Below are 57,671 nucleotides of genomic sequence, written 5' to 3' on the forward strand. Positions count from 1 at the left end.
CCTTCTGTTTAGGCACTAGAATCACTAACCTTCTATTTTATCTTTGAAGGCACAGGCAAAAAGCTGCATGATTAAAAAGGAAAAATAGCTGATAACGGTTTAACAAGCACTCGGAGCTTGGAGGCAATTTTGAACAAATTACTTATGATATTTGCGTTGGTTTCTTTACCTTGCTTGGCCTCTGATGATGTTGAAGATCCCTGCAAAGTAAAAGGCGGTGGCGTTATGGCTGGTTATCAGTGTGTAGAAAAGAAAATGGAATCTGCAGATAAAGAGCTTAACGAAAGTTACAAGGAAGCAATAGCTAGAATAGGTGAGGAAGAAAAAGCACTAAGGGAAACATGGTCTCAGACCGAACTGGTAGAGCCATTTCGAAAGGCCCAAAGAGCTTGGCTAAAATACAGAGACGCCGAATGTGAGTTTACGGGCCTGTCTTCCACGCCCTCACCCTGGCAAGGTGTCCAGATTGAAGAATGTAAGTTAAGAATGACGTTAGAACGCGTCGAGTACTTCAATGGTGTATACGTAGGCTAAACGGATTACATCTAACAAAGCACTTCAATAAGATTCGCAACTCTTGGCAATTTCAGTTTAAATGTACTCTGTGTTTAAGATGCAAGCGTTCAGGTTGTGCGTAAAGCTAATATGGGTGTGAAATAATTATGGAAAAAGACGATTTAGTTGGGCTAGTAGTTAAGTATTTCGAGAAAATAGATGCCGGTGATCCTAGCTATCTGGATCTATTCTCAGAGGATGTTGATTTTTTCTTTCCAAAATTTGGGCAAGCGAAAGGAAAGAGTGCCTTAGTGGAGTTTGGCAATAGGATTGGTAGCTCGTTGATTAGTATCTGGCACGACATAGACGGCTTTCAAATAACGACTGCTGGAAACAAGGTCATTGTTGAAGGACAGGAAGGCGGCGTAATGAGTGATGGTACCTCTTGGCCGGACAACAAAGTTTCCATAGGGCGTTTTTGTAGTGTATTTGAGTTTGAAGGAAAAATGATAAGTCGTATGTTTGTGTACGTAGACCCTGACTTCCCGAGTCGAGATTTTGAGAGAATTTCCGTGCTGTCAGGCGAGAGCAACGTGCGACAAACTGTTCAAGCCTGAATACTACCGCTACCGCATAGCATCTTTGTTATGCGGTAGTATTCGTAGTTAAGGTGTGTTGAGGGCTTTGATATCGCTTTACTCACACCTTATCAGTGCGTTAGCCACATTCCCTTACTGATAGAAATGCTACTTTCTTCAATCGTCCTGTATTATGATAATGAAAAAGATTGCATTAATTTTAAGATTAAAATGAACCAAAAATTTTTTCTAAAACTACTCCCTGTCCCTTTTCTTCTAACCGGTTGCCAGTCTACGCAAAGCCAGCTACAGCCTATACCTGAAAACGTATTATCAAACCTATCGACTCAATGGGCAGTGGTAGAGGCCTGTTTTCATTCCGATGCTTATAGCTTAGAGCAATCGGTAAACTATCGAGAGGCCATTAACTATTCTTTTTCTACTTGGCTAGTCGATCAGTCCGATATCGATCAGTCTGTAAATGAAGCTCGTATAGCGTTATCAGAATATCAGTCTCAGAATGATGGTTTAGGAACAACATGTAAGGATTGGCACCTACCCCTAGAATCTGGATTGCGAGAAGTTAACAATCATAAGAATCAAGTGGCGATAGACCAGCGGCGAGCACATGAAATACATAAAGCAAACGCTTCTAAACCTGTGACGTATTCAACACCAGCATCTACTTCGACTAGTAATGTTGTTCACTGTTACAAATTGGAAGACGTTAGCTTGAATAAGAACATTCAAACGTTTAATGGAATGATATGCCCTATAGGCTGGCTTAAATATTATGGCTATTAATGTATTTGATTAATACAGTACTTAAGAATGAACTCTAAGTTTAATTTTTAGTTCAAGATTGGGTTTCTTGTTTACAATGTTATGTTTCCAGTTGGATTACCGTATTCGAATAGATTGACGAAGTTAATCAATATATGTGTATTGATGCTTACTTTTTATCGAGTTATCTTTGTTTGATAGCCATTAAAACGAGTAAGGAAACAAAGTGACTGTGTTAACAAAAGGCATACACCACGTAGGTTTAACCGTATCTAACCTAGAAGCAAGCGCGAAGTTTTTCACTGAACAATTAGGTTGGAGTGAAGTAAAAAGAAATCCAGACTACCCGGCAATATTTGTGAGTGATGGGCATATCATGCTTACACTATGGGCGGCTAAGGCTGATGCCGCCACTCCATTTGACAGAAAAACGAATATTGGTTTGCATCACTTAGCTTTACTCGTAGAGACTGAGAAGCAACTCTATGAGTTGCGTGATCAATTTATGGCGTCGGGAATCGAAATTGAGTTTGGTCCCGAGCTTGTTAAAACAGGACCCGCAAAACATTTAATGTGTTACGACCCAAGTGGTATTAGGGTTGAGTTTTTCTGGGCGGGCTCATAAAACAAACATAACAAAGTTTTATAATAGGGATTTGGTACACATGGCATTGTTAGTTTGCACCGCCTTTGGTATTTAAGGTGCTTAGCAGAAGCTTGTGTATCGAATGCCCCTCCCCTCCTACTACACATTTTGCGACTTACGAGTAAGTCCAAAAGGATAAATGTTATGTATAAAATCGGCGTTGTTTTATTTGATGATTTCACGGATGTCGATTTCTTTCTTATGTATGACTTGCTGGGGCGCACAACCGACAGTTGGACAGTAAGTATACTTGGAACTAAATCTGAACATCATTCCCACCTCGGTATGAAAGTTAAAACAGACGGACACCTTTCTGAGGTGACGAATCAAGATGTCGTTCTTATTACAAGCGGCAAACGGGGTATTCCAGCCGCTTTAAAAGATGCTGAATTTATGTCAGCGTTGAATCTTGATCCAAATAGGCAGCTAATAGGTTCGATTTGTGCGGGATCATTCATCCTCCATGAACTCGGTTTACTAAAAGGCAAGCGATTAACAACAAACCCAGATGCAAAGGATGTTCTACAAAGTATGGGAGGAGATGTTCAGGATCTGCCTCTCGTGATAGACGGTAATGTAGCGACGGCCGGTGGCTGCCTTTCACTGATGTATCTAATTGGTTGGTTAACAGAGCGGCTATTTGACTCAAACAAACGAAAAGCTATACAAAATCAATTGATACCTGCTGGGCAATTAGAGCTGTTTGAAGAACTTATTGCCACAACTATTCAATCAGCAGAGTTAGCAAGCTCGGATAACAAGGCGTTAAATAATCATTCATAACATGTGGTGTTTTACATTACGTTAGTTTTAGTGTTTAGGGTAAGTCACACATCAGTCTTGAGCGACTTACCCTTGAACATAACGCCACTTGGGGAAATTAACTTACAGGGAGTAAATCAATTGGTAAAAATGTACGGTTCTGAAGAGACAAGAGCGTTTTGCTGTAATTGTAAAGAAGTAACGCTACATCGGTACGAAAGCTTCTCTAAAGCGCAGGAAAAGACCGAGAAAAAAGCTAAAGGTTTCTTCTCAGGTCTATTTGCAGCAATAATTAGCTCATTAATGGAAGGCGAAGCGACTGGTGACTACAAATGTACAATATGCGGCACCAATCTTCACACGCCAGATAATTTAGATTAATAGTCAGTGTCTCTAATGCCACGGCTAGTGGCACGCAACATGATTTATAGACGGCTCTAGTGGGTTTGAAGTGTATGCACCTTATGCATTGCATTTAGGGTTTTGAGGTTGTGTTGCGGATCAGGTAGTGCGCTTTTATCTTTAACAAGGGGCTAACGCAGAGCAAAAACAAGGGACAAGAAAAGAAGTAGTTTTACTTGAGTATCAATGAATTACAGACACAAAAAAGCCCACCAAAAGGTGGGCTTTTTTAAAATTTGGTGGGTCCGGGCGAACTCGAATCGCCGACCCCTACCATGTCAAGGTAGTACTCTAACCAACTGAGCTACGGACCCAAATTTTTACGTTCCTAACCATTCAATTCAGAATGGTGCGTCCGAGTGGACTCGAACCACCGACCCCCGCCATGTCAAGGCGATACTCTAACCAGCTGAGCTACGGACGCATTTCTCTGGAACGACGAGGATATTAGCTATAAGCGAACGACGGTGCAAGCACAAATTTACCAACTTTGAACCGTTTGGCGAAAATGTAAACTCAACACGCGTTTTCAGATGATTTTATCGACAAGGACTGAGCCTGCAGGGTTTAAAAGTGTGATCTATATAACTTTTATTATCTCACTTAATTGTCGTAAGGCACTTCACTGAGCATCCAAATCTGTAAGGTTTGCGATACCTTAGGGCAAGTGCCGAACAAAATCTGATATTTAGGTTTAAATGGTTCGCCGATATAGGTTGTACGGATCAACTCTCCTGTTTTGACGTCTACTTGAGTGCTCACCCTGCCTTTGAAGTTTTGAAATATGACAAACTGCTCACTGTGGTAAACCATTTGCTCTCGGTAAAACAAGAAATGATCTTGGGGTGTCTCTGTCAATTCACACTCCAGTGGTTTCAAATTAGGTATCGCACTAGCATTCGATGCGATGAACAACGCCGATAAAATCCATCCGTATCGCATATGGCTGCCCTATTCTGCCCTCTTTTTCAAAGTATAGGCCCTGCCTTGATGACTGATACAAAAAAGGCTTTGATCATCTCTAATCAAAGCCCCTCGTTTCTGCTGGTTAATTGTCGTGTTTAGTCGTCCGCCTCAAACACAACGTTATAATTTTCGGTGTATGTACAATTCGGCTGACGGCTACAAGTAAAGAAACGTCTCCCTTTGAACTCACCTTGGCTTGCGGTTTTAATGATCATCGGACTGCCGCATTTTTTACAAAAACGCACTTCTTTATCGGGCTCAATCAAATCAATGTGTGCCGCAAGCAAACGACGTAATCGCCCAACTTGATAACTGTGCTTTATCGAGGCGCCAATTAAAGGCAGGTTGGCCGTCTTACAAACATGAATCAATAACTTTTGTCTTTCTATCTTACCCTTGTTTAGCTCCTGCCCATTATCCAATTCAACGATAACGCGCGGCTCTAGTGTCCTTGGGTCACAAATAACGTAATCAAAATAGCTTCGAGATATACGATTGTTCGCGACAAAAAACTGCTTCTTATTTTTGATTTCTTTTGGCGTAACCAAACTGGACATGTTTACTTTCGCGAATACTACGGCATGCTCCCCTACCGCCGCTCTTAACGCATTATAGAACGCACCCTCTTGACCTCTGAGCAGGGGGCCTTTCGAGCGATAAGGATAATCACGCGTGTCATCGTGCTTAATCACGTACTTTTGAATAACAAAGAAGAATAAAACCAGAAGAACAACAATGATAAAAATGTTGGTCATAAATAAAGTGCATCCAAAACAACTCGTTGCTCAAAGCGTAAATGGAAATGTTATACAGAGCAACAAAACCTCGCAATTTTGAGGCTCCACGACGATAGCGAGAAACAGAAAATTTTGCTCACCATAAAAACGAGCCAATCACACACTTGGATTGGCTCGTTTAAATTTTGTTAATACATTATGTATGCTAAGAATCAACTATTAGCGTCTGGCTGATTCTCTGGCATCGCATCAATAAAAGCTGGCAGTTGATTGCATGACTGCACAACAGCGTTAATGGTTGGATAAAGAGAGGTATCTACACCAAAGCGTTGTGCGTTATAAAATTGTGGTACCAGACAAATATCGACAATAGATGGCGAGCTTGTCAGGCTAAACTTGCAATCACCATTTAGTTTACGATGCTTCTGAAGTTTCTCTTCTAATGCTGTAAAACCTTTGTGGATCCAGTGATGAATCCAAGCGACTTTGCGCTCTGACTCGCAAGCTAACTCCCCCTCTAAATACTGTAGAACTCTCAAGTTATTCAGGGGATGAATTTCCATTGCAATATCCTGAGCCAAAGCTAGCGCTTGGTATCGAAGCGGCGTTTGCTCGGGGATCACGGTGACATCCGGGTAGTGTTCTTCTAAGTATTGAATGATCGCCAGTGACTGGGTTAACTGAACCTCCCCATCCACCAGCAAAGGAACCAGTTCAGAAGCGTTTAACTCATGGTACTCGTCACTGTGTTGTTCGCCACCATTGCGCACCAAGTGTACCGATTTTGAATCATACGATAACTCTTTAAGATTCAAACAAATACGCACACGATACGCCGCTGAAGACCGCCAATATCCGTACAAAACCATGCTATCGCTCATATCGTCTCCCAACCAGCACTGTTAGTGCTTGAGATATTGGCTAACTTGTTGGTCAATCGAACCGAATATGTTGTTGCCATCCGCATCGAACATTTCCAATCTAATTGAATCTCCAAACGACATGAAGTTAGTCGACGGCTTACCATCACGAATGGTTTCAATCATGCGAACTTCCGCGATACATGAATAACCAACGCCACCTTCTTCAATAGAAGTGCCATGTTCCGTTCCCTGCTTGTTGGATACCGTACCTGAGCCTATAATCGCCCCAGCAGATAGCGGGCGCGTTTTAGTCGCGTGAACAATTAAGTCTGCGAAATCAAACGTCATATCGATACCTGCATTCGGGCGACCAAACGGCTTGTGGTTGTAGGTCGAGACCAATGGTAAATGCACTTTGTTTTCGTACCACGCATCGCCTAGTTCGTCAGGTGTTACTGCCACAGGAGAAAACGCAGAAGAAGGTTTAGATTGGAAAAAACCAAACCCTTTAGCTAATTCTGCGGGAATTAGCCCACGCAGTGAGACATCATTCACCAGCATGATCAAACGAATCGACTCCTGAGCCTCTGCAACACTCGCGCTCATTGGTACGTCACCAGTTACCACAGCCACTTCACCTTCGAAATCAATACCCCATTCATCACTCGCAAACTCGATGTTGTCACAAGGACCAATAAAGGCATCAGAGCCTCCTTGGTACATCAACGGATCCGTCCAAAAACTCTCTGGCATTTCAGCGCCGCGAGCTTTTCGAACCAACTCAACGTGGTTTACGTAAGCACTGCCATCAGCCCACTGATAAGCGCGAGGAAGCGGCGACTCGCAGTAGTGCGCTTCAAACTCTTCATACCCTGCAACCGTGCCATTGTTCAGTGCAACGTATAGCTCTTCCAGTTGCGGTGCTAGCGTATCCCAGTTATCGAGCGCCACCTGCATCGTCGGAGCTAAGTTCATGGGGTGGAAAATTTCTGTCGCAGGTACGCAGCGCGTTAAGTCTTTGCTCACGACCATCAACAAACCGTCACGAGTGCCATTTTTCTTGGTTGCTAATTTCATCCTTGCCTCTTACTTCTCTTGCCAGCTATAGACGTATTCTTTGTTTTCTACTTTTTCCAGCTCATCCGAAAACTGAAGTGCGTGACGCGTATCAATCATGACCGCAACTTCGTCGGTGAAAGTCTTCTTGTGCTCTCGCCCTGCTTTGAATGCTTTCGGGTGAGGACCATGCGTAAATCCTGCTGGATGGAATGTCACCATACCCGCTTCAATGTTGTCACGACTAAAGAAGTCACCTGCATGGTAGAACAAGACTTCGTCATAATCGTCATTGTTGTGGTAGAACGGTACTTTGAGCGCTCCAGGATCACTTTCAATTGGGCGAGGAACGAACGTACACACCACAAATCCTGCTCCTACAAATGTAGTATGTGCAGAAGGCGGTAAATGGTAACGATGTGACATAAGTGGACGAATATCACGCCAGTTCACTTTTACTACCGCCAAATCACCATGCCAGCCAACCGCATCCAACGGGTTGAATGGGTAAGTGATAACACTGACTTTATCGTGGCGTTTCACCTGAACCTGTGTTTGATTCTCAGAATATTGAGCACGGAACTGATCGTTGATCGACGGCGTTTCTAAAACCGCTGGATCAAACACCGCGTGGTTTCCAACCATGCCTTTTTCGGGCAATGTATAGGCCGCATCGGTGTTTTCAATCATCAGAATGAACATCGGCTCGCTTGGTTCTAAACGCCAGCTCGTTGAGCGCGGGATCATGACATAATCCCCTTCGCTCACTTTCAAATGACCATAATCACAGTAGAGATCTGCCGTACCTTGGTGGATGAATAGCAGTTCGTCGCCATCTGCATTTCTCACCAAGAAGTCCATTTTTTCATCCATACGCCAAACACGAACTTTACAATTCGCGTTGTGTAATAGATGCGGGACTGCCCACGGGGTAATATGGCTGGCTTTCTCAACTAGATTAAAATCGAACGCTCGTGGACGTAGCTCGCCCTCCCACTCAGACCACCCCGTTGGGGCATGTTGATGATGAAAATGTGTTGCGGGGCCGAAGAAGCCACTTCGACCTGCCTCACGTTCATAAATTGCCTCTTCCGGGAAGTCAGCATGCGCTTGTTTAGAGCACACTCCCTCCCGGTGAGGGAATGTGATCCATTTATGCATCGCTCAATACTCCTCGGCGAATTTGGTCTTCTTCTATCGATTCAAACAACGCTTTGAAGTTACCCTCGCCAAAGCCTTCATTGCCTTTACGTTGGATGATTTCGAAGAACACAGGGCCGATAACGGTTTGAGTAAAGATTTGTAGCAAGATGCCATCTTTCGTTGGCGCACCATCAATAAGAATCTGCAAATCACGAAGCTTGCTTACGTCTTCACCGTGGCCTTCAACACGCTCATCGACTTTCTCGTAATAAGTATCTGGCGTTGGCATAAAGTCCATGCCTCGCTCACGCAAGGTTTTGACCGTTTCGTAGATGTCGTCAGTGGTCAATGCGATGTGTTGAATACCTTCGCCATTGTATTCACGGATAAACTCTTCAATCTGTGATTTATCATCTGACGACTCATTGATAGGAATTCGGATTTTGCCGCAAGGTGCGGTCATCGCACGGCTGACAAGACCAGTCAGCTTACCTTCGATATCGAAATAACGAATTTCGCGGAAGTTACCAATGCGCTCATAGAAACCTGACCAGACATCCATGTTGCCTTGCTTAACGTTGTGCGTTAAGTGGTCGATTTCGTAAAGACCAACATTCGCTTTTGATAAACGTTCATCAGCATCATCATAAAAACGAAAATCGACATCATAAATACTCTGCTTTCCATAACGGTCGACAAAATAAAGCAAGCTTTCACCGATGCCATAAATAGCAGGAATGCTTAGCTCCATCGGCCCAATTTCCGTTTTATATTCTTTACCGCCATTCTCTAACGCATGCGCCAGAGCAACGGTGGCGTCTTTCACACGAAATGCCATGCCACAAACCGACGGACCGTGAACTTTGGCGAATCCCTCAGCTTGGCTATGCGGCTGCGCATTCACAATAAAGCTAATGTCACCTTGTCGATATAACCACGCTTCTTTTGAGCGATGCTTTGCAATCTCCGCAAAACCTAACGATATAAACAGATCTTTAAGCTGTTGAATGCCTTTGTTGTCAGCAGCGGTATATTCAACAAACTCAAATCCGTCTGTTCCTAGTGGGTTATATGCATCAACCATGACTTTCTCCTTGTCTCAGTAGCTTTTGTTTGGACTTATTTTTCTAACTTGGCGCAGGTCTTGAGAAATTGGAATACGTGGGGAGAAATCTTTATCTTGGCGATTTTTACGCATAATTGTAAAATATATGTTACACGCAGAGAGCGCATCGAACCCACTTTCGTAAACATCAAACAAACTGCTTATTTTCAATATATTAGATTGATATTTTCGGCTTTACGCCACCACACAAAATGTAAACAAGTTGTTACTTTGGCATTTTATCTTGGCAACGTAGCTCAAAAAGCAAAAGGGGATGGAAAGTCTATTGCACCCTATCTCTATCCGATTTATTCATTTGATCCTGCAAAACATCAAAAGTAATGTTTCGTGACGCTTCATACAGTTCGAAAGGCTCATCGGTCAGAATCGTGTCATGGATACCCCTTTATTGATTCACCTCAGTTTTATTCAAAAGTAACTGTGCCATAAGTGGTGCTCTGTTCCCTATCGAGCCGAGCCACAAGGCTTCACGCTCGATCAGAAAAAGAGACATCTAATGACACACATCAATCAAGAACGCTTAGTTGAACACTTTTGCCAACTAGTACGTATCAACAGCGAATCAAAAAACGAAAAACAAATTGCAGAAACACTGGCAGAACAACTAGGCGAGCTAGGCTTTACCGTACGCAAACTTCCAGTACCTGAGCACATTTCTAACGGTTTTAACGTGTACGCCCGTTTAGACGGCAAAAAAGACGGCTCTATTCTAATGAGCTGTCATATGGATACGGTCACTCCAGGTATTGGCATTGAGCCAATCATCGAAGACGGCGTTATCCATTCAAAAGGCAATACGATTCTTGGTGGCGATGATAAATCTGGTATTGCTGCCATCATGGAAGCCGTTCGTTGTATTCAAGCGGAAAACCGTGAGCACAAAACGTTAGAACTTGCTTTCACCGTGTATGAAGAAGGCGGTTTATTCGGTTCACAATACTTCGATATGTCACACGTCACTTCAACGGAAGCAATCGTGTTAGACACAGGTGGCCCTATTGGCACCATTGTGACCGCAGCCCCAGGCCAGCAAAAGATCATGGCAAAAATCAAAGGCCGACCAGCACACGCAGGGCTTGCGCCAGAAGAAGGCATCAGTGCGATCATGGTGGCGGCTGATGCTATCAACCAAATGAAGCTACTTCGCATCGACGAAGAAACGACAGCCAACATCGGTGTAGTGAATGGCGGTCAGGCCACAAACATTGTTATGCCTGAATTAAAAATCGTGGCAGAAGCACGCTCCCTGAATGGCGATAAACTAGATGCTCAGGTCAATCATATGATCTCAACATTAGAGTCTGTCTGTGAAAAGCACGGTGCAGAAGTCGAAATTGAATCTAGCCGAGCCTACGACGCTTTTGTTATTGAAGAAAACCACCCACACGTAAACGCTATAAAAGCAGCGTTTTCAGAGTTGGGAATTGACGCCTTCACAAAAGGCACTGGCGGCGGTAGCGATGCCAACAACTTTAACAAGAAAGGTCTCACAACGGTCAACCTTTCAACTGGCATGGCAAAAGTACACACGACAGAAGAGTTTATCGCGGTAAGTGATATGGTCAAAATCACTGAGTTCGTGAAACATTTCCTAGTCAGTTAACGTCGTGCCTTTTGAAGAGCAGACTGACTATCTTCCCCTTCTAGCCTGTGCTTGAAGGGGATTTTAATTTGTATCGAAGCAAAATTACTTCCCGTCATGCCAACTTGATATCAGATCTTCAAAGAAATTCCCCTAGCTCACTTTTTGAGACCAGACAGCTCAACACCCGACACCCTGTTACAGTAATGTTAAAACTCGATTGTGCAGACAATTTATACAATATACATTTTTGGCATCTTTCAGGATGAAAAGAGTGAGACAAGGATGAAATTACCTAAGTTGCTTTTATTAGCGTCGATGATGAGTCCAATACTGGCGACATCAAGCTATGCCGCGCCGTATCCCGCAGGAATGACCCTCGATGAGACACAAGAAATTACGCTAAACAATGGAGCTGAAGTTACTTCTATTGATCCAGCCAAGCAAGCCGCAGAGCCCGCTTTTAATCTCGGTCGAGACCTGTTTGAAGGTCTGGTCATTCAAGATAAGCAAGGTAAAACCATTCCTGGTGTTGCTGAGTCTTGGTCAGTCAATGACAACAATACGGTTTATACCTTCCACTTACGTGATGCAAAATGGTCAAATGGCGAAACGGTCACTGCACAAGATTTTGTCTACAGCTGGCAACGCTTACTGAATCCAAGCACTGCTTCACCCTACGCTTGGTTTGCGGCCATTCCAAATATCGAAAACTCGCAAGCCATTATGAAAGGCGACGCCGCACCCGAGTCTTTGGGCGTGAAGGCGCTGGATGAAAAAACGTTCCAGGTAACACTCGAAGAGCCTATTCCCTTCTTTACGAAACTACTAAGTCATCCAGTGCTTGCCCCCGTTCACAAAGCGACCATTGAAAAACATGGCAACCGCTGGACCCAGCCTGAGCATATCGTTACAAATGGTGCGTTTACTGTCTCTGAATGGAAAGTTAACGAAAAACTGGTGATGGTTAAAAATCCACATTATTGGGACGCAAGCAATGTAGTGCTGGAAAAAGTCACTTGGCTACCAATTGGTGATGCAAACGTAGTGCTAAACCGCTACCTAGCTGGTGAGATAGACCAAGCGGTTTCCATTCCTGCCGCCCAGAAGAAAAAGTTAATTCAACAACGCCCACAAGAAGTGGCAAGCACCAGTGCGTCTCTTGGCTCCACATTCTATTACCTCAACACTCAACAAGGGCCAACAAAAGACGTGCGGGTTCGTAAAGCCCTCTCATATGCCATTGACCGTCAACTGTTAACGAGTGCTATTTTGAGAAACGGTGGGGTTCCAATGTATACCCTTGTGCCACCTCAAACAGATGGTTTTAAATCTCACACTCCTGAGTTCGCAACTTGGAACCGCCATAAACGTATCGAAAAAGCGCAGCAATTACTGTCAGAAGCTGGATACGATAAAAGCAATCCGCTTAAGTTAACGTTTACCGTACCAACTTTCTCGATGGACGTAAAAATGGCAACCACCATGGCAGGCATGTGGAAAAGCCGATTGGGTGCGCAAGTCACGATAAAACAGCTAGAACCGAAAGTGTTCTACGCACTTAAAGAGCCGACCGACATTACTCGCGGCGGCTGGACGGCCGACTACAATGAAGCCTCTACATGGTTGGATATCTTCGTTTCTAGTGGCGAGTACAACGATTCTCGTTATAACAACCCGCAATACGACGAGTTAATGGCTCGCTCAAAGACCATGAGCAACCCATCAGAACTGTATTTACAAGCAGAAAGCATGCTGATTGAAGACATGGCCATTATTCCTATTTATCGTCCGGGTAACGATCAATACCTCATCAAGCCTTACGTGGGCGGCTACGAACTGACAAACCCTGAGTCGTCGTACTACCGCAAGAATGTCTATGTAAAAGCCCAATAAAAGCATGTTTTCGGTCTGAGTCGGCAAGTTCAATGTTTACTTGCCGTTCCTCATATCTCTCGGTGGAGAAGGCAACCTGAGCTCAGACCATTTTTTATTCATAACCGTTCGAAGTGATTTCGGATGACCAAAGGATGATGGATCATGATTTGGTACATTGTTAAGCGATTAGCTATCGCTATCCCCACGCTTCTATTCATCGCACTCGTATCATTTTGGCTGATGCACATTGCACCAGGGGGGCCATTTGATATGGAACGGCCTATGCCAGAGGTGGTACGTGCGAATATCGAAGCAAAATTCCATTTGGACCAGCCCTTCCTTACTCAGTTTTGGATTTACATTGGTAATTTCATACAAGGAGATCTCGGTCCGAGCTTCGTTTATCAAGACTTCAGTGTTACACAGCTCGTCGCACAATCATGGCCAGTTTCAGCAGTATTAGGCGTACTCTCCTTTTGTATTTCCGTTCCACTTGGCATGTTGCTTGGCACCATTGCGGCATTGAACCGAAATAGCCGCCTAGATTACGGCCTGATGACACTTTCGATGACTGGAGTTGTGGTTCCGGCTTTCGTGCTTGCTCCAGTTTTAGTCATGATCTTCGCTATTCAGCTCGGCTGGTTCCCTGCTGGTGGTTGGGAAGGAGGAAAGCTGGCTTTTCTTGTTCTTCCCGTGCTCAGCCTAGCGATTGGCTCCATTGCGAGTATTGCACGCGTCATGCGTGGCGCAATGATTGAAACGCTCAACCAACCATACATTCGAACGGCAAAAGCCAAAGGTTTGTCCACAACCTACATTTTATTCCATCACGCTTTGCGACCATCCCTGATTCCCGTCGTTGCGATGCTCGGCCCTGCGTTTGTGTCTGTCGTGACAGGCTCGGTGATTATCGACATTTTCTTTGGTACAGGTGGCATGGGACAACACTTTGTATCTGGGGCTCTCAACCGCGACTACGGCCTAGTAATGGGCATTACTCTGATTGTCGCTTCACTCACTATCTTCTTTAACCTTGTGGTCGACTTGCTATATACGATTATCGACCCCCGTATACGCGTTTAGGAGTCCGGCATGTTAACGATCAAAAAACTGGATACACAAGCTCTTCAAGATCAAGTCGTCGACAATATTGAAGCCGTCGAAGGTCGCAGTCTTTGGCAGGATGCATGGACTCGATTTCGTAAAAACAGAGCCGCGATGACATCAGTGTATGTTTTGGCTTTCATTACCTTATGCATCACTTTCGGCCCCTCTCTTGCCGCTTTTGGCCATGATGAAATTGACTGGGAAGTGCTCATCGATCCATACGAGCTAGGGAAACCTTCACTGAGCAGTGGCCATTACTTTGGTACCGATGATCTCGGGCAAGATGTCTTCGCTCGCACGATGCAAGGTGGCAGGCTCTCTATTTTGGTGGGTTTTGTTGGCGCCTTAGTCGCCGTTGTTATTGGTACGATTTGGGGAAGTATTTCCGGCTATCTTGGCGGCGTTGTCGATAGCGTAATGATGCGCATTATTGAGGTGCTCGATTCGGTGCCATTTATGTTTATGGTTATCCTGTTTGTTACCCTTTTTGGCAACAACATCTACCTGATTTTTATCGTGATCGGAATGGTATCTTGGCTGGGCATTGCCCGTGTTGTACGTGGTGTCACCTTCGGTCTAAAAAAGCGAGAGTTCATCGAAGCCGCACACTCTATTGGGGTTTCTAAATTGACAATTGTCCGACGCCATGTTCTGCCTAATGTGCTTGGGATCGTGATGGTTTATTCCTCCTTAATGGTACCAGGATTCATTATGTTCGAATCGTTTTTAAGCTTCTTAGGGCTTGGTGTTCAACCACCAGACACGAGCTGGGGGATCCTGATTTCCGAAGGCGCAAAAACAATTGACGTTGCATTGTGGATGCTGCTTTTTCCCTCTCTGTTTTTAGTTGCCACCCTCTTTTGTTTTAACTTCATCGGCGATGGCTTGCGTGATGCTCTTGACCCGAAAGACCGATAAGGACAAACCCATGCTATCTATTGAAAACATGAACGTGCGCTTCGATACACCAGATGGGCAAGTGCAAGCGGTCAGTAATCTCTCCTACTCGATTAAAGCGGGCGAAACTCTTGGGATTGTTGGGGAATCAGGTTCGGGAAAAAGCCAGTCTGTTTTCGCATTAATGGGGTTAACCGCGGACAACGGCGCCGTGTCTGGCAGCGCGATGTTCCACGGTGATGATTTACTCGCGATGTCTAAAAAGCAGCTCAACCGCATCCGTGCAGAGAAAATCGGAATGATCTTTCAAGATCCGATGACGTCACTCAATCCATTCATGAAAATTGGCAAACAGCTTTGTGAAGTTCTCATGATTCATAAAGGAATGAGCCGAAAACAAGCAAAAATTGAATCGATTCACATGTTAGATGCGGTGCGTATTCCCTCTCCCGAAACTCGGATGAATCAATACCCTCACGAGCTATCTGGCGGAATGCGTCAGCGAATCATGATAGCGATGGCCTTGTTGTGTAAGCCCGAGTTGTTAATTGCAGACGAACCAACCACCGCATTAGATGTAACCGTTCAGGCTCAAATTTTGACGCTATTACGAGACTTACAACAAGAGTTCAACACGGCTATTTTACTGATCACTCACGACATGGGCGTCGTCGCCGAGATGTGTGATCGCGTATTGGTCATGTATGGTGGTCAAAAAATGGAGCAATCAGATACCGAGACATTGTTCGCTCAACCTGCGCACCCCTATACTCAAGGCCTGCTAAAGGCTATTCCTTCTATCACTGAAGATATGCCACGTTTACCAACCATCTCAGGTAACCCACCAAGTGCGTTGATTAACCATCAAGGGTGTCCGTTTAGAGAGCGGTGCGAGCATCGAGAGACGCGTTGCCAATACGAAACCCCACGGTTTTCTCCATTAAACACGAGCCAGTCCATTGCCTGTCACGTTAAAGCACCCAGTGTTATCATTCCCATTCAAATAAAAGCTTAAGGAGGCGTTATGAATAAAAAAGAAGTCCTCATGTCTGCTCGTGATTTAAACGTCCACTTTCCTGTTTCACGTCATCTTATTCCAAGTCGACGTAAAATCGTGAAAGCGGTCAATGGTATCGACTTAGATGTTTACCGAGGTGAGACACTTGGCATTGTGGGGGAATCAGGCTGCGGAAAATCAACGCTTGCACGCGCCTTACTTCGCTTAATTGAACCTACACATGGCGAGTTGACTTGGAAAGGTCAAGACATGCTCGGGTTTAGTAAAAAAGAGCTTTCCTCTCGACGCAGAGAATTTCAGATGGTGTTTCAAGACCCATCCGCTTGTTTGAATCCGAGGTTAACCATCTCAGAATGCATCGCCGAACCACTGCTCACCCACGAGCCAAAGCTTAAACGGGCAGAGGTAGAAAAGCGTGTCATCGCTATGATGGATAAAGTGGGTCTCTTGGCGAGCCAGCGAAACCGCTATCCACATGAATTTTCCGGAGGTCAATGCCAGCGTGTGGGCATTGCCAGAGCATTAATTCTCAATCCAGATTTGGTCGTGTGTGATGAACCCGTTAGTGCACTAGATGTCTCCATACAAGCTCAGGTCATCAATCTTCTAGATGATCTTAAACAAGAAATGGGGTTAACACTGGTGATGATTGCGCATGACTTAAGCGTGGTGCGCCATATCAGCGACCGCGTTATGGTGATGTATCTTGGTAAACCTATGGAAGTAGGACGTTACGATCAAGTATTTGATGATGCTCAACACCCCTACACCAAAGCACTGTTATCTGCTGTCCCGATAGCTAATCCGCAATTAGCACGTGACCGTGAAATACAACTATTGCCCGGCGATCTTCCTTCTCCACTTAACCCACCGAGCGGTTGCGTTTTTCGTACTCGATGCCCAGAAGCCACAGAAGTATGCGGGCAACAGAACCCAATAAAAACAGGCTCGGAGCAGCATCATATCTATTGCTCAAATATGACTTTAGGAACCATTTAATGAACAATACTAACTCAGTAAACCAACGCCTTACGTTATTACGTGAGGCAATGTCCTTTCACAACGTGTCTGCATATATCGTGACCAACAATGACCCACATAACAGTGAATACTCAGCGGATCATTGGTTAGCGCGAAGCTGGATTTCAGGTTTTACCGGTTCTGCAGGCGATATCGTCATTACCCAACAAGGTGGTGGCCTGTGGACTGATGGTCGTTACTATATTCAAGCTGAAGAACAGTTACACGGCACAGGACTTGAACTGTTTAAAGCCAAACAACCAGAAACGCCGACAATTGCCAAATGGCTGGCTACCACGCTCCCAGAAAACAGTATTGTCGCGGTTGACGGGCGCGCCATCAGTTACGCTTTTTATCAAGGCCTCAAACAAGCCTTTGAAGCGAAAAACATTAAGATCATTCTCGACCTAGATTTGCTCACACCGATTTGGCTTGAAAGACCACCTCGCCCAAGTGCACCCGTATTCGAGCACCCCACCGCTTTTGCTGGTGTTGACACAGAAAATAAGTTAGCGAGAATCCGTTCTTGGTTAACCGAGAACCAAGTAGGTAGCTTATTAGTGTCAACGCTAGATGATGTCATGTGGACAATGAATATTCGAGGTGGTGATACGAATTACTGCCCAGCTTCTGAAGCCTATCTAGTTGTAGAGCAATCACTTGCGACACTGTTTATTGATAAAGCCAAACTGCCTCAGGACGTTGAAAGAGCGCTGACCGAGCAGAGTGTACACATTCGCCATTACAACTACGTAAGTCAGTATTTGAATCAGCAATGTGAGGGATTATCGCTCGCTTTTAACCCGACCCACACAGACAGCTTATTGGTGAGTTCGATTGAAGGGAATGTGAATCTAAAGCCAATGGCTTGCCCTGTAACGGCAATGAAGGCCATAAAAAATGCGACCGAGCTAACTAGCCTAGAACAGGCATTAACAGATGATGGTGTGGCAATCGTAAGGTTTATGAACTGGCTCGAAGAGCAAGTTCCAAGCGGACTCGTTACAGAATTGTCTGCTGAGGCACAACTGAATCACTATCGCCGTCAAACCCGACATTATGTGAGTGACAGTTTCCGCACTATCGCAGGCTTCGCGGCTCACGGGGCAAAAATGCATTATGCCGCCGATGAAGAAAGCAATGCGGCAGTCAATGAAAGCAACTTCTTTCTCGTCGATTCTGGTGGCCAATACCTTGGCGGGACAACAGACATCACCCGTACTTTCCACTTCGGGTCACCGACCATTAAGCAGCGCAAAGATTATACCTTGGTGCTCAAAGCGGTCATCCGACTGACTCAGACTCGATTCATGAAAGGCTCTACGGGTGCCAATCTTGATATCATGGCGCGTGGCGTCTTATGGCAACATGGTATTGATTACAAGTGCGGCACTGGACACGGCGTGGGCATTTGCTTGAATGTTCACGAAGGCCCACAAAATTTCTCGCAAAGCCACCACGAGGTTGAACTAAAACCGGGTATGGTCATTACCAATGAACCAGGCGTTTATCGCGAAGGTGAGTACGGGGTAAGAATAGAGAACATTCTTAAAGTTGTAGAAGTAGAACAAAATGAGTTCGGCACGTTTTACGGTTTTGAGACCATCACTCTTGCTCCAATTGCGACCAACGCCCTTGATTTATCAATGCTAGATCAAGCAGAGCTAGACTGGCTCAATCATTACCATTCACGAGTCTATCAAGCACTTAGCCCTTTTCTTGATACGCAAGATAAAAACTGGCTTCAACGCACAACCCAACTTATTGAGAAATAGGATATCAGCAAGCTTTATAACGTTTTCATTTTCATCTCAAACTCCTTGTTTGCCAGCCTTCGGGCTGGTTTTTTTATAGAGATAACGGCGTGAAAAACAAAAACGCCCCGCAATGTTAGCGAGGCGATCAATTAAATTAAAATGATGCAGTTAAAATGCCCTACTGACGACACTTCTGAGCATCAAAATCAACGACGATGGCGGCATTCTCAAAGTCACCAGAGACTTTAACGTAGCCCCAGTAGTTACTCTGATTTGACAACGTAATACACTCTCCATTACCAATATTATCTGACCACCCGTGAAGATTAGTACCATCCGGCCAACCAGAGTTACTGTATTCAAGCTTTAGGTTGCCCGTACCGTTTCCCGTCGTTATCGCCAGATTTGAGCTCTCATTCACCGCTGGCACGCTCAGCCAAATGGTTTGTTGATTTCCCAAGCAAACGGGCTCTCCTGCTGTTAGGCGCCCACCGCTTACTTTACTTTGCACCGCGCAGTCTTGTGGCAATGTGTCATTACCGCCCAACGTTGAGATAACAACACTATGAGTGGCGGTTGCCGTCAAGCCTTCACTGTCTGTCACACTTAGACTGACCGAATACTCCCCTTCACTCCCATATTGGTGCGTCGGCTTGGTTTGTGTACTTGTCGAGCCATCACCGAAGTCCCATAAGACGCTGACGATCTTCCCGTTTGGGTCTGTACTGTTTTCACTGCTAAATGTAATGCTTTCACCGACTTTCCCCTTACTGTTTGCGGTTATGACTGCATTAGGTGCACCATTTGAGACAAGGGCTTGCTGCCACTGCTCAAACTCACTTTGATACAAATTCGCCCATTGGGTGATCGTGGCCTTGTAATTGCTCCAATTCCCTTGGCGCGTTTCCACCAGCATTTGGTTTACGTCATCTTTATGATTTTCAAACATAAAACGTACAGCTAAGTACCCCCAACGATAAATTCGATCGACATCAAACCCATCATAAGTAGTCTCGAAAATCTCACTTAAGGTATATGTCGAGCCGTTTAGAATCGTCTCAAGTGCTGCTTGGTTGTCATTTTCTTGAGCGACATACTCTGCAATGCCTTCACTCCACCACACTATTTTTTCAGTTGGATGACTAAACCCTCCATAGAGATCAAATCGACCATCTAAGTAATGCACGTATTCGTGCTCTAAGTTCCAGACAAAGTGATCCGCGTTCGCATAAGAGGCTTCATAAGCAATAAAGTTGGGAATATTCCCCGGCTGGGAAGGATCGCCCTCCAAGTACATACCGCCATTGTCAGTACTAATATCGAAAATTGGCCCTGCGTACTTACCATAATCGGTGCTTGAATCGAAGATATTGACTTGGAGCTGAGTATTGTGGTCATTTTTTACTGGCTGTTCACCAGTTTCTAAAGACTGATGAAAGTAACCCTCTTCGTAACCCATTTTAGAACATGCGGCCGCGTGTTGCTCTTGCGTCATATTCTGGGACAATATTCGAATTGTCGGACTACAGGTATAAGTTTGCGATAGCACCAAGCCTTTTAGCTCAGTTTCGAAATTACAAATTCCGAACTCACTACAATCTGCGTAATATGAGGCGGTGTCCGCCGCCGCAAGCCAAACCGAGTCACCCCGACCATACATTTCATACTGTTCAAAGATTCGACTCAGCTGACTCTTCACCACAGAACTCGCGTTACCCGCATACTTGGTCAAACGCCCGAGCTCTCGCCCCGCATTCGCGGCCATAAACTCATCTTCAGCACCGATTGATGACGCCCTTAGAGCGAAATCGCCTAAAGCTTTGGCAAGGTCCGTTTGGTTGCCAATTATTTGCACAAATTGCTCGTTCCACTGCCCACCAAACAAAATAGTAAAAACACCGTTAACCGCATTGCGCATATACCAGTGCTGGGCGTATTGATCATTCCAACGAGTAAGCCACTGGGTCACTTGCGGTAAGTACGCGTGCTGCAAGCCCGCACTATCCATAGTGATGATGACCTCACTAAGCACTTTGCCGTGACGATCGCTGTTCTCGTAGAAGTTTGCGTTGTTAACAAATGCATCCACTGATTCTTTCACCGCTGGTGTGACCCATTCAATAAATGAGATGTTGTCATTGTAAAACTCGGCGTAATAACCCGCGCGTAAGTATAAGAACAACGTTTCTAGTTCATCGCTCCCGCCACCCATATAACCCTTCGCCAAGGTCGTAGTGTGCTTAGCGATGTTGTACATATGATCGGAACTAAATACCGACTCTTGAATCCGACTTTCAGCAGAGAATAGCTGGTTCACACACGTCGCGCCCTGACTTAAAATTTCGCCGATCAATTGGTTACTGCTTTCGGTAACCAATGCTTCCAAATCACAAGCAGTGCTCGACTCATCAAGGCTTTCAAGTGACTGTACTCGAGTTGCCTTGGAGAGCTGAATAGGGAGAGTTGCGGTTGGTTGGTATTCAACTTGATTGGATTCAACACCGTGTGTATGAGCCGAATGTGCATGTTGCTCTGTAACTTGAGAAACTGGCTCGCTTAACGCAAATACGCCAGTACTGGTTAATGTTGTCGCAATCGCGACACTCAAAATCTTCAGTTCCATCTAATTTCTTCTATATTGAGTTTTCCTTAAATGCATTACGTCTTTTGCATCGCCACTGCCCTTATTACTGCAAGAGCATCTCCATATAATCTACTCGCAAGATAAGAAGAAACATTTTGTTAACAACCAGACGTGGCGGTATCAGTTTTTGGTACCAGAAGGAACACGGAGTGAGCTTTAAAAATTCGTATTTGTCAAAAAATAGAGATGGGCTAGAGAAGAAACGTGTAGTTATACGAGTATACCCAGCACGTTAAATGGCTAGGTATACTCCAAAGTGGGTCGATAAAAATTCGCGAATCAAAGCCCCTAAAGAAGGAATCGGACAATGGGATAATACTTTTGTAGGCTCTAGGCTGCTTTGTGGTCGAAGAGTGCGGTAATTTGCTCTTTTAACGCGTGCAAAAATTCGGTATTTGGTGTGTTTTCAAGGTACATTTCATACTCTTTAGAGTTATAAAAGTACTCATGTGCAGATGCGTTAAGGATCTTACTAAAAGATAGTGTTTCCAACTCGTCTTCAAGGGAACGACTGCTCAATTCACCATATCCTAAATCGCTATCCTCAGCGAATTGGGACTCAATGTTGCTGACATATAAAGCACAATCCTTAATACAGAACTCGACATTACTTATACGTTGCTCGATGTCTTTGAGCTGATCACTGTTCCATTTAGACTTCTCTTGCTCAAGCTTATCAATAAGCCCACTTTCACGAAGCCTTGAATTGTTATCTTTAATTCTTAGTAGCTCATCAAGCACTTTATTAAACTCAGTTTCAGCTCTAAGTCTTAAGATTTCCAAATCCTTGGAGAACAGCTTTGCTTTAAGTTCACTCGCTTGGTACAAGCCAGAGATAGCAGCATTTCTTTTAACTCCAAACATAAAAACCCACCCAAAAGATACTTATTAAAAAGTAGCACACAAAAAGCCAGATAGAAGACGCAAGGTTTTCGTCATTAGGCTACATTCTACGAACGACACTCGATTGTAGCGCAATAAACAGAATTTTCATCACCATGAAACACATACTATTTGAATGAAAATCACACAGTTACTTTGATAAAAGTATTTATTTCAGAAAGAGTAAGACGTAAGTATGTGATGATGTATATTGACGCTTCAAAACAAAAAACGCCCACACTCTACTACCCAAGTCAAACACTAATGTCAGAAACTGGACAAATCACTCACTATTTACAGTAATAAGAAGTCACTGTTTCATTGAAAATCAAAGTGTCAACATAAAGATGGGAAGTAACCGAATAATAGACGGCATCGCTGATGAAACGTTAGAATGCCACTACTTTAATAATCTTCCATAATATTTATGACCGACGCTGATATTGAGCTACAACACCTTTGGTTAGAAGTCCAAGCCGAACGCTGGCAAAACCTGCCACGCTTTTTATTCAGTTACTACTGCTACAAGCACAACCTTATCAGTAAAACCAACAAAGTTTGTTGGGAGACGGCACGTGCAAACCTGCCCGCTTCAACGTCAATAAAAGAGCGAAAAAACGCGGTGGTTGAACCGTTAGTTTCTGAGGAAACCGTCGCTGGGTTATTGAAAGCCATCAGCAAAGATGGGGAAATGACATTCGACGTGATGGGAACCACACTTGATACGTTTTTGCATTATGTTGTGATTAGCAAGGAAGAAAAAGCGCGACTTAAATCAAACATGCCAGCTAGTTGGTATCAGCGATCAAACAAGTCGCCTTTGGCACGTTTCGAGCAAGCTGGCATTAAGCTACCAGAGTGATATGTCAGTCATCGCTGATGATAAACACAAAAGACAAGCGCCTACAATGAGGCGCAGTTGGTCAAAAATTGAGGTGCCCCTAAACAAAAGTGCATAGTGAGCAACAAAGAAAAAGTTTGGCTATTCTTGAATGCCTCGAATGCGTACATTACGCCTACGTAGAACTTCTAAAGTCACGAGCAAACACACCGACATAAAAATCAGCAACGTAGCGACCGCCAATATAGTCGGACTGATTTGCTCTCGAATTCCTGACCACATCTGCCTAGGAACGGTTTTTTGTTCTGCCCCAGTCAGGAATAACGCCACCACAACCTCGTCGAACGAAGTGCCAAAAGCAAACAAGCCGCCAGAAATCATCCCCGGACGAATCAGAGGAAAGGTAATGTGTCTGAAAGTATAAACAGGGTTTGCTCCTAAGCTAGCCGCCGCTTTTACCAAGCTATGGTCAAAGCCGCTTAACGTCGCAGTAACGGTAATGACGACAAAAGGCGTACCTAAAGCAGCGTGTGCCAAAATGACGCCTAGATAAGTTTGTGACAAGCCAAGACGTGTGTAGAAAAAGTACATCGCAGCAGCAGAGATAATGACTGGTACGATCATGGGTGAGATCAACAGCGCCATAATCGTATTGCGAAAAGGCAAATTACTACTGGCTAAACCCAACGCCGCCAGAGTTCCTAGCCCTGTTGCAACGAGTGTCGCCATAAAAGCAATGAACGTGCTGTTTTTCAGCGCCAACAGCCACTGTTCACTAGTAAACATTTCTTGATACCAGCGAGTAGAATACGCTGCCGAGTCAAGGTTTAACATCCCCTCGGTAAAAGTAAAGTAAGGCGTTGCATTAAACGATAACGGGATGATGGTCAGAATTGGAGCGATTAAAAAGAACAGCACCACCCCACAAAAAGCTAAGTAACCTGCGTAAGCAACTCGCTCTACTTTTGATGCATAGTTTGGTAATGCCATGGTTATCCCCCTACCTTAAGGTTGTTAATGCCAACCACACGGTTGAACATATAAAACAGAACCAGTACAACGAACAAAAGCAGTCCACCCAATGCGCCAGCCATCCCCCAGTTCAGTGATGTCTGCATATGATAGGCAATCATATTGGAGATCATCTGTCCGCTTCTTCCACCAACCAAAGCGGGCGTAATGTAGAAGCCAATAGAAAGAATGAAAGTAAGCAAGGCCCCCGCACCTATCCCCGGTAACGTAAGCGGCATATAAACTTTGATGAACGCAATGAAAGGCGTCGCGCCTAGAGAACGAGCGGCACGGAAATAAGTTGGGCTAATTCCTTTCATTACGCTATACAGAGGCAGGATCATAAAAGGCAACAGAATGTGCACCATAGACACCACCGTTCCGAAGGTATTGTGAATCATCTGAATTCGCTCAGAAGTAAAACCCGACCAAATAAGGAGATCATTAATGACCCCTTGGTTTTGCAGCAGAACAATCCAAGACGTGGTTCTGACTAACAATGATGTCCAAAATGGCAGCAGCACAATAATTAAAAGTAAGTTCGCGCGCTTATCAGGTAAATTGGCAAGCAGGTAAGCAACGGGGTACGCCATCACCAAACAAATTAAGGTGATTGAAATAGACATCCAAAAAGTTTTAAAGAAAAGGTCGACGTATATTTGGCGTTTTTCTGGTTGGGGCTCAATGTCTCCAAACTCATTCACTTGCAAGTCTAGCGCTGCAAGATAGTGACTGAATGTTAATGCGCCACTAAGATTCTTAAACGCCGCCCAATATTTAGGATTAGTCCATCGCTTATCCAGCTTAGCCAACTGTGTCACCGAGCTCGGCAGCGACGTCAAACGAGACAACTTTCTGCCGGTTTTCATGAGTAAACTGCGCATACCAGACTCTTCAATATTCATCCGGTTGGCTATTTTCGGCAGCTCTTTGCTTTGATAAAGCGCAAGTACTTCAACAGAGAATGCCTCAATGACTTCTTGATGAGGCTGACCTTGATAATCCCAACTTTCTAAGGCTTGAATAGTTTGTGGTAGTGACAGGGATATTTCTCGGTTATCCACGCTTCGATAAAGCATGTCGATGATAGGAAAAGCAAACGTAAGCAGAATAAAACACACCAATGGCGTTGTGAGCATAATGGAGCGAAGCTTTTTTCGGCGCTCGGCCTTTTGCAACTGCGCTTTCAAATTGGTTTCTTGCTCATGAACTTGGCGTTCGATTTCCAATACAGAATCTAATGCGGTTAGCTCTCGACTCATGCTGCTACCTCGCTACTTTGAGTTTGTGTCCCATCAAGAGCATGGCAATCGTCACTTTGCCAACCAATACGACAAATTGAGCCAGGCGTTAACTGCAAGTGTTTACGATTATCGTTAGGTACTTTAACGATGAAGTGACCAACGCTCTCTACTTCGACGACCAGACGATAATGATCACCGTGATAAATCAATTCTCGTAGGACGCCCGAGACTTGGTTCTCACAAGACGCTTTCTCTGGTTGAATAACAATCTTTTCTGGTCGAATGGAAAGTGTTGTTCTCTGCCCTTGCTCAGAGACTCTGACAGGTTTCGCAGTAAATAACTCTTTCCCAACGAGCACTTGGCAATACTTTCCGTTCCACTCTTTAACTAAACCTGAGAGTTGGTTGTTTTCTCCGATAAACTGCGCAACAAACGTATTACTCGGAGATTCATAAAGCTCGGTTGGTGTCGCGAGTTGTTGCACTTCGCCGTGATTAAAAACCGCAATACGGTCGGACATAGTGAGAGCTTCGTCTTGATCGTGCGTCACATACAAAATGGTAATGCCAAGCTTTTCATGCAAATGTTTAATTTCCATCTGCATTTGCTCACGCAGCTGCTTATCTAACGCGCCTAGTGGTTCATCCATCAACACGAGTTTAGGCTCAAACACTAATGCTCGCGCTAACGCAACACGCTGTTGTTGACCACCTGATAACTGCTTCGGGTATCGAGTCGCAACATGCTCAAGCTCGACCATTTCTAATACACTCTGAACTTTGCTTTGAATCGTGTCACTGTCGAGTTTTCGCACCTTTAAAGGAAACGCAAGATTCTCAGCAATGGTCATATGTGGAAACAACGCATAGTTTTGAAACACCATACCAATATCGCGCTTGTGCGGCGCGAGATGATTGACAGGAACGCCATCGATATAAATGTCTCCACCGGTCGCAGTTTCAAAGCCTGCTAGCATCATCAAGCAAGTGGTCTTGCCCGATCCTGACGGCCCCAACATAGTAACGAACTCTCCAGGAGTAATATCTAAGTTGAAGTCTTTCACCACCAAATTCGTGCCATCGTAGGTTTTCTTAACGTGTTGAAAGCTGACATAGTCCTTGTTTTCCGTGCTCATGACTTCCCTCTTCTCATTTTTTGAATATTACGAATGAGTAGAGCGTCAGTTAACGCTCTACTAAACAGCACAATTACAGATTGTATTTGGATAGGTCTAAGCGGGTTTCTAACGCATGTTCAACCATTTGAATGACTTGTTGACGCTCTTCACCTTGTAAGAGTTGGCGTGGCGCACGAACTTGTTCAGAGCCACGTCCGCAGACTTGCTCGGCCAATTTTATGCACTGAACCAGCTTAGGAATGGTGTCTAAACGCAGTAGGGGTAAGAACCAACGGTAGATCTCTAACGCTTCAGCATAACGACCTTGGCTTGCCAGTTTATAAATCGCAACGGACTCTTCTGGGAATGCGTTGGTTAAACCAGAAATCCAGCCGGTCGCACCTAGCATCAATGATTCAAGAGCGATGTCATCAACACCACTGAACACGGTAAAGCGGTCATCAAATTTATTGTAAAGCTCGGTGATACGACGAGTATCAGTGGTCGACTCTTTGATAGCTACAATACTTTCAAACTCAGCCAGTTTCGCCATGATATCGAGGTTTACATCGACACCATAAGCAACCGGGTTGTTGTAAATCATGATTGGCATTTCTGGCGTTGCTTCTGCTAGCGTGCGGTAATATTCGAACGTTTCGCTCTCAGACGTGCGGTAAACCATGGCAGGCATCACCATACAACCATCGATACCAATTTTGTACGCATCCTGCATGTAATCAACAGCTGCTGTGGTAATAGACTCTGCTGTACCAGCAATCAAAGGCACACGGCCATTTACGACTTCTTTTGCCGCTTGCAAAACCTGGCGTTTCTCCTCCGGGTACAACGCGCAGTTCTCACCGACAGTACCCAAGCAGATAATGCCATTCACACCATCTTTAATCTGGTTGTCTATAACGGTTTGCGTTGCGTCTAAGTCAATTGACTGATCTTGACGAAATTGCGTACTGACCGCCGGATAAACACCTTTCCAATCAATTTTCATGAACTACTTTCCTTATATGTATATTGTATGCAATTTAAATGAACGAGCAAAAATGCTCAGACATGGCTATCTATGCCATTTTCTAACAACACCGCCTTTACAGCGGCCAAATCAGCCAAAGCACTGCCAACTGATTTGTATAAAGTAATGACCTCATCGTTTTGACGTCCTGAGATTTGTTGGGCGCAAAGCTGCGGTAATTCCCCTTTGATATCGTCTGACGTGAACACGCCCTCTTGAATTGGAATGAGAAGATCGCCCGCTTCGGCTAATACATTAATACGGCTATCAACATACACCTGTGCTCGTTGCACTGCTTCGGAGTCGCATTCACGCTTGTCCAAGTCATGATTACCGACCAAATCAATATGGGTGCCCTGCTGCACGTCTGCGCCATTAAACAAAGGCTCTGCTGATGCAGTAATACAGCTGATGATGTCAACATGTTTGATAACGTGGTCCACTTTTTCTACGACTGAAACACGGAACCGACGCTCATCAGGAAGCGACTGATACTCTGAAGATGACACAATGGCATCTACCGTCGCCTCGGCTTTATCTGAGTTACGCCCCCAAATATAAACCTGCTTAAGTGGGCGAACCGCAGCGTATGCCCACGCAAAATAAGGCGCAAGATTGCCCGTTCCGAAGATCAACAGACGATCAGCATCGGGACGCGCTAAATAGTCCGCTGCCAACGCAGAAGCTGCGGCGGTGCGCCAAAACGTTAAAACTTTACCGTCCACGAGTGCGAGCGGCTCACCATCGTTTCGTCTAAAAACAAGCAGCTTAGATGCAAGCGTATCTTTGCCTTGCTCAGGGTTATGCGGGAAATACGTAAAGGCTTTCACCGCAATCAACTCCTGGTTCCAAGCTGGAAGTAGCGCAAACGCCTCGTATTCTCCCTCTTCTAAGGGCATGACTCGGCGTTGAGGTATTGTTGCTGGCCGCGAGTACATTTCACGCATCGTTTCAATAAGAGACTTCATTGTTAAACATTGCGCGACTTGCTGTGCTTCGATGACTTTCATTATTTCTCCGAAAACATAAATACAGTTGAGGAAAAGTACGGAACCTCGCTTATGGATGAAAACTCGGCCCCATACAAAAATTAACGCCTAGTTAAGCAGCCAGGTGTTGAACTCTTCATTGAGTTCATCCGCGTAGTCTGACCACCATTCATCGTTAATCAGGAAGGCGGTTTGGAAGTTTTGAGGTGCGGTAGGAAGGTTCGCTAAAATGTCTGGGTTCACCTCCGCCGAAGACGACTTACGCGTAGGCCCATAGGCAACGTACTTAGCTTGATCAGCTAATGGTTTTGTTCCTGAAGAAAAAGCAATGAAGTCCAATGCAAGCTTTGTGTTCTCACTCCCTTTAGGTATCGCCCATCCATTCATGTAACCCATTTGACGGTCCCATATAATCCGAAATGGTTGACCTTCATCTTTACGGGCATTGTGGATTCGGCCGTTAAACGCCGAGGCGATCACCACTTCTTTGTCTGCAAGCATTTGAGGTGGCTGGGCACCTGTTGTCCACCACAGCACTTCTGATTTGATCGTATCCAACTTAGCAAACGCACGCTCACGCCCGGCTTCGGTTTCGAGCAGGCTGTAGACCTCTTCTGGCTTTACACCATCAGCCAATAGTGCCCACTCAAGATTACCCTGAGGTTGTTTTTGCAATGCACGTCGACCTGGAAAAGTTTTTAGGTCAAAAAGATCGGTCAACTTGCTAGGCAAAGCCTTACCTTTAAACGCGTCTTCGTTCACCGCTAATACTGTGGACACAACGATGGTATTGATTGCGCATTCGTGAATCGCACCATCAATGAAATCCTCTTGTGCTGGTGTTCCATCTGCGCCCGGAGGCAAAATACTTGGGCTCACTGGTTCTAGTAACCCTTCGGCGCAACCACGAACAATGTCCGGCTTGTCGAGAGAAACCAAATCCCAGCGCACGTTGTTCGCTTCCACCTGCGCTTTAATTTCGGCTAATCCGCCGCTGAAATCCTCGGATACGATCTCGACACCTGTTTTTTTAATGAAAGGCTTGTGATATGCCTCCACTTGGCTCTTGGTGAATGCACCACCCCAAGATACGACCGTCAATTTGTCTTCAGCATAAGCAGAGGTCCCCAACAGCATTCCTGAAATCAACAGCGCCAATGGTGCTTTGGTCATTCGTGACATGTTTTACTCCTTTTGGTTGTTTTTCTGGAGGCATCCGAGTACGGCTGTTGGATACCATTTTTGTTAAAATTAAGTTAACATTAGCATTTAATATATTTTATACAATATTTAATATTAAATTTTTTCAGGCGAATCGTTGTAATGAAAAAGGTGATAGATCAATCGATGTAGGCTTTCCTTCGATAAGCTCTAAAAGGAGATCTGCCGTAATCGCCGCTTGAGTTAATCCAAGGTGTTGGTGGCCAAATGCCAGTAATACATTTCCATCCCAAATGCTATCAATAACCGGTAACGAGTCGACTGTTGAAGGCCGATTACCCATCCACTTTTCTCCTTGCTTGAGTGGATTTAACCCCGATTCAAACATCTCATCGCCTAACTGAAAAAGCATTTCTGAACGTTTCATATTGGGTGGTGATTCTACATCGGCATACTCAACAGTGCCTGCCAAGCGTAGCCCACCTGACATCGGAGTCATGATGAATTTTCTATCGGCAGAGCTAATAGGAAATGGCAGTACATCACGCTTGTCATCCACCATTAGGTGATAACCACGCTCGGCTTGAATAGGCACTTTGACTCCGGTTAGCTGCCGTATCAAAGGCTTAGAATGTACACCAGCGGCAACAATGATTCGGTCAAATGAATGTGTTTGAGACTCAACCAACACATCACCATTTTTCTCCAACGCAGATACACCTTTTTGTAAAATCTTACCGCCAAGAGCTTCAAAAGCTTCACTTAGCTCAACACAGATCTGATAAGGGTCTAGCGTATGTCCTGTATCGGGAAAAAAGACGCCGACACGAACCTTATGGCTGAGATCAGGTATCCGCTTTCGAATCGCCTCTTGCGTCCAAACTTGATACGCCACACCGTTTTTAGCCAGTGAGTTAAGCGTACTTTGGTAGTCTTTAAACAGTTTCTCGTTTTCAAAAGTGAGCAATGAACCATTCATTTTTATTAGATGCGCTTTTCCGATTGAATCAAGCACGCCACGCCAACTTGCCACTGACCGCTCGTTAAGAGTTTTAATCGCGTTTTTTGCCTGCTCCGCGGCTGATGGCTTTGTTTGTAATAGAAAACGAATCATCCACCCGATAGTGCTTGGAATATCTTGCCAACGGATCGAAACCGGACTTTTGGGATCTAGCAGCATTTTAGGTAATTGTGGAAGCAGCGCTGGCGTTGCAAGAGGGAAGATTTGCTCAGTCGCGATATGACCTGCATTTCCCTTAGAGCATCCATTCCCCACGCCATTGGGATCAAAAATCGTGACTTGATAACCTTGCTGCTGCAACTTCAATCCAATTGATAAGCCAATAATCCCCGCACCTATCACGGCGATCCTTTCCTTTTTTGTTTCATCCTTGACCAACATAAATATGCTCCGAGTCACACTTGAAAACGTAGATTGTATACAATATATTTTACATTACGTTAACATCGCTATTGTTTAATTCAACCATTTTTTCAGCAAGGAGCGAAAAATGAGACAAGGAACTTTTTTCTGTATTGATGCCCACACCTGCGGCAACCCAGTTAGGCTGGTCGCAGGCGGTGTGCCTCCACTCGAAGGCAATACCATGAGCGAAAAGCGCCAATACTTTCTTGAGCATTATGATTGGATTCGTCAGGCACTCATGTTTGAGCCTCGCGGACACTCAATGATGTCGGGGTCAGTTGTCTTGCCTCCTTGCAGCGATAACGCAGACGCTTCAATTCTGTTTATTGAAACCAGTGGCTGCTTACCAATGTGTGGCCACGGCACCATTGGAACCGTCACTACCGCTATCGAGAATCGCCTTATCACTCCCAAAAAAGAAGGCCGTTTGATACTTGATGTCCCAGCAGGACAAATCGAAGTGCACTACCAAACAAAAGGTGACAAGGTCACGTCGGTGAAGATATTTAACGTACCAGCTTACCTTGCCCACCAAGACGTAACCGTGGACATAGAGGGCTTAGGTGAGCTCACTGTCGATGTTGCTTATGGCGGAAACTATTACGTAATCGTCGATCCTCAAGAAAACTACGCCGGACTTGAACACTACTCTCCAGATGAAATTTTGATGCTTTCACCAAAAGTTCGCGAAGCGGTATCTCGAGCGGTTGAGTGCGTACATCCAGAAGATCCAACAGTGTGCGGTGTTTCTCACGTGCTATGGACCGGAGAGCCCACTCAAGAAAACGCCACCGCTCGAAATGCTGTGTTTTACGGCGACAAAGCGTTGGATCGTTCGCCATGTGGTACGGGAACAAGTGCACGTATGGCGCAATGGCATGCAAGAGGCAAGCTCAATCAAGGGGAAGACTTTGTTCACGAAAGTATCATCGGCAGCCTATTTCAAGGACGTATAGAAGGCATTACCGAAGTGAATGGCAAAGCCGCTATTTTGCCAAGCATTGAAGGATGGGCACAAGTATACGGTCACAACACGATATGGGTAGACGATGAAGACCCATATGCGTACGGATTTGAAGTGAAGTAATAAGGATAGTAAGGAAGAATGATGAACCCACAAGAACCAACCACTTTTTACGCAGTCAACGCCTTTACTGGTGAGCCTCTACCTATAGCGTTTCCGGTACATGGAGAGCAAGAAGTTAATCAAGCCGCCTCAGCCGCCCAAAGCGTTGCGCGTGAGTTTCGCCAACTAAGCAATGCAAAGCGAGCGAGCTTACTTTGCTCTATCGCCTCTGAATTGGAAGTGAAGAGTGAAGAAATCGTTGCTCGTGCTCATTTAGAAACTGCCCTTCCCGAAGCACGTTTAAGCGGTGAAATAGGACGTACCGCGAGCCAATTAAGACTATTTGCCGAGGTTGTGAGATCGGGTAATCACCATCAAGCAATTTTCGATACGCCAAACCCAAACCGTCAACCACTGCCAAAACCAGATATTCGCCGTCAACAAATCGCAATTGGCCCTGTCGCCGTGTTTGGTGCGTCTAATTTTCCGCTCGCATTTTCTACGGCAGGTGGTGATACGGCTTCGGCACTGGCAGCTGGCTGTCCTGTGATTGTAAAAGGCCATACCGCCCACCCTGGCACCAGTCAACTTGTTGCCGAGTGTATTGAGGCTGCACTTGAGAAAGAGTGCTTACCGCAAGCCATCTTCACGCTATTGCAAGGCAACAAACGTGCACTTGGCCAAGCACTCGTTACCCATCCAAAAATTAAAGGGGTTGGGTTTACAGGCTCCGTCGGTGGTGGCCGCGCGCTGTTCAATCTAGCTCAGCAAAGACCAGAGCCAATCCCCTTCTATGGTGAACTAGGGGCGATTAACCCAACATTTATTCTCCCTTCAGCCATACGGGCAAACGCATCATTGGCTGAAGAATTTGTGGCTTCTATGACTTTGGGCTGTGGACAATTTTGTACAAAACCAGGCGTTGTATTTGTCTTGAATAGCCCAGAAACGCAAGCCTTTATCGAAATCGCTCAAGGGTTAATTCGACAACAATCAACGGCCACTTTGCTAACGCAAGGTATCCGAGAAACGTATGAATCCGAAGTGGATAAGCGAGCTTCCGAAACAGGCATTAACGTCACTCGTTCTGAACAAGCAGAAGCGACCAATGTCTCACCAGCACTGTTCGTGACGGACAGTAAAAACTGGCGTGAAAACCCGCAATGGGAGGAAGAAATATTTGGTCCTCAATCGTTAATCGTAATCTGTGAAGATTTCGATGACATGTTGAAACTGAGTGATTCACTGACTGGATCGCTCACCGCAACCCTTCACGCTACCGCTGAAGACGAAGAACAAGCCAAGCAACTGCTTCCAAGTTTGGAAGAAATCGCCGGACGCCTTGTATTCAACGGTTGGCCAACTGGCGTCGAGGTTGGTTACGCTATGGTTCATGGTGGACCATATCCGGCTTCAACCAATTCTGCCTCAACATCTGTCGGTGCGGAGGCTATTCATCGTTGGTTGCGTCCGGTCGCTTATCAAGCTTTGCCAGAATCTTTATTGCCGGATTCATTAAAAGCGTCGAACCCACTGGGTATCCAACGCGCCATAGATGGCAGTGTGTCCCAATAAGATCAACAAATGGCTCAAAAAGGCATCAACTGATGCCTTTTATTTCACTCTACTTCTCAAAACCTTCTTTCCTAGTTGGTTTGTGCCAGAAAAACAATAAACTACTAAAGTAAAATGGATTGGATACAATATTAATTTCACGGGAGACTTCAATGTCACAGAAACCTGTTTTTAAAACGCGCACTCAGCTCGTTGAGGAAGCAATTCGAACTCAGATCTTGAAGGGCGAGTTAAAAACTGGTCAACCTTTACGTCAAGATGCGTTAGCAAAAGAGTTTAATGTTAGCCGAATTCCTGTGCGTGAAGCGTTAGTTCAATTGGAAGCACAAGGACTCGTTAGCTTTGAACCTCACAAAGGTGCGACGGTCACTGAGCTATCTCCAGAGAAAATCAATGAGCTATTTGAACTGCGCGCTGTCGTGGAATGCCACATTTTAGAGCGCGCGATTCAAAATATGACAGACGCTGACCTTGAACGCGCGCGCGAAGTTCGCGAACGTTTCGAGTCAGTAGTGAACAGTGGCGACGAAGTAGAAGAATGGAGCAACTACAACTACGAGTTCCACAAAGCCCTATATGCGCCAGCCAACATGCCTGAAACTATGGACGTCATTTACAACCTGAACACAAAGTGTGACCGATACATACGCATGCAGCTATTGTTTACTACAGGCATTAAAAAGGCAGAAGAAGAGCACTTAAGCTTGTTTGAAATGTGCCAAAATCGTGATATCGAAGGCGCCAAGTACCTGCTGAAAAAACACATTCTAGAAGCAGGCACAGCGATTCGAAACCTGCTGCTTGAAAGGCAAAATATCAGCCTGTAAACGGAATAACGAATAAGGTGATATTCAAGGATGAATGTTGGACCAAAATTTTTACTCGCAGCGCTACGACAAAAGATTAAAGAAGAAGGGCTTTGCTACAATTCCTTGTCAGAAAAAAGTGGCATCCCTTTATCTAGTATTAAACGCCACCTACATAATCCAGCTTTAGGTTTGGATAAAGTACTTATTTATCTGAACTACCTGAATACCGATCTCATCGAACTCGCAACCTTAGCCAACGAGCTTCAGCACCAAAACGAGCAAATGCTAACAGATGAAGAGAGCGCCCTTTTCGTTGAGCATCCTTACTTACTTGATTTTATTTATATGCTGACTTCTCGTGATATTAAACCGCAAGAGATAGCCCAAACTTACGGACTTTCTGATACAAGCTTACGATTCTATTTGCGTATCGCGGAAATTCTAGGATATGTCGAAAACTTCGGAGACGGCTTGTTTTACCGTTCTGGTCGTCGATTTATTATGGAAGAAGGTACGGCATTAGACACCTTATTCAAAGAGCGATTTCAACAAGATTCGCTTTCTCATGATATCAACCCAGGCGTATGTATAGGTCGCATTAGGCTCACCGAAGAGCAGAAAGTGCAAATAGAGAACGAGCTTTGTAATAAATTAGCGAAACTTAACGCAGTTAACACTTCCAACAATGAAGGTGAACTAATAAATATATTAATGCGCTGCACTCCCGGTGCTCAGATATTTTTCGCTGATGATTTACCTAACATTGACGGAAGCCTATTAAAGCACGTCGCTCAACTCACTAAATTAAGTTAAAGCATCAGACAAATAAATCAAACAAACCCCAGATAACATCATATATCCCTACCAAACTATTGATTCAAAGCGTTTCCTGAATCTAATTCTGATTTTTATTTAGCAAGCATCGCTTAGTCAACTAAGAACTTGTCTTAATTTCACACTTATTAATTGTCTTGTTAGCTCTTTTGAAATAGACAGAAAACTTAAGTAATGACTAATTTAGCTTAAGTATAAAAGACAACTTTTTTACGTTATTTACCTCACACTATTTAACTATAAATTTGCAGACGAACAAATTAAATTAATACATTCACCTAGCTAATAAAAACAAAAGCAAAACACATAATTATAATTCTATTATTTATAAGGACATAGAAAAGTGAAATTTAAGTATTCTTTAGCAACGGCAGTCACTCTCGCATTATTACAAGGCTGTGGCGGTGGCGGCGGTGATGGTTCATCACCTACTCCGTCAACTAGCAGCGCAACTGGACCAACATGGAAAGCCGGTGATTTTAGCCAACCGTCGAAAACGTTTATCAACCAATGTGAAACGCCCCGCGTCGGACTAGACCCATATGACAACTATGCCGCCTATCCAGATAAATTGGGCTCTACATTGCACGAAAAACTCTTTTTAAGAGCTTTTACTAACGAAACGTACCTATGGTATGACGAGGTTCCTGATAATAATCCAGCAAACTACAAAACTGTTACTGATTACTTCAATACGCTGGTCACCTCTGCTACTACCGCGACGGGTAAACCCAAAGATCGCTTCCATTTTACCGTCCCTTATGAAGATGAGATGAAATCATCGCAATCCGGTTTAGTTGCTGGATTTGGTTTCAACTGGGCATTCTTACGTGGCGTACAACCTCGAGACGTTCGTATTTCCTACAATGAAGAAGCCTCTCCAGCTGATAGAAGCGGCATTGCTCGTGGTGATAAGCTTCTGAAAATCAATAATATTGATGTGGTTAACACCGGTAGTCAGTCCGACATTGATTTTATTAATAAAACGCTCTTTAACCCTGACATCAATCAAGATTACACCTTCACATTTGAGAGTGTCGACGGTCTAGTGAAAACCGTGACGCTTACCGCCTCTGATGTCATGACCTCTCCAGTTAAAAATGCCAAAGTGATTACACACAATGGTATGCGGATCGGCTATCTGCAATACAACTCCTTTGAACCAAGCGCTCAAGCCCCGCTTATTGAGGCGTTCAGTACGCTCTCAGCAGAGAATGTTGACGAGATCGTCGTTGATTTACGTTACAACGGCGGTGGCTTAGTCCTTCAGTCCTCGCAAGTAGGCTACATGCTAAGCGGTGCTGGTCAGAACCGAGTCTTCAGTGAGTTGATTCACAATGACAAAGTGATGCGTACCATTAAAGATGGGGATAACATCTATCGCTTTACAAATCTAGCAATAGACTGGGCAGCACAGAAATATTCGGACCAAGTGCTTCCGACACTGAACAAAAAGCGCGTATATGTGCTGACTTCAGGAGGCACGGCTTCCTCAAGTGAACTGCTAATCAACGCTTTGCGCGGTATTGATGTGGAGGTTATCCAAATAGGCTCAACAACCACAGGTAAACCGTATGGGTTCTCACCAGAACAAAACTGCGGCACTATGTACTACACTATTCAGTTCAAGTCGGCGAACGAGAAAAAATTTGGCGACTTCGCTGATGGTTTTATTCCTACTCCAAAGAGCCAAATCAATACCGAGCTAGGCTTAAACAATAGAGTGGAAGGTTGCTGGGTCAATGACGACCTAACAAAACCATTAGGCGATCCATCTGAAGGTATGCTTTCTGCGGCACTAAACTACATGGAAACTGGAACCTGTCCGCCAGTCTCCTCTTCAAGTTTCAACGCCATGCCGCGTAACATTTCATCTCCGGAGTTAAGCGATCTTCGCTCTCCGCTACGAACAGAGGCAATTCATGTTGAGATCAACTAACTTTTTACGAATGCTGATTCGGGTTGCGCTTTTCTTAGGCACTTCGATTTCTTTGATAGGATGCCAAGCTATGTCACAAGAACCCGTTGAAGCATTGAGTAAAAAGAACTCTCCGGAAACAGTCATAGAGATTCAAAACGCGATCGCAGAAATCCAAGGGACACCAGCACCTAGAATCGCAAATAACGTATTTGAATCTTCACCGCATTTGTTGATTGAAAAAGGACGAGTAAAAGGGAACAACAATCAACTGTTGGATGGCAGCTATACGGATCTTCCAGACCAATATACGTTGCAGATAAGAGGTGAAACCTGTGGCTTGTACTACGCCAAAACAGATACTTTTGTCTCTCTCAGTTCACTAGATTGTGAGCCCATCATTAAGTTTTAGATCCCCCAAAAAGAGAAGCCCGCTGATATCAGCGGGCTTCCTACTTTATTGTTCAGTGTGAAATGGTCAACGTTACTTTAGTTCAATCCATGCTTTGCGCTGTTGCTTATCCATGTATGACCAAGCTACAAAGCGGCTCACTTTCTGTCCTTGGCTCATTTCAACCACACGAATGGCTTTCACACCCAATTTTTCAAGCTGCTTGCGCATCGGGCGAACGTTGTCTTTTTTGGATATGAGTGTTGTAAACCACAAGACCTGCGCGGCAAAAGCTTGGCTTTCATTCGCCATTTTTCGGATAAACGCCGCTTCTCCACCTTCACACCACAATTCAGCGTTTTGACCGCCAAAATTCAACTCAGGCTTACTTGTCTTTACTTGTGTGGTTTGAGGTTTTAGTCCTTTCTTACGCTGGTTTGCTTTTAGATTATCGATTTTACGCTGGCTGCCCATAGCGGCATCTTCCGCCGAACGGTGGAATGGCGGATTACATGTCGTCACATCATAACGATCATTCGGTTGAATGATACCTAGATAAATATTGGCATCATTGTGTTGCTGTACCAGTGCAATTTTTCCCGTCAAAACACGATTGTGCTCTACGATCGTTTGAGCCGATTGGATGGATTTTGGATCGACATCGCTGCCCGTATAGTGCCAACCGTATTTTGTTACACCAACAATCGGATAAATACAGTTTGCTCCCACGCCAATGTCCAACGCTTTCACTTTTTGGTGCGCGTACTGACCTTTTACTTCACCATCAAGTAGTTCTGCCACTCGGTGAATGTAATCAGCTCGGCCCGGAATCGGTGGGCAAAGGTAGGTGTCGGGAATGTCCCAGAACTCGATACCATAATACGCAGCAAGCAACGCTTTATTGAGCATTTTAACAGCGTTAGGATCAGAGAAGTTTATGGAGTCTTCCCCTTTCGGATTTTTGATAACGAATGGCTTTAACTGAGGTTCACTTTCCACGAGTTTTTTAAAATCGTAACGACCTCGATGAACATTACGCTCATGCAAACCATTCTTCGCTATTTTTATGAACTCGACTTCGCTCTTTCCTGCAGGCTGCGGGGATTTGCGCGCAACTTTGTCTTTAACACGCTTCGGCTTGGCTTTATTCGCGTCTTTATTCTGAGCCGCCTTTGAAGTCTTTGGCTTTGCTTGCTTCGCGTTGTGATTATTGTTCTTCATTCAAATTCGCTTTTAAATCGAGGTAAATCATAAACAAACGAGCATCAAATTCGAGTTGGTGATACTCAGGCTCCATGTAGCAACATAGCTGATAGAACGCCTTGTCGTGGTTTTTCTCACGAGTATGCGCCAACTCATGTACCACCAGCATTCTTAATAGTGGCTCGGGCGCATCCTTAAATACATTGGCAATGCGAATCTCGTTTTTCGACTTCAGCTTACCGCCATGGTTTCTACTGATTACACTGTGCAAACCAAGCGCGTTGTTTACCGCGTGAATTTTCTTATCGTAGACAACTTTACTGATTGGCGCGGCTTTCTTCATGTAGCGGTTTTTGATTGCCATGGCGTACTCATAGAGCGCCCTTTCGCTTTTGATTTGGTGCCTATCGGGATAACGCTTTTCGAACCAAGGAACAAACTTGCCACTCGCTATCAATGAGCTCACCTGCTCTACGATGTTTTGTGGGTAGCCTTGAATGTATCGAAGTGACGGATGCATAGAATTAACGTCTGTTATGACAAAATAAAGGCGCTCAATATACCTGAGATAAAGGACAGTTTCACCTTAGCTTTCGCCTTTCATTTATGGTGAAAGGTCGTTAAACTTCGCCTCCCAATGATAATGGAGAGAAACTCAATGAAACGTGTCGTCCTTTACGTCAAAGACAAATGCCCTCACTGCAAAGATGCTCAACGTTATCTGGATTCGAAAAATATTAACTATCGTTTGTGCAATGCTAAGATGCAACGCGGTCGCAAAGAACTTGATGCGCTTGGTGCTCGTTCAGTGCCAGTTTTAAAAATTGGTGATCGGGTAATGATTGGCTGGAACCCAAAGAACTTCGAGAAGATGTACAAAGGCGACTAGTGCTCGGACGATGAATCTGCGCTGCGTTTAAACGTAGCGCTTGATAAAGTCGATAAACGTTCGATCTGCTATTGATAAATACCCCTGCTTGCGCCAAGCAAGTGCCAGATCTAGCGTCACTGGTGGTTCAAACGGTAAGCCAACAACGCCCGACTCATGTTGAGTCACCAATTCCAGTAACGCGGTAATCGCAAACTCTTGTTTTACAATACTCAAAATCAAAGGCAGTAAGTTGGTCTCGAATGATGACTTCATGGTAAACCCATGCTCCTCACTCACCTGATCCAAAAATTCGCGGTGAAAATAGCCATGCTGAAACATAACCAAATCGTGTTCAAAGAACTCATCAAAAGTAAGAGCGTGTCGCTGGGCTAACTCATGCTCAGGTGAAACAACTGCGACCATTTGGCTAGTAAACAAATGGTCAGTTTCTAGGTCATCAGGCACGTTATCACAACTGATCACACCGATATCGAGTTGACCATTGAGCAGCATACGACGAATCGATTGAGTCCCAGCTTCGACCAAGGTCAATTTTAACTCCGGGAATTGGCTTTTAAACGCCATCACAATTCGTGGAAAGAAATAACTGCCCATCATTGATGGCGTTCCGAGTCGTACTTCTCCTTTCGCTAAACCTTTCAACTCATCAATCGCGAGCTGCGCGTCGTGCAACTGTTGAATCACCCGCTTGGCATGTACATGTAGCGTTTCGCCCTCTTTCGTTAAGCTGATTTTTTTATCATCACGGCGAAATAGGGTAACGCCCAAAGACTGCTCAAACTTTTTGATAGAAATACTTAATGCGGGCTGGGCAATATGCAGGGCTTTCGCCGCATGGGTAATGTTTCCATGTTCAGCGACCGCCAGAAAATGTTTAAGTTGTTTCGATTCCATTAGATCAAAAATATATGGTGTCCATATTTTTAATATATTTTTTTAATTTACAACGAACTGATAGATTGATCACAGTCTCTCCATTTGCTCACATTAGGCAGGATTCATGGTCAGTTTTGGCACACCGGAATACAAACGCATTACGCTCTCGCTAGCGCTTGGTTCCTTCTTGGTTTTTTCAAATTTATACCTACTACAGCCAATGCTGCCCACTTTTGCCCAAATTTTCACGATCTCAGAAACGCAAGTGAACTGGTTATTTGCGGCCTCAACACTCGCTCTCTCTTTTAGCCTCGTCCCGATGGCTGTGTTGTCAGAATCAGTGGGACGAAAGCCAGTCATGATGGCTGGTCTGTTTTCGATTCCTACCCTTTCCGCTTTGATGCTGTTTGGTGACTCATTTCTGTTTTTGGTGGTATGTCGAGCACTGATCGGTGTCGCGCTCGCAGCTTTTGCTGCGGTCGCCGTGGCTTACATGGCAGAAGAGCTCGACAAGCACGCTTTCTCGATGGCAATTGGAACGTACATTGCGGCTAACTCATTAGGCGGTATTGCAGGGCGTATTAGCGGCGGCTTATTGGCGGACAATTTCAGTGTTGATGTCGCCATTGAAGTTATGATGGTGTTCACTCTTCTTGGTGTCATTGGCGTTCACTATTTATTGCCAACACAGCGCAACTTCACCCCGTCATCAAGCAGCTTACGCCATCAAAATCGTGCGCTTATTGGTCATTTTAAAAACCAACACGTGTGGTTCGCGATGCTGATAGGAGGACTCAACTTTGCTTTGTTCGTCAACCTTTATTCCGTCATGGGTTTCCGTCTGGTGAGTGAACCTCACAATGTGCCTGTCGGGTTGGCCTCACTGATCTTTATTTGTTACTTGGGAGGGACTTTCTCCTCTCGTTGCGCAGGCCACTGGAGTAAACGTTATTCATCAATCTTCGGTATGTTCTTAGGCGCGATAGTGAGCATGGCGGGGATGTGGATTGCGGCGGTTGAAAGCTTGACTGCAATGCTATTTGGGTTGTTGCTGATAAGTTTTGGTGCCTTCTTTACTCATACCCTCGCCTACGGTTGGGTCGGTCAGAACGCCACTCGCGCCAAAGCCACCGCAACAGCGCTCTACTTAGTACACTACTACGTAGGCGGTAGTTTGGGAGGATTCTTACTTCTTTATTGTTGGCAGCATGGAGGTTGGTCGAGTGTTCTTATGGGGGGAAGCGCAGTCTACCTAGCGATGTTTGCTGCGATTGCGTATTTGAAACACATTGCCGAAAGAAAGCATACTGACCAAACACCTGACGCTGCGAGTTTAAAGAGTAGCTAAGGTACGCTCATTTGCGTAATACCTCTCTGGTTACTTGGATAACCAACTCTGCTATGCTTGCGCTACTTTAATAAAAACCAGAAAGTCGTATGTCAACGCGTTCAACACAAAACACAGATATCGAAGCGATCACTCAACAGGTCGATCAATGGCTCAACGATGTAGTAATCGGTCTCAACCTTTGTCCGTTTGCTGCCAAGCCGCAACGTAATAAACAAATCAAAATCTTTGTTAGTGAAGCGACTCAAGAAGAAACGCTTCTTGAAGATATTTTATTGCAACTGATTGAGCTGAGTAACACAGAGCCCGAACAACTTGAGACCACGTTGGTTGTGGTTCCCAACATGCTACAAGATTTCTGGGACTACAACTTTTGCATAGATTGGGTTGAAGGATTAATTAAGCAGCAAAACTGGGAAGGTATTTTCCAAGTAGCGACTTTCCATCCTGATTACTGTTTTGGCGGCGCAAGGCCTGAAGACGACGAAAACCTGACCAATCGTTCTCCTTACCCGATCTTCCATTTGATTCGCGAAGAGAGTATGGAAAAGGTACTAAAACACTATCCTGATCCTGAATCCATTCCCGATACAAACATCGCTCGTGTTTCCTCCCTTTCAGAGGAAGAACGTAAAAAGCTGTTCCCTTACCTATTTCGTTAAGCACCACCATTCCCAAAGGCAGATTTATCACCAGTTAGATGCAATGCCCTTGGGGTTCAAAGTGCGGTTTGGTATCATTGCCGCTTCAATCGATTCAATGGAAATTAGAATGCAACTGTCAAAGCTAACCCAAGAGATTTTTGATCACTTATACCGTGATATCACCGAGTTCCGTAGTACGTTCGACTTACCAGTCGCAGACGCTGCAAGCCTTGATACGCAAGCAGACACACTACACACCTCTTTGGCGATCGAAGAGCTAACAGAGCTAGCAGAAGCAGATTGTAAAACTGAGCAAGCAGATGCCATCGTAGACAGCGTGTATGTATTAATGGGCCGTCTCGTTCATCTTGGCCACAGCAAAGTAGAAGACAATCTGGCGATCAGCTACTTAATTGATCTTCTATTAAACGTTGCGGTAAACCGTGGTATCGAGTTTATTCCTTGCTGGGATGAAGTACATTCAAGCAACATGAGCAAAGTATGCCGTAACGAGCAAGAGTACTCAGAAACAGAAGCATTCTACGCAGAACAAGGCATCAAGTTGATGGCGGTGCAGAAAGGTGAATACATCATCGCGAAATGCGCCGAAGATTTCGTATCGGAAGGTAAAACCATTCGTAAAGGCAAAGTACTCAAATCTGTTTACTACCGCCCAGCAGATCTAAAACCGCTAACTCAGTAAGCGTTGAGTTTGGCTTTCTCGATTAAAAAAACGACCTCAAGTAGGTCGTTTTTTTATTGTCCCGAAATACTAATCAAAGATTAAATAAGGTTGCTCATCTACGATGACCTTTTTGACTTGAGTATTGAACACTTCCCCGAGCGCTTCTTCCGTTAGCACAGTATCGGCACTTCCTGATGAGTGCAGCACACCGTTGTTAAGCAGCAATACTTTATCTGCGTGCTTTAATGTGCGATTGAGATCGTGATTAGCAACCAATACTCCAATTCCCTGCGCCGCCATAGCGTTAATCAATTGATAGAGCAGACCCTCTTGCGCAATATCTAACGGTGCTGCTGGCTCATCCAAAATTAAAAACTGCGAAAAAGGATTAATGGTACGCCACACCTGCAAACATACACCTGCTAATCGGACACGCTGCCACTCACCACCGGATAATGTTTGAATACTGCGATGAAGCTTATCTTGCAGTTGTACCAGCTCCACCACCATATTGACGGCATCACGCACTTTGATATCCGCAATCTCAGCACCACTTGGCAGAGATAAAGCGAGATACTGGAACACATCAACATTAAACGCTGGGCGCGATTGCTGACACAAATAACCTCGAACATGAGCTTGCTCTGACAACGGTAAAGTAAGCAAGTTTTTGTTGCCAACGTACACTTCACCACTCATACCGTCTCGGTGACTTAACGTACCAGAAATCGCAGCCAATAAAGTACTCTTACCGGAACCATTAGGCCCAACGATATGTACGATTTCGCCAGCTTTGCATTCAAAAGAAAGAGGCAATAATCGACTACCAACCGACATATGTTTAACGTGCATCATGACTCTTCACCAGCATCCAGATGAAAATAGGTGCGCCAATCGATGTTGTCATGACACCTAAAGGTAACTCTGCGGAGTCCAATAACAGTCTTGCGCCGATGTCAGCAAATACAAGCAACGCAGCACCAGATATTGCAGAAAGTGGCAATAAATAACGGTTTTCCGTACCAAAAGCCAAACGCAACAAGTGCGGCACCACCAAACCAACAAAACTGATGATGCCACCCAAAGCGACTGAACTACCCACCAAAACAGAAATGGCGAGGATCAATTTCCAACGCATTTGATGCACATCGACACCCAATTGGGTCGCATGAATCTCACCCAGCATCAATTTATCAAGCGACTTGCCTTTACAACATAACCAGATAAGCACCGGTAACATCACCAAAGTAACGGTATGTTGATACCAACTTGCACCGCCAATACTGCCCATTAACCAATACATCAGTTGGCGTAAACTGAGATCATCACTAAAGTAAAATGCCCACGTCACAATCGCGCTCGATAAAATACCCAATGCGACCCCAACCAAAAGCAATCGAGCCGTCGTCAGGTGCATTGCCCTTGCTATCGCCACCAAAACAAACGTGAATACCATCGAGCCAGCAATCGCTGCCAACATAAAAACAATCGGGGTAGGAAGAACAGGTGACGCGAACATGATTAAGACCATTGCTAAGCTTGCACCACCAGATATACCAAGCACGCCAGGTTCAGCCAACACGTTCCCAAGCAACACTTGTAACGTCGCGCCAGATACCGCTAACGCAGCACCAATAATTGCCGCAGACACTAGCCTCGGTAAACGCAAGTCCACCAATAACTTCTGTTCAAATGCAGATAAGGATTGAAAAGGAGAAAGGAAAATTTCTCCGACCATCAAGTGAATGGCAGAGAGTACAGCGAGCACGATCGACATAACCATCAGGTTACGTTGCCAGCGTCGTTCCTTGTTCAGGATAAGTTGTTGAAAATCCATAGCGGCCGATAAAAACAAACGAGGCTTAACCTTACAGTTAAGCCTCGGTAAATTGCAATTAACTTCTCAAAGCAATGTTGGATTAATCGTAAACCAACTCACCCTCTTCAAAACGGGTTTTCACTTCACAAACCATCAGAGCTGCACGTTGACCTATTGCGACGTGGCGGTTCGGGAAGACAATCGCTTCGTTTTCATTCTTCGCCATTAATGGTTTGTCGCCATCATGACCAAACACTTCGCCGTGAACAAATGAGGTGAAGTTTTCAACATTGTCGTCGAACATAAAGTCAAAGTCTTCGTTCAAACGAACGATTGTGCGACTTACGCGATACTTAATGCATGGTTTTGGTAGGTGTTCTGGCTTCGTTTCCGCAATCAAATTACGTAAAGACAAATCAAACGCGGTCAGTTTATCGAGGTCATTTTCACCGATACGAGCCACACGGCCAAGCTCCATCGTCAGAGCCTGCGCACCAAAGTTCTCGGCACTGTACCAGCTAAACGTACTCGATGGGGAGTTTGACAGGAGCACAGCTTCAATGTGTGCACTGTCCAAGAAATCGATCAATGCTTTGCTGCGCACAGGATGGCGAGTCTTAGGACTTACTGCAAACGTATAGTGCTTGGAGCCTCTAATCGCGCAGTGTAAATCAAGGTGCCAGCGTGTTGTCGGGTCGGTATCCTGATAAAAATCTCGAACAAGCAGCTTAAGTGTATCGGCGATAACAAGCTCTTTTGTCTGTTTGTGTTCTTTTTCGTCAAACAGACGGTTGAGGTTTTCTTCGAGGAATCGCGTGTGCGCCAGAGTGGATTCTGGGTGAGCGATAATGAACAGACAACGGGTATCGACCGTCTGGAACCCAGATTCTATGTCTTGAATAATGGAATCCACCAGCTCCATCGGTGCGGTTTCATCTCCGTGAACCCCACAAGAGATGATGATGTTCTTCGTATCCTGAGTATAATTCGCAGGAATTACTTCTAATACACCACGCTGATAGAGTTTAAGTTTTACACCGCTAGAAAGCACCTGCTCCGCTGGTGCAACATCAATATGAACATCTAACGTGTCAGTTAAAAACGATTGGCGAAAGAGAGACTTCGTCATGCGTTACTCCTTAATAGCACGGCGGATATGTTAATAAATTGTACAAAGGATTTTTGTTGCTGCGATCTCACTTATGAGTAGAAATCACTATTTCCCTCGAAAATCCGATGCCTTTTCGCGCCAGGCACTCAAATCAAGCATTGAGGCGTTTAATTTTCAAACAATTACAAAGTGTTAGGGCTGTGAACTTTACCACAGCCCTGATTAAGATCATTATGATTTGATCAAATTTTTGTAGCTATAAAGCAGATTATGCATCAACACTGCGAAAAACTTAGCCGCGCTGTGCGAGCAAACGCTCAAACTCATCCACTTTTTCACGCACTAGCTCAACACTCTGCTGCCAAAACGTTGGCTGGGTTAAATCCATCGACAGATGCTTTTCGACGACATCTTCCGCCATCATGCAGCCTGTATCGCGCAGCAAATTGATGTAATCGGTGTAAAACGCTTCGCCTTTGGTTTCTCGCTGTGCATAGATACCCTTGCTAAACAAGAAACCAAATAGGTATGGGTAGTTATAAAAGCTCACGCTATCAATAGAAAAGTGCAGCTTGCTTGCCCAGAAGTACGGATCCGGTTCGCTCATTACGTCGCCATACCATTCTTTCCAAGTTTCTGACATCAACTCACAGAATTCATCTGCGGTTAACTCTCCATCCTGGCGGCGTTCATAAAACGATTTTTCAAACTCGTAGCGAACCGGAATGTTGATCATTAAAGCTAGCGCAGATGACAACTCTTCCCACAACATCTCGAGCTTTTCATCAACGCTCTCAGCTTTCGAAATCAAATGATCACGAACGATGTTTTCTGCAAAGATAGAGGCGGTTTCTGCTAACGTCATTGGGTAGTAAGTTTGGCAAAGTGGCAAATCACGAATAACCCAGTTATGGAACGCATGGCCAAGTTCATGTGCCAGAGTCATAAGGTCTGACCGGCTGCCACTCCAAGTCATAAATACAAGTGGTGTTCGCGTTGCTGGCAGTTTGGTGCAGTATGCGCCAAGACGCTTGTTAGCATTTGGCGCGGCATCAATCCAACCATTTTGTACCATCAAACGGACAAATTCCGACATCTCAGGGTTTACTGTTTCAAATGCTTCACAAATAACCTCAATCGCTTCATCAAAGTCGTAAACCTTCGCTTCACCGCTCAAAGCAGGCATAGCCGCCAGATGATTCCAAGGTTTCATCTCATCCAGACCATGTACTTGCGCCATCAATAAACCCGCTTTCTGACCAATAGCTCGACTGTCTTTGGCTACGGTCATCATCGCATTTAAAGTTTCAGCTTGGATTCGGCTACCATGCAAACTCGGCTCTAGGAAGTGAACTTCACGCTTCGTAGAACGCTTTTTATTTTCAGTTAAGCGCCATCCTGCTAACGCATTCAAAATCGCAGCGAATGATTCTTGGTGCGTTTGCATTGCATCTTGTACGCCTCGCCACGCGGCTTCTTGACGCTCGAATTCAGAACCATAAAGAATGCTTGCCGCTTGAGAAAACCCAAGCTCTTCACTATTACCATCTGTGTACTCAAGCTTCACTTTCAATGAGCCAGTCAGGTTATCGTATAGGTTACCCCAAGCCGATTTGCCATCCACACTCATCGCAGCCAGTAACTGTTCTTCTGCGTTGCTAAGACGAGTATCCGCCAACTTTCTAGAATTCAAGATAGAAAAAGCTTGCCCACTGATATCAGGATTCTCATGGTCTAACACGCGCAAGATAAACTCTTCGTCGGCATGCGTTAGTGTCAAATCAAAGGGACTGAACGCTTGGGAAAGCTCCGAAAAGATGCGGGTCATTTTACCAAGTAACGATTTCGCTTCGGCGTTTGTTGCATCAACAGAAGCATAACAACTCGCAAAATTTGCAACTGTGCCCGCTAAACGACTCGCGGCTTCATTGGTTAAAATCGCATTTTGCATGATCTCTACGTTGCCACAATCTGCTGATTGTTTATTCAAAAGATCAATACATTGTTCCACAAGAGCAATATCGTCTTGAATTCGTGGGTCAGAAAGGTCGTTATAAACGATGGACAAATCCCAACTCGGCGTTGTCATTTCTATATTTCCTTTTTATGTAACTGAGTCAATTTTCGCTTCCTGCACCTAGCAGATGGGCTTCCACTGACATCTTCCGTGACTATGCCCGTAAGCAATATCGTTCTGGGCATTTTAATATTTATAAATTAACGAGTTAAAAGAGGTACGCCAATCGAACGCACCGAGGCGTAAATTTGCTCATCTATGGTAATTGTTACATGCGTGACAGAAGCGTTTCCTATCGACAACGTCGAATACCACTTTGGGTTACGCCAATCTAACTCCAATACATGAGCAAGAATCATACGAATGACGCCACCATGCGTGACGATAAGTAGATTGTCATTGATATCGTTGATGATTTGAGACCAAACGCGACATATGCGCTCAGAAAATGTGCTTAAGCTCTCAGCATTCGGCAACGTATGTTGTGCTGGCGATTGCCAAAAAGCATCTAGCTTTTTCCACTGCTCAGTGAGCAGATCAAAAGGCATACCATCAAAATCACCAAATGCCATCTCTTGTAAAGATTCATCCGTCATTACTGGTAATAATTGCTGTTCAGCAATGATGTTTGCCAGTTCTTGACAGCGTGAAAGTGGAGAAGAAATTATTCCACCCACACCTCGTCCACTCTCAGCCCAAGCCCGAGCAATACTCTCTTGATCAGCAGGCGTAACTTTTACATCTGTTTGGCCATGGAGTCCTGGTGGAGCGTCTACTTTTCCATGACGCACAAGATAGATATTGAGTGTTTTCATTTTGTTCCATCCTACTCTTTAAGAACCAACGGCAAACCAGCAGCAACAAAGGTAACGCGATGGCAAACACTGGCTAGTTTTTGATTCATCCGTCCTGCATTATCCACAAAATAACGACTAACCGCCCCCAAAGGCACAATGCCCATTCCAACCTCATTAGAGACGAATATTAACGTCGCATCTGAGCCACGTACCATCTTTATAAGCTTTTCAATTTCTGCTTCTAGCTTCTCATGGGAACATTCATCACCTAACTCAAATATCCAATTGTTGAGCCACAAGGTTAAACAGTCGACCAATACAACATCGGTGGTAGCGAAATTTGTCAGTAACTCAGATAAATGAAGGGGGCATTCATGCTCTTGCCACTCGCCCCCGCGTTGCTTTTGATGATGCGCTATTCGCTCTCGCATTTCTTGGTCAAATGGCAGCGCGGTTGCAACATAGTGTAATGATCGATGAGAAGCGACCGATAATTGCTTAGCTGTTTTTTCTGCCAAATGCGACTTCCCAGAGCGCGCGCCACCGAGTATCAATTGCTTCATGAGGAGTGATACAACCCAATCATAGTGAGATAAATAAGCAGTTCCGACAACTGTTGCGCTGCGCCAAGGCAATCCCCCGTAAAGCCGCCAATTCTCTTGGTTAACCAACGTTTGAACATCAAACGAAATACCACGAGAACAAGCGATATCAAGATCGCATCCGCGAAACCAAGCACAAGCAATGTTACGCCACCAGTAAACAACAAAATGGAGACTTCTAGAGAAGACTGGCGACTTGCTAGCGGTTTACTTTTCGACGTATCACTGTCACTGACATAAGGCATGTCATAAATAAGCGTCGCTGCTAGTGCTCGGCTTGCGGTGTAAGCGACGACAATGACCAACCAAAAGTGCGGCAAGTTAGCCAGTTCACTCCAAAAAACATACTTAGCCAATAACGCCATAATGAGAGTGGCGGCACCATAAGTGCCAATACGACTGTCTTTCATAATAGAGAGGCGTCGCTCTACGGTCATGCCACCGCCAATGCCATCCGCCATATCGGTCAAGCCGTCTTCGTGAAAAGCCCCAGTTAACAATAAGCTAAACACCATCGTTAATACTATGGCAACCGACTCTGGGAAAAAAATTGAGGTGAGCGAGAATACCAAAGCGCAAAGTGCTCCAAGCACGAGACCAACTAACGCAAAGTAACGGCCTGCCTGATTCATGCGTTCTTCACTGTAAGGCAACGCTTGGGGCACGGGTAAGCGGCTAAAAAAACTGGCAGCTAATAGAAATAACTCCCACTGGTATCTTAACGATGACGGCGTGACTTTCTCAGAATTATCAGGGACTGACACTATACTGTAACTCCTGCACTCTCGAAGCTCGCCATTTTGTTGTAAAACTGGGCGGCAGCTTTTAACAAGGGTAAGGCAAGAGCGGCTCCTGTTCCCTCCCCTAGCCGTAAACCAAGGTCGAGCAGAGGTTCTGCTTTAAGATGTTCCAATACAAATTTATGTCCATTTTCTTCAGAGCGATGGGCAAACAACATGTATTCACGCGTTTCTTCGTCTAACAACGTCGCAATATAAGCCGCTACCGATACGATAAACCCATCCACTAAAACTGGAGTTTTAAGCCGCTTGGCTTCTAAAAAAGCGCCCACCATTTGTACGATTTCAAAGCCCCCAACCTGTGCGAGAATCGCTTTGGTATCAAGACCTCGACATCGGTTTACCCCCTGTGCTACCAGTTTATATTTGCGGCTCAACTGCTGTTGATTGATTCCGGTGCCAACGCCAACACAATAATCAATATCTAATGAGCTCAGCGCCGATAACAGTGCTGAGGCCGAACTGGTATTACCGATGCCCATCTCGCCGAACATTAAGAGGTTTGAACCATGCAAAATGGTATGCTCAGCAATCTTCGCACCATATTCTAAACCTAACGCCACGTGTTCTGGGGACATCGCTGATTGTTTAGAAAAATTAGCCGTACCGTTACCCAACCGTTGTTCAACCAAGTTGGGATGGGATTTAAATTCTGGAACCAGCACATCAATAGGAGCCAACATGCCGCAATCTATTACTTTGAGTTGAATGCCATTAATGTCGCAAAAACAGTTGATGGCTGCGCCGCCAGCGAGAAAGTTAGCCACCATTTGCTGAGTGACTTCGCTTGGCGCAATGCTCACGCCCTCCTCTGCAACGCCGTGATCTCCAGCAAATACCAGCATGCTTGGTTTGCAGATAGCGATGGAATCAACTGGCTGAGGTTTATTCTGACTTTGAATAAGAGCTAACTGCAGTGCCACCTTTTCCAATAAGCCTAAAGAACCGACGGGTTTGGTTTTGTTATCTATGCGTGCTTGTATCTCCGCAGCAAAAGAGTCATCCATTTTTTACGTTCCTTTGATGTTGTCTGGGTGAGAGGTGTTCTGTTGTTCAAGAGGTCTTGTTCAGCGACAGTTTTTGCGCGCCCACTATTGTATACACTTGCATCCAATTGGGGCAGCGCTAATCAAGTTTATCTCAGGATAGTCTGCCGAGTTCGCAGAGCGTCTCACCTTTCTTGCACGAGATTATAAGTAACTCGTTGAAATCCGCTACAATAGCTTAGACTATGTTCCCATATAGGAGAAAAGATATGGATAACAACACCTGCGCAATCATCGCCGGTGCAACTGGCTTAGTAGGCTCAAAAGTCATTGCAAACCTCATAAATCAATCAGGTGTTGGAACATTATATTATCTTTCTCGCCGCCCACTCGATGGCGTCCTAGATGTGGACAACAAGCTTATTCCTCTCATTGATGCAGACCTTTCTATCCACCAATGGGATGAGAACCAACCAACACCAACCATCGGCTTTATCTGTTTAGGCACGACCCTTAAGCAAGCAGGGAGTAAGGATAATTTGCGTAGAGTAGATGTTGATCTGGTGTGCAAAGTCGCGCAACAAATGAAAACAATCGGAGTCAAACGCCTTGCGGTTGTTTCTAGCCTCGGTGCAAATAGTAAATCGCCATCCCATTACTTAGCTTGTAAAGGACAAATGGAACAACGAATCGAAGCTATGGATTTTGAGGAAATCGTATTTGTTCGCCCAGGCCCGCTTGTTGGTCAACGTCAAAACCCAAGAATGGACGAGAAGTTAGTACAAACTCTGTTTAAGGTAATTCGCCCACTTATGCTTGGCAAACTGTCCAACTTTTTACCTATTCGAGCAGAAGATGTCGCCAAAGCGATGATTTATCAACTTTTCAGTTATCAAGAAGACTCGGTGGTTTACTTACAAAGGAAAGAAATGCGTGACTTACTGCATCACTACGAATAACCATTTTGTACAATTAACGTGCTAATTCACACTCTCACGCGACTTAGATCTCGTTTTTATATTCATTTTAGATCTAGCTAATACCCGTTTGTCATTTTTAAAGTTATATCACGAGCGTTATCTTACGCTCCATAAATAAATCCGTATAAAACCCCGTATAAAAAACAACCGCCACTTCGGCTGGTTGATAAGGTCAAATTATGAATTTTGCAGTGATAGCCTCTCTAGCCGTCTTTGTTGGCATATTGTTCTTTCTATTTAATCAACAACAAAAGAAACACACTCTTTCACGTCTCGTTTTGATCGGTCTTGTTACCGGTTCTCTTTTTGGTCTTGCTTTGCAACTCATTCACGGTGAAGGCAACAGCGCAATTGCTCAAACACTTGAATGGGTAGGCATTGTAGGCAGTGGCTACGTTGGTCTACTGAAAATGGTCATCATGCCACTAGTGTTGGTATCGATGATCTCTGCAGTTGTTAAGTTGGAGAAAGGTGGATCTTTAGGTAAAATTTCTGGCCTGACCATCTCTGTTCTTCTAGTAACGACTGCAATTGCTGCACTTATCGGTATTTTGGTGACAACGACATTTGGCCTGTCAGCAGAAGGGTTAACTGAAGGTGCGCGTGAAACCGCTCGTATCGCCGTTTTAGAAAGCCGTGCCGGTACAGTAAGTGACTTAACTATTCCTCAAATGCTAGTTAGCTTCATTCCAACCAACCCATTTGCTGATCTAACAGGTGCTCGCTCGACCTCAATTATCGCTGTTGTGATTTTCGGCGTGTTAACTGGTATCGCCGCTCGTAAAGTGATGATGGAAAAAGCAGAGTTGGAATCACCGATTCGTACTTTCGTAGAAGCTGCTCAATCTATCGTTATGCGACTAGTGAAGATGATCATGGCCCTAACGCCATACGGCATCGCAGCACTGATGGCAAAAGTGGTAGCGACATCAAGCGCAGGCGACATCCTAAACCTACTTGGCTTTATTGTGGCGTCTTATGTTGCTATCGCACTGATGTTTGTTGTTCATGGCGTATTAGTCTCTTTTGTCGGCGTTAGCCCTGCGGAATACTTTAAGAAAATCTGGCCTGTACTGACCTTCGCGTTTACATCTCGTAGCTCAGCAGCAACAATTCCACTAAACGTAGAAGCGCAAATCACGAAGCTTAACGTACCACCAGCGATTGCAAACCTATCAGCATCGTTTGGTGCCACTATCGGCCAAAACGGCTGTGCGGGTATCTATCCTGCAATGCTTGCAGTGATGGTAGCTCCGACAATGGGCATCAACCCACTTGATCTACACTTTATCCTGTCATTGATTGCGATTATCACCATCAGCTCATTTGGTATTGCAGGTGTCGGCGGCGGTGCGACGTTTGCAGCCTTGATTGTTCTTCCTGCAATGGGCTTACCTGTGACCATCGCGGCACTGCTTATCTCTATTGAACCACTGATTGACATGGCACGTACCGCACTAAACGTTTCAGGCTCAATGACTGCGGGTACAATTGCTAGCCGAGTGCTGAAGTCACCAGAAAGTGAAGCAACATTGGAAGAAACACGAGCATAGAACTCAAATTCCTTCCAAAGCGATAAAACGTAAAATATCAAGCCGATGGTTCGCCATCGGCTTTTTTCATTTTCAAAAATTCAACTTGCATCTTTCGTTGCTAGTCAAGGCGTTGAATGGTCTAATACTGTCATCGGTTTTGTAAACGGTAAGCAGAATGCACCAAGATAATCAGCCCACTTTTTTCTTCTTTGATTATGAGACATGGGGAACCAACCCCGCGAAAGATCGCCCAAGCCAGTTTGCTGGTGTTCGTACAGATGAAAACTTTAATATCATCGGCGAGCCTTTAGTCATGTACTGTCAACCACCGGCTGATTATCTTCCGTCTCCTGAAGCTGCGCTTATTACTGGTATTACTCCGCAAAAAACGGTTCAAGAAGGCCTTTCTGAGCCAGAGTTTATCGCTAAGATTCACACTGAACTCGCGAGACCAAATACCACCAGTTTAGGCTACAACAGCATTCGCTTTGATGACGAAGTGACCCGTTATACTTGTTATCGCAACTTCATCGATCCATACGCATGGAGTTGGCAAAACGGTAACTCGCGTTGGGATTTACTCGATGTACTACGCGCGTGCCATGCCCTTCGCCCAGAAGGCGTAGAATGGCCAGAAAACGAAGATGGCTTCACTAGCTTTAAATTAGAACATTTGTCCGTGGCTAACGGCATAGAACATAGTAACGCGCACGATGCCATGGCAGATGTGGTTGCGACTATCGAAATGGCAAAGAAAGTAAAAGCAGCGCAACCAAAATTGTTTGATTACTTTTTTTCTATGCGCCAAAAGCGCAAGCTCAATGATTTAGTCGACATCGTCAACATGACACCGTTGATGCACGTTTCAGGCATGCTAGGGCGCGAATGCCAGTACACTAGCTGGATTGTGCCTGTTGCTTGGCATCCAACCAATAATAACGCCGTTATCACCATCGATTTAGCGAAAGACCCTCAACCTATTCTTGAGCTATCCGCAGAAGAGCTGCACGAAAGACTCTACACTAAGCGCGAAGATCTTGGTGAATTGCTACCAGTGCCAGTTAAACTAGTTCATTTGAACAAATGCCCTATTCTCGCCCCTGCAAAAACGTTAACGGCTGAAAATGCGGAGTCTATTGGCATTGATCGCCAGCAATGTCTCGCTAATCTCGCTTTGTTGCGCCAACATCCTGAAATTAGAGAAAAGCTGATTAGCCTCTTTTCAGTCGAGCGTAAATTCGATAAAAGTGATGACGTCGATACACAGCTTTACGACGGGTTCTTTTCTCCGGCTGATCGCGCAGCTATGGATATCATTCGAGAAACCGACCCGAATAATCTTGCTGCATTAGACATTGAATTTGATGACAAGCGTATTAAACCTCTATTGTTCCGCTATCGTGCGCGTAACTTCCCAGGCACATTAGACGAGCAAGAACAAAGACGCTGGGCACTACACTGTCGAGAAGTGTTTGAAAGCCAAATTGAAGAGTACATGCTGAATTTAGAAAACTTAGTTCACGAACATGAAAGTGACGAAAAGAAGATTGCGATATTAAAATCCGTGTACCGTTATGTTGAGAGCTTAGCTTCCTAACTCCTCCTAATACAAGCGCACCTTATGGTGTGCTTGTTGTTTATATACTGTCAAAATGATTAAAGAACGATTCTTACAACTGATCCAACTGCTCATTTCAATCTTCCTCATCATGGGAGCACTTGGCATCGGAATTACCATTCAAAAGTTCACTGGCGTTTCCGTTCCAGGAAGTGTCATCGGTATGCTCGTACTGTTTTTCTCCATGACTCTTGGGCTTGTAAAAGTCGACTGGGTCAAACCGGGCGCCACGCTATTTATCCGCTATATGATCTTATTGTTCGTTCCTATTAGCGTGGGATTAATGCAACATTTCGATATGCTACTCGCTAATGCCCTCCCTATCATTGCTAGCGCAGTTGGAGGCTCACTCATTGTACTAGTCAGCCTCGCTTGGCTGCTGGACTACTTGCTAAAGGAGAAGCACTGATATGTGGTTAGTTGTTACCATTGCGGTTTTTCTTGTCGCGCGCCAAATTGCAATCAAAGTGAATAATCCTCTAGCAAATCCTTTGCTGATCAGTATTGCAGTGCTCATTCCTTTGCTTACTTACTTAAATGTACCGTTTGAAACGTATTATGCGGATAACGAAGGGATCAGTTTTTTACTTCAACCAGCCGTAGTTGCTCTGGCTTACCCGTTATATGAACAACTACCACAAATTAAAGCAAACTGGCGAATCATCACTTTCGCTTGCACAGTAGGCAGTGTGATGTCGATGATGACAACCACCTTGATCGCAGTCGCTTTCAAAGCGGATATCAATTTAATCGCGAGTCTAGTGGGTAAATCCGTCACTACGCCAATAGCAATGGAAATTTCGAGTCACCTCGGTGGTGAAGCTGCCGTTGCGGCGATCTTGGTTCTGATTGTCGGTTTATTGGGCGCAATTTTGGCATACCCAATTTACAATTTGATTGGAATTAAACACCCGATTGCACGTGGTCTTACAATGGGTACAGTCTCTCATGCCTTAGGCACCGCTACTTGTGCAGAGAAACAGCCCATAGATGCCGCGTTCTCATCACTCGCATTGGTTTTATGTGGGATCATAACTTCTATTTTGGCTCCAAGCTTTTTTGCTTTGGCTGTCTGGCTATATCAATAGTTAAGCGCTCTCGGTCTGCCCTCCTTCCGGCAGACCGTAGCCTTTCCGCTTCTTCCTTACCCTTTTCAAAACCCTATCTTATCTAGCAACCTCACCCAGTAATATCGTGAAGGGACTTGATCGAGATGTACATTCATAGCATTAGCATTCTAGCTGCTACCACTCGCTCTAGATTACGTAGGTATAAAGTAGCATAGCGGTAAAAGTCGCGTTGGTAACATACTCCTGCTCCTTGGTCATATGAATATATACTGATATGGTTAATTGTGAGACGGAGATAACGCTTCACACCTGTGCAATCGAATACATGTGTGAGCTCACTCTAATTATGTAACAGAATTATCAATTGCATTATTTATCGTGATCTAACGCACGGAACATTTCTATCTTTCACATAGAATAACTGTCCATGCAATAACAAGGATTCAACATGAAAAGTCGCATTGAACAGGCGCTAGCAGGCGCTCCAGAAGCACTTTCCAAACAACTTGCTCCTATCATCCAAGCTGATGATTTTGATGCTACGCTTTCAGTTCAACAATTTGAGCAGTTGCTTTCAGCTACCGGTCTATCAGACAAAGAGCTTCGTGTTGCGCTACTTCCTTTTGCCGCAGCGTACTCCTATGCTCCCCTTTCTGACTTTTATGTCGGCGCTATCGTTCGTGGTCTTTCAGGTCGCCTTTACTTCGGTGCCAACATGGAATTCTTTGGTGTACAGTTGGGTCAAACGGTTCACGCAGAGCAGTCTGCGATTAGCCATGCTTGGATGAAAGGCGAACGTGGTGTTAAGGATATCACTATCAACTTCAGCCCATGTGGTCACTGCCGCCAGTTCATGAATGAGTTATCTACCGCAAACGAGCTTAAAATCCAGCTCCCAGAACGCGAAGAAAAGTCACTTCATGAATACCTGCCTGA

Annotated in this window: 56 protein-coding genes and 2 tRNA genes (1 of these 58 running past the window's edge); 30 read left to right on the forward strand and 28 right to left on the reverse strand. The window is 44.8% G+C overall.

Going from position 1 to position 57,671, the window contains the following annotated elements:
* The first annotated feature begins 144 nt into the window (after positions 1-144).
* The 6 genes from R7Z47_RS08625 (at position 145) to R7Z47_RS08650 (ending at position 3,645) form a co-directional block, all read left to right on the forward strand.
* Positions 145-534, forward strand: coding sequence for a lysozyme inhibitor LprI family protein (locus R7Z47_RS08625; protein WP_017820912.1), 390 nt, complete (start codon positions 145-147; stop codon positions 532-534).
* A 128-nt stretch (positions 535-662) separates the two neighbouring features.
* Positions 663-1,112 (forward strand): nuclear transport factor 2 family protein, encoded by a 450-nt coding sequence (locus tag R7Z47_RS08630; RefSeq protein WP_054730747.1) that lies wholly within the window; start codon positions 663-665, stop codon positions 1,110-1,112.
* A 192-nt stretch (positions 1,113-1,304) separates the two neighbouring features.
* Positions 1,305-1,877, forward strand: coding sequence for a hypothetical protein (locus R7Z47_RS08635; protein ID WP_236147217.1), 573 nt, complete (start codon positions 1,305-1,307; stop codon positions 1,875-1,877).
* Positions 1,878-2,082: 205 nt separating this feature from the next.
* Positions 2,083-2,481: a VOC family protein gene (locus R7Z47_RS08640; protein WP_031780991.1), complete on the forward strand. Its 399-nt coding sequence runs from the start codon at positions 2,083-2,085 to the stop codon at positions 2,479-2,481.
* Between the two features lie 165 nt (positions 2,482-2,646).
* The gene (locus R7Z47_RS08645) at positions 2,647-3,285 is read left to right on the forward strand and encodes a DJ-1/PfpI family protein (protein WP_054729556.1); all 639 of its coding nucleotides are present in this window, start codon (positions 2,647-2,649) and stop codon (positions 3,283-3,285) included.
* Positions 3,286-3,414: 129 nt separating this feature from the next.
* On the forward strand, positions 3,415-3,645 hold the full coding sequence (locus tag R7Z47_RS08650; RefSeq protein ID WP_017820907.1) for a hypothetical protein: 231 nt from the start codon (positions 3,415-3,417) through the stop codon (positions 3,643-3,645).
* Between the two features lie 258 nt (positions 3,646-3,903).
* Here R7Z47_RS08650 and R7Z47_RS08655 read toward each other — a convergent pair.
* The 8 genes from R7Z47_RS08655 to hppD form a co-directional block, all read right to left on the reverse strand.
* Positions 3,904-3,980, reverse strand: a tRNA-Val gene (locus R7Z47_RS08655).
* A 33-nt stretch (positions 3,981-4,013) separates the two neighbouring features.
* Positions 4,014-4,090, reverse strand: a tRNA-Val gene (locus tag R7Z47_RS08660).
* A gap of 179 nt (positions 4,091-4,269) precedes the next feature.
* On the reverse strand, positions 4,270-4,608 hold the full coding sequence (locus R7Z47_RS08665; protein WP_053303140.1) for a hypothetical protein: 339 nt from the start codon (positions 4,606-4,608) through the stop codon (positions 4,270-4,272).
* A gap of 119 nt (positions 4,609-4,727) precedes the next feature.
* Complete coding sequence (locus tag R7Z47_RS08670) at positions 4,728-5,387, reverse strand: DUF2726 domain-containing protein (RefSeq protein WP_005377831.1); 660 nt, start codon at positions 5,385-5,387, stop codon at positions 4,728-4,730.
* 194 nt (positions 5,388-5,581) lie between these two features.
* Positions 5,582-6,250, reverse strand: a complete 669-nt coding sequence (gene maiA / locus R7Z47_RS08675) for a maleylacetoacetate isomerase (protein ID WP_318129980.1) — start codon at positions 6,248-6,250, stop codon at positions 5,582-5,584.
* A gap of 21 nt (positions 6,251-6,271) precedes the next feature.
* Entirely contained in the window at positions 6,272-7,309 is a 1,038-nt protein-coding gene (locus R7Z47_RS08680; protein ID WP_269128399.1) for a fumarylacetoacetate hydrolase family protein, read from the reverse strand.
* 9 nt (positions 7,310-7,318) lie between these two features.
* On the reverse strand, positions 7,319-8,449 hold the full coding sequence (locus R7Z47_RS08685; RefSeq protein WP_318129983.1) for a homogentisate 1,2-dioxygenase: 1,131 nt from the start codon (positions 8,447-8,449) through the stop codon (positions 7,319-7,321).
* The gene (hppD, locus tag R7Z47_RS08690; RefSeq protein WP_033905171.1) at positions 8,442-9,515 is read right to left on the reverse strand and encodes a 4-hydroxyphenylpyruvate dioxygenase; all 1,074 of its coding nucleotides are present in this window, start codon (positions 9,513-9,515) and stop codon (positions 8,442-8,444) included. Before hppD ends, R7Z47_RS08685 begins: the two co-directional genes overlap by 8 nt.
* A gap of 538 nt (positions 9,516-10,053) precedes the next feature.
* Here hppD and R7Z47_RS08695 point away from each other — a divergent pair.
* The 7 genes from R7Z47_RS08695 (at position 10,054) to R7Z47_RS08725 (ending at position 18,834) form a co-directional block, all read left to right on the forward strand.
* Positions 10,054-11,160, forward strand: coding sequence for a M20/M25/M40 family metallo-hydrolase (locus R7Z47_RS08695; RefSeq protein ID WP_318129984.1), 1,107 nt, complete (start codon positions 10,054-10,056; stop codon positions 11,158-11,160).
* A gap of 264 nt (positions 11,161-11,424) precedes the next feature.
* Complete coding sequence (locus tag R7Z47_RS08700) at positions 11,425-13,035, forward strand: peptide ABC transporter substrate-binding protein (protein WP_262606569.1); 1,611 nt, start codon at positions 11,425-11,427, stop codon at positions 13,033-13,035.
* Between the two features lie 144 nt (positions 13,036-13,179).
* Positions 13,180-14,100, forward strand: a complete 921-nt coding sequence (gene oppB / locus R7Z47_RS08705; RefSeq protein WP_005377838.1) for an oligopeptide ABC transporter permease OppB — start codon at positions 13,180-13,182, stop codon at positions 14,098-14,100.
* A 9-nt stretch (positions 14,101-14,109) separates the two neighbouring features.
* Entirely contained in the window at positions 14,110-15,042 is a 933-nt protein-coding gene (locus R7Z47_RS08710; protein ID WP_005377839.1) for an ABC transporter permease subunit, read from the forward strand.
* Between the two features lie 10 nt (positions 15,043-15,052).
* Positions 15,053-16,036 (forward strand): oligopeptide/dipeptide ABC transporter ATP-binding protein, encoded by a 984-nt coding sequence (locus R7Z47_RS08715; protein WP_318129987.1) that lies wholly within the window; start codon positions 15,053-15,055, stop codon positions 16,034-16,036.
* 9 nt (positions 16,037-16,045) lie between these two features.
* Complete coding sequence (locus R7Z47_RS08720; protein WP_017633963.1) at positions 16,046-17,038, forward strand: ABC transporter ATP-binding protein; 993 nt, start codon at positions 16,046-16,048, stop codon at positions 17,036-17,038.
* Entirely contained in the window at positions 17,038-18,834 is a 1,797-nt protein-coding gene (locus R7Z47_RS08725) for an aminopeptidase P family protein (RefSeq protein WP_262606571.1), read from the forward strand. Before R7Z47_RS08720 ends, R7Z47_RS08725 begins: the two co-directional genes overlap by 1 nt.
* A gap of 160 nt (positions 18,835-18,994) precedes the next feature.
* Here R7Z47_RS08725 and R7Z47_RS08730 read toward each other — a convergent pair whose 3' ends face one another.
* Both R7Z47_RS08730 and R7Z47_RS08735 read right to left on the reverse strand, forming a co-directional pair.
* A complete protein-coding gene (locus R7Z47_RS08730; protein WP_262606572.1) occupies positions 18,995-21,439 on the reverse strand; it encodes a collagenase in 2,445 nt (814 codons plus the stop codon).
* Positions 21,440-21,790: 351 nt separating this feature from the next.
* The gene (locus R7Z47_RS08735) at positions 21,791-22,324 is read right to left on the reverse strand and encodes a hypothetical protein (RefSeq protein ID WP_047100692.1); all 534 of its coding nucleotides are present in this window, start codon (positions 22,322-22,324) and stop codon (positions 21,791-21,793) included.
* Between the two features lie 445 nt (positions 22,325-22,769).
* Between R7Z47_RS08735 and R7Z47_RS08740 the strand changes: the two genes are divergently transcribed.
* The gene (locus R7Z47_RS08740; RefSeq protein WP_017633960.1) at positions 22,770-23,204 is read left to right on the forward strand and encodes a hypothetical protein; all 435 of its coding nucleotides are present in this window, start codon (positions 22,770-22,772) and stop codon (positions 23,202-23,204) included.
* A gap of 120 nt (positions 23,205-23,324) precedes the next feature.
* Here R7Z47_RS08740 and R7Z47_RS08745 read toward each other — a convergent pair whose 3' ends face one another.
* From R7Z47_RS08745 to R7Z47_RS08775, 7 genes are all read right to left on the reverse strand, one after another.
* Positions 23,325-24,173, reverse strand: coding sequence for an ABC transporter permease (locus R7Z47_RS08745; RefSeq protein WP_130546043.1), 849 nt, complete (start codon positions 24,171-24,173; stop codon positions 23,325-23,327).
* 2 nt (positions 24,174-24,175) lie between these two features.
* Positions 24,176-25,456, reverse strand: coding sequence for an ABC transporter permease (locus R7Z47_RS08750; protein ID WP_262606573.1), 1,281 nt, complete (start codon positions 25,454-25,456; stop codon positions 24,176-24,178).
* On the reverse strand, positions 25,453-26,574 hold the full coding sequence (locus tag R7Z47_RS08755) for an ABC transporter ATP-binding protein (protein WP_005377849.1): 1,122 nt from the start codon (positions 26,572-26,574) through the stop codon (positions 25,453-25,455). The genes R7Z47_RS08750 and R7Z47_RS08755 overlap by 4 nt, the downstream gene beginning before the upstream one ends.
* A 73-nt stretch (positions 26,575-26,647) precedes the next feature.
* Positions 26,648-27,562: a dihydrodipicolinate synthase family protein gene (locus R7Z47_RS08760; protein ID WP_238966557.1), complete on the reverse strand. Its 915-nt coding sequence runs from the start codon at positions 27,560-27,562 to the stop codon at positions 26,648-26,650.
* A gap of 56 nt (positions 27,563-27,618) precedes the next feature.
* Positions 27,619-28,593 (reverse strand): ornithine cyclodeaminase family protein, encoded by a 975-nt coding sequence (locus R7Z47_RS08765; protein WP_262606574.1) that lies wholly within the window; start codon positions 28,591-28,593, stop codon positions 27,619-27,621.
* Between the two features lie 87 nt (positions 28,594-28,680).
* Positions 28,681-29,754: a polyamine ABC transporter substrate-binding protein gene (locus tag R7Z47_RS08770; RefSeq protein WP_017633955.1), complete on the reverse strand. Its 1,074-nt coding sequence runs from the start codon at positions 29,752-29,754 to the stop codon at positions 28,681-28,683.
* 124 nt (positions 29,755-29,878) lie between these two features.
* On the reverse strand, positions 29,879-31,135 hold the full coding sequence (locus tag R7Z47_RS08775) for an NAD(P)/FAD-dependent oxidoreductase (protein ID WP_005377856.1): 1,257 nt from the start codon (positions 31,133-31,135) through the stop codon (positions 29,879-29,881).
* Positions 31,136-31,244: 109 nt separating this feature from the next.
* Between R7Z47_RS08775 and R7Z47_RS08780 the strand changes: the two genes are divergently transcribed.
* From R7Z47_RS08780 to R7Z47_RS08805, 6 genes are all read left to right on the forward strand, one after another.
* Positions 31,245-32,246 carry a 4-hydroxyproline epimerase gene (locus tag R7Z47_RS08780; protein ID WP_005389764.1) on the forward strand — a complete coding sequence of 334 codons (1,002 nt, stop codon included), beginning with the start codon at positions 31,245-31,247 and terminating at the stop codon, positions 32,244-32,246.
* A 21-nt stretch (positions 32,247-32,267) separates the two neighbouring features.
* A complete protein-coding gene (locus R7Z47_RS08785) occupies positions 32,268-33,800 on the forward strand; it encodes an aldehyde dehydrogenase (NADP(+)) (RefSeq protein WP_025766759.1) in 1,533 nt (510 codons plus the stop codon).
* Between the two features lie 152 nt (positions 33,801-33,952).
* Complete coding sequence (locus R7Z47_RS08790; RefSeq protein ID WP_139060186.1) at positions 33,953-34,627, forward strand: GntR family transcriptional regulator; 675 nt, start codon at positions 33,953-33,955, stop codon at positions 34,625-34,627.
* 30 nt (positions 34,628-34,657) lie between these two features.
* On the forward strand, positions 34,658-35,422 hold the full coding sequence (locus R7Z47_RS08795) for a transcriptional regulator (protein WP_213886322.1): 765 nt from the start codon (positions 34,658-34,660) through the stop codon (positions 35,420-35,422).
* Positions 35,423-35,786: 364 nt separating this feature from the next.
* Entirely contained in the window at positions 35,787-37,382 is a 1,596-nt protein-coding gene (locus R7Z47_RS08800; protein WP_017633950.1) for a S41 family peptidase, read from the forward strand.
* A gap of 70 nt (positions 37,383-37,452) precedes the next feature.
* On the forward strand, positions 37,453-37,773 hold the full coding sequence (locus R7Z47_RS08805) for a hypothetical protein (RefSeq protein ID WP_005397755.1): 321 nt from the start codon (positions 37,453-37,455) through the stop codon (positions 37,771-37,773).
* Between the two features lie 72 nt (positions 37,774-37,845).
* On the opposite strand, the gene rlmF is transcribed toward R7Z47_RS08805, so the two are convergent.
* Positions 37,846-38,973: a 23S rRNA (adenine(1618)-N(6))-methyltransferase RlmF gene (gene rlmF, locus R7Z47_RS08810; RefSeq protein ID WP_213973375.1), complete on the reverse strand. Its 1,128-nt coding sequence runs from the start codon at positions 38,971-38,973 to the stop codon at positions 37,846-37,848.
* Entirely contained in the window at positions 38,960-39,475 is a 516-nt protein-coding gene (locus R7Z47_RS08815) for a M48 family metallopeptidase (protein WP_005377870.1), read from the reverse strand. Before R7Z47_RS08815 ends, rlmF begins: the two co-directional genes overlap by 14 nt.
* Before the next feature lie 138 nt (positions 39,476-39,613).
* On the opposite strand from R7Z47_RS08815, the gene R7Z47_RS08820 reads away from it, so the two are divergent.
* Positions 39,614-39,844: a glutaredoxin family protein gene (locus tag R7Z47_RS08820; RefSeq protein WP_005377871.1), complete on the forward strand. Its 231-nt coding sequence runs from the start codon at positions 39,614-39,616 to the stop codon at positions 39,842-39,844.
* A 27-nt stretch (positions 39,845-39,871) separates the two neighbouring features.
* Here R7Z47_RS08820 and R7Z47_RS08825 read toward each other — a convergent pair whose 3' ends face one another.
* Positions 39,872-40,741 carry a LysR family transcriptional regulator gene (locus tag R7Z47_RS08825; protein ID WP_206957311.1) on the reverse strand — a complete coding sequence of 290 codons (870 nt, stop codon included), beginning with the start codon at positions 40,739-40,741 and terminating at the stop codon, positions 39,872-39,874.
* A gap of 106 nt (positions 40,742-40,847) precedes the next feature.
* Here R7Z47_RS08825 and R7Z47_RS08830 point away from each other — a divergent pair, with 106 nt between their 5' ends.
* The 3 genes from R7Z47_RS08830 (at position 40,848) to R7Z47_RS08840 (ending at position 43,418) form a co-directional block, all read left to right on the forward strand.
* Positions 40,848-42,071 (forward strand): MFS transporter, encoded by a 1,224-nt coding sequence (locus R7Z47_RS08830; RefSeq protein ID WP_262606575.1) that lies wholly within the window; start codon positions 40,848-40,850, stop codon positions 42,069-42,071.
* Between the two features lie 89 nt (positions 42,072-42,160).
* Positions 42,161-42,733 carry a DUF1415 domain-containing protein gene (locus R7Z47_RS08835; RefSeq protein WP_115385896.1) on the forward strand — a complete coding sequence of 191 codons (573 nt, stop codon included), beginning with the start codon at positions 42,161-42,163 and terminating at the stop codon, positions 42,731-42,733.
* Positions 42,734-42,842: 109 nt separating this feature from the next.
* Positions 42,843-43,418 (forward strand): nucleoside triphosphate pyrophosphohydrolase family protein, encoded by a 576-nt coding sequence (locus R7Z47_RS08840; protein WP_005377875.1) that lies wholly within the window; start codon positions 42,843-42,845, stop codon positions 43,416-43,418.
* Between the two features lie 69 nt (positions 43,419-43,487).
* Here R7Z47_RS08840 and btuD read toward each other — a convergent pair whose 3' ends face one another.
* The 8 genes from btuD to cobT all read right to left on the reverse strand — a co-directional run bounded on the left by btuD (position 43,488) and on the right by cobT (position 51,553).
* Positions 43,488-44,255 (reverse strand): vitamin B12 ABC transporter ATP-binding protein BtuD, encoded by a 768-nt coding sequence (gene btuD, locus R7Z47_RS08845; RefSeq protein WP_017820884.1) that lies wholly within the window; start codon positions 44,253-44,255, stop codon positions 43,488-43,490.
* Positions 44,242-45,237, reverse strand: coding sequence for a vitamin B12 ABC transporter permease BtuC (gene btuC, locus R7Z47_RS08850; RefSeq protein ID WP_042521936.1), 996 nt, complete (start codon positions 45,235-45,237; stop codon positions 44,242-44,244). The genes btuD and btuC overlap by 14 nt, the downstream gene beginning before the upstream one ends.
* Before the next feature lie 82 nt (positions 45,238-45,319).
* The gene (locus tag R7Z47_RS08855; protein WP_017820882.1) at positions 45,320-46,348 is read right to left on the reverse strand and encodes a succinylglutamate desuccinylase; all 1,029 of its coding nucleotides are present in this window, start codon (positions 46,346-46,348) and stop codon (positions 45,320-45,322) included.
* 274 nt (positions 46,349-46,622) lie between these two features.
* Positions 46,623-48,419, reverse strand: a complete 1,797-nt coding sequence (locus R7Z47_RS08860; RefSeq protein WP_042521938.1) for a M3 family oligoendopeptidase — start codon at positions 48,417-48,419, stop codon at positions 46,623-46,625.
* A 128-nt stretch (positions 48,420-48,547) separates the two neighbouring features.
* Entirely contained in the window at positions 48,548-49,162 is a 615-nt protein-coding gene (gene cobC, locus R7Z47_RS08865; protein ID WP_115385893.1) for an alpha-ribazole phosphatase, read from the reverse strand.
* An 11-nt stretch (positions 49,163-49,173) separates the two neighbouring features.
* A complete protein-coding gene (gene cobU, locus R7Z47_RS08870; RefSeq protein ID WP_025766771.1) occupies positions 49,174-49,707 on the reverse strand; it encodes a bifunctional adenosylcobinamide kinase/adenosylcobinamide-phosphate guanylyltransferase in 534 nt (177 codons plus the stop codon).
* A complete protein-coding gene (locus R7Z47_RS08875) occupies positions 49,704-50,510 on the reverse strand; it encodes an adenosylcobinamide-GDP ribazoletransferase (protein ID WP_262606576.1) in 807 nt (268 codons plus the stop codon). The genes cobU and R7Z47_RS08875 overlap by 4 nt, the downstream gene beginning before the upstream one ends.
* Positions 50,510-51,553, reverse strand: a complete 1,044-nt coding sequence (gene cobT / locus R7Z47_RS08880) for a nicotinate-nucleotide--dimethylbenzimidazole phosphoribosyltransferase (protein WP_151514710.1) — start codon at positions 51,551-51,553, stop codon at positions 50,510-50,512. The genes R7Z47_RS08875 and cobT overlap by 1 nt, the downstream gene beginning before the upstream one ends.
* A 248-nt stretch (positions 51,554-51,801) precedes the next feature.
* Here cobT and R7Z47_RS08885 point away from each other — a divergent pair, with 248 nt between their 5' ends.
* The 6 genes from R7Z47_RS08885 to cdd form a co-directional block, all read left to right on the forward strand.
* Entirely contained in the window at positions 51,802-52,491 is a 690-nt protein-coding gene (locus R7Z47_RS08885; protein WP_053350419.1) for an NAD(P)H-binding protein, read from the forward strand.
* 200 nt (positions 52,492-52,691) lie between these two features.
* Positions 52,692-54,065, forward strand: coding sequence for an L-cystine transporter (locus R7Z47_RS08890; protein ID WP_005377885.1), 1,374 nt, complete (start codon positions 52,692-52,694; stop codon positions 54,063-54,065).
* Positions 54,066-54,222: 157 nt separating this feature from the next.
* Positions 54,223-55,644, forward strand: coding sequence for an exodeoxyribonuclease I (sbcB, locus tag R7Z47_RS08895; protein WP_017820876.1), 1,422 nt, complete (start codon positions 54,223-54,225; stop codon positions 55,642-55,644).
* 55 nt (positions 55,645-55,699) lie between these two features.
* Positions 55,700-56,074, forward strand: coding sequence for a CidA/LrgA family protein (locus R7Z47_RS08900; RefSeq protein WP_005397786.1), 375 nt, complete (start codon positions 55,700-55,702; stop codon positions 56,072-56,074).
* Position 56,075: 1 nt separating this feature from the next.
* Positions 56,076-56,753 (forward strand): LrgB family protein, encoded by a 678-nt coding sequence (locus R7Z47_RS08905; protein WP_262599252.1) that lies wholly within the window; start codon positions 56,076-56,078, stop codon positions 56,751-56,753.
* Between the two features lie 430 nt (positions 56,754-57,183).
* Positions 57,184-57,671, forward strand: the 5' portion of a protein-coding gene (cdd, locus tag R7Z47_RS08910) for a cytidine deaminase (RefSeq protein ID WP_262606578.1). 403 nt of this gene lie beyond the right edge of the window; only the first 488 of its 891 coding nucleotides appear in the window; its start codon is at positions 57,184-57,186; the stop codon falls past the right edge of the window.

Source organism: Vibrio sp. 1641, from assembly GCF_033339995.1.
GTDB lineage: Bacteria > Pseudomonadota > Gammaproteobacteria > Enterobacterales > Vibrionaceae > Vibrio > Vibrio alginolyticus.

Excerpts from the sequence above, each read along its gene's own strand:
- R7Z47_RS08625 (WP_017820912.1), top strand. The coding sequence starts at position 145 with ATGATATTTGCGTTGGTTTCTTTACCTTGCTTGGCCTCTGATGATGTT.
- R7Z47_RS08630 (WP_054730747.1), top strand. The coding sequence starts at position 663 with ATGGAAAAAGACGATTTAGTTGGGCTAGTAGTTAAGTATTTCGAGAAA.
- R7Z47_RS08635 (WP_236147217.1), top strand. The coding sequence starts at position 1,305 with ATGAACCAAAAATTTTTTCTAAAACTACTCCCTGTCCCTTTTCTTCTA.
- R7Z47_RS08645 (WP_054729556.1), top strand. The coding sequence starts at position 2,647 with ATGTATAAAATCGGCGTTGTTTTATTTGATGATTTCACGGATGTCGAT.
- R7Z47_RS08650 (WP_017820907.1), top strand. The coding sequence starts at position 3,415 with ATGTACGGTTCTGAAGAGACAAGAGCGTTTTGCTGTAATTGTAAAGAA.
- R7Z47_RS08665 (WP_053303140.1), bottom strand. The coding sequence starts at position 4,608 with ATGCGATACGGATGGATTTTATCGGCGTTGTTCATCGCATCGAATGCT.
- R7Z47_RS08670 (WP_005377831.1), bottom strand. The coding sequence starts at position 5,387 with ATGACCAACATTTTTATCATTGTTGTTCTTCTGGTTTTATTCTTCTTT.
- maiA (WP_318129980.1), bottom strand. The coding sequence starts at position 6,250 with ATGAGCGATAGCATGGTTTTGTACGGATATTGGCGGTCTTCAGCGGCG.
- R7Z47_RS08680 (WP_269128399.1), bottom strand. The coding sequence starts at position 7,309 with ATGAAATTAGCAACCAAGAAAAATGGCACTCGTGACGGTTTGTTGATG.
- R7Z47_RS08685 (WP_318129983.1), bottom strand. The coding sequence starts at position 8,449 with ATGCATAAATGGATCACATTCCCTCACCGGGAGGGAGTGTGCTCTAAA.
- hppD (WP_033905171.1), bottom strand. The coding sequence starts at position 9,515 with ATGGTTGATGCATATAACCCACTAGGAACAGACGGATTTGAGTTTGTT.
- R7Z47_RS08695 (WP_318129984.1), top strand. The coding sequence starts at position 10,054 with ATGACACACATCAATCAAGAACGCTTAGTTGAACACTTTTGCCAACTA.
- R7Z47_RS08700 (WP_262606569.1), top strand. The coding sequence starts at position 11,425 with ATGAAATTACCTAAGTTGCTTTTATTAGCGTCGATGATGAGTCCAATA.
- oppB (WP_005377838.1), top strand. The coding sequence starts at position 13,180 with ATGATTTGGTACATTGTTAAGCGATTAGCTATCGCTATCCCCACGCTT.
- R7Z47_RS08710 (WP_005377839.1), top strand. The coding sequence starts at position 14,110 with ATGTTAACGATCAAAAAACTGGATACACAAGCTCTTCAAGATCAAGTC.
- R7Z47_RS08715 (WP_318129987.1), top strand. The coding sequence starts at position 15,053 with ATGCTATCTATTGAAAACATGAACGTGCGCTTCGATACACCAGATGGG.
- R7Z47_RS08720 (WP_017633963.1), top strand. The coding sequence starts at position 16,046 with ATGAATAAAAAAGAAGTCCTCATGTCTGCTCGTGATTTAAACGTCCAC.
- R7Z47_RS08725 (WP_262606571.1), top strand. The coding sequence starts at position 17,038 with ATGAACAATACTAACTCAGTAAACCAACGCCTTACGTTATTACGTGAG.
- R7Z47_RS08730 (WP_262606572.1), bottom strand. The coding sequence starts at position 21,439 with ATGGAACTGAAGATTTTGAGTGTCGCGATTGCGACAACATTAACCAGT.
- R7Z47_RS08735 (WP_047100692.1), bottom strand. The coding sequence starts at position 22,324 with ATGTTTGGAGTTAAAAGAAATGCTGCTATCTCTGGCTTGTACCAAGCG.
- R7Z47_RS08740 (WP_017633960.1), top strand. The coding sequence starts at position 22,770 with ATGACCGACGCTGATATTGAGCTACAACACCTTTGGTTAGAAGTCCAA.
- R7Z47_RS08745 (WP_130546043.1), bottom strand. The coding sequence starts at position 24,173 with ATGGCATTACCAAACTATGCATCAAAAGTAGAGCGAGTTGCTTACGCA.
- R7Z47_RS08750 (WP_262606573.1), bottom strand. The coding sequence starts at position 25,456 with ATGAGTCGAGAGCTAACCGCATTAGATTCTGTATTGGAAATCGAACGC.
- R7Z47_RS08755 (WP_005377849.1), bottom strand. The coding sequence starts at position 26,574 with ATGAGCACGGAAAACAAGGACTATGTCAGCTTTCAACACGTTAAGAAA.
- R7Z47_RS08760 (WP_238966557.1), bottom strand. The coding sequence starts at position 27,562 with ATGAAAATTGATTGGAAAGGTGTTTATCCGGCGGTCAGTACGCAATTT.
- R7Z47_RS08765 (WP_262606574.1), bottom strand. The coding sequence starts at position 28,593 with ATGAAAGTCATCGAAGCACAGCAAGTCGCGCAATGTTTAACAATGAAG.
- R7Z47_RS08770 (WP_017633955.1), bottom strand. The coding sequence starts at position 29,754 with ATGTCACGAATGACCAAAGCACCATTGGCGCTGTTGATTTCAGGAATG.
- R7Z47_RS08775 (WP_005377856.1), bottom strand. The coding sequence starts at position 31,135 with ATGTTGGTCAAGGATGAAACAAAAAAGGAAAGGATCGCCGTGATAGGT.
- R7Z47_RS08780 (WP_005389764.1), top strand. The coding sequence starts at position 31,245 with ATGAGACAAGGAACTTTTTTCTGTATTGATGCCCACACCTGCGGCAAC.
- R7Z47_RS08785 (WP_025766759.1), top strand. The coding sequence starts at position 32,268 with ATGAACCCACAAGAACCAACCACTTTTTACGCAGTCAACGCCTTTACT.
- R7Z47_RS08790 (WP_139060186.1), top strand. The coding sequence starts at position 33,953 with ATGTCACAGAAACCTGTTTTTAAAACGCGCACTCAGCTCGTTGAGGAA.
- R7Z47_RS08795 (WP_213886322.1), top strand. The coding sequence starts at position 34,658 with ATGAATGTTGGACCAAAATTTTTACTCGCAGCGCTACGACAAAAGATT.
- R7Z47_RS08805 (WP_005397755.1), top strand. The coding sequence starts at position 37,453 with ATGTCACAAGAACCCGTTGAAGCATTGAGTAAAAAGAACTCTCCGGAA.
- rlmF (WP_213973375.1), bottom strand. The coding sequence starts at position 38,973 with ATGAAGAACAATAATCACAACGCGAAGCAAGCAAAGCCAAAGACTTCA.
- R7Z47_RS08815 (WP_005377870.1), bottom strand. The coding sequence starts at position 39,475 with ATGCATCCGTCACTTCGATACATTCAAGGCTACCCACAAAACATCGTA.
- R7Z47_RS08820 (WP_005377871.1), top strand. The coding sequence starts at position 39,614 with ATGAAACGTGTCGTCCTTTACGTCAAAGACAAATGCCCTCACTGCAAA.
- R7Z47_RS08825 (WP_206957311.1), bottom strand. The coding sequence starts at position 40,741 with ATGGAATCGAAACAACTTAAACATTTTCTGGCGGTCGCTGAACATGGA.
- R7Z47_RS08830 (WP_262606575.1), top strand. The coding sequence starts at position 40,848 with ATGGTCAGTTTTGGCACACCGGAATACAAACGCATTACGCTCTCGCTA.
- R7Z47_RS08835 (WP_115385896.1), top strand. The coding sequence starts at position 42,161 with ATGTCAACGCGTTCAACACAAAACACAGATATCGAAGCGATCACTCAA.
- R7Z47_RS08840 (WP_005377875.1), top strand. The coding sequence starts at position 42,843 with ATGCAACTGTCAAAGCTAACCCAAGAGATTTTTGATCACTTATACCGT.
- btuD (WP_017820884.1), bottom strand. The coding sequence starts at position 44,255 with ATGATGCACGTTAAACATATGTCGGTTGGTAGTCGATTATTGCCTCTT.
- btuC (WP_042521936.1), bottom strand. The coding sequence starts at position 45,237 with ATGGATTTTCAACAACTTATCCTGAACAAGGAACGACGCTGGCAACGT.
- R7Z47_RS08855 (WP_017820882.1), bottom strand. The coding sequence starts at position 46,348 with ATGACGAAGTCTCTCTTTCGCCAATCGTTTTTAACTGACACGTTAGAT.
- R7Z47_RS08860 (WP_042521938.1), bottom strand. The coding sequence starts at position 48,419 with ATGACAACGCCGAGTTGGGATTTGTCCATCGTTTATAACGACCTTTCT.
- cobC (WP_115385893.1), bottom strand. The coding sequence starts at position 49,162 with ATGAAAACACTCAATATCTATCTTGTGCGTCATGGAAAAGTAGACGCT.
- cobU (WP_025766771.1), bottom strand. The coding sequence starts at position 49,707 with ATGAAGCAATTGATACTCGGTGGCGCGCGCTCTGGGAAGTCGCATTTG.
- cobT (WP_151514710.1), bottom strand. The coding sequence starts at position 51,553 with ATGGATGACTCTTTTGCTGCGGAGATACAAGCACGCATAGATAACAAA.
- R7Z47_RS08885 (WP_053350419.1), top strand. The coding sequence starts at position 51,802 with ATGGATAACAACACCTGCGCAATCATCGCCGGTGCAACTGGCTTAGTA.
- R7Z47_RS08890 (WP_005377885.1), top strand. The coding sequence starts at position 52,692 with ATGAATTTTGCAGTGATAGCCTCTCTAGCCGTCTTTGTTGGCATATTG.
- sbcB (WP_017820876.1), top strand. The coding sequence starts at position 54,223 with ATGCACCAAGATAATCAGCCCACTTTTTTCTTCTTTGATTATGAGACA.
- R7Z47_RS08900 (WP_005397786.1), top strand. The coding sequence starts at position 55,700 with ATGATTAAAGAACGATTCTTACAACTGATCCAACTGCTCATTTCAATC.
- R7Z47_RS08905 (WP_262599252.1), top strand. The coding sequence starts at position 56,076 with ATGTGGTTAGTTGTTACCATTGCGGTTTTTCTTGTCGCGCGCCAAATT.